This is a genomic window from Bacillus sp. WMMC1349 (assembly GCF_013155385.1).
Classification (GTDB): domain Bacteria; phylum Bacillota; class Bacilli; order Bacillales; family Bacillaceae; genus Bacillus.
The window spans coordinates 790,687-845,000 of the sequence record NZ_JABJUQ010000007.1; the positions used below are offsets into that span (position 1 = coordinate 790,687).

Sequence of the window (54,314 nt, forward strand, 5' to 3'; positions counted from 1 at the left end):
TTAAGGAGGTCCCATGAAAAAACTTTGCATCATTCCTTGCGGTGCCAAAAAGATTTGGGATGTTGACCCGATGCGAGGTCCTTCAGCTGCCATAGATGTTTATCTTAGTCCATTTCACCAAGCATGTCGGACATATGCACAAACTTTTTTTAACGATTGGGTGATCCTATCAGCAAAACACGGCTTTTTAAAGGAGCAAGATATTGTTCCAGAAAATTACGATGTCACCTTTGGGATGCGCCATCCTGAGATCATGCCTTTGGACAAGCTAGAAGCACAGACTAAACAGAAACAGTTGCTGAAATATGATAAAATTGTGATGCTTGGCGGGAAAAAATACCGTCCTGTTATGAAGAGTGTGTTTGGCAGTGAACAGATGATCATTTATCCGTTAGCAGGATATCGAGGAATCGGTTATATGCTACAGGCACTTAACCGAGCTGTGGCTGAAGGGCGAGAGATTGAAGGAGCTGTCTGAAAAGAGCAGTAAAAATATTGCCGGATTAGCGTAGTTAAATGTAAAGAGGGCTTCCAATCGTCAAAAAATTTGACTTTTTGGACAGGCTCTTTTTTTGAGAAATTCAGATACCCATTGTTTATCAAGTTTGAGTATTTTGATGAAGGCTATTTGTCAGTCTCTACAACACTTTTCGATATAATATCCGTCTAAGCATCACTTTCAGCCAGTTTCCCTTGTGCAACTTTTCAAAGGACTCATTTAAATGTTCCAGCACTCCTTTTCTTGTAATGGGAGGCCTGGCTTCTTAACAGTCCATTCTTCAAATAGTTGAGAAAATGCGGGCGAAAATTATCATCATAAATTCCTTTTTTTCTGTTCAATTTCCTGACTTGCGCTGCGAATGTTATTTATATTAATAAACCAGAAAAAGCTTACTAACATGTAGTAAATACCTATAATAGACAAATTATCAGTGATGTTTTCCCAAATAGGCTTTGATAAATAGAAATGCCCCCAAAGAAAAAATGCAATAAAAAAAACAAAGGGCATAACAATATGAACCATTAAATATAAAAGTTTATCAAGCTTCATTATTTAATAGGCCCCCTTTACTAATCATAAGCTTTCTTAAAGATGCCCTCATCGTCTCCCTTCAACTGATGCTGTAACAGCGACTTAAGGCATCAACTATACAATCTCCCAATAGGAAGAGGTTCAAACCAAACTCATTTGTGGATTTTGCAGCAAACTCATCTTTATTTTTTAAAAGATCAAATATTACTTATTTCCATCCTTCCATTAGAAACTGGAGTTACTTTGATAACTGTTTAACTTTTTTTCTCCTGATGTTTAAATCAGTGTCTGAGTTTGCAAAAGTAAGCAAAAAAATAACGAAATCCTCAATTTTTTTACCATTTCTGTGCATCACTCCCACAATGGTATTCTACAAACAACTTAACATGTGATAATCGGAATGTAAACTGTCCTTTGCTGGTGTAGAAGACAGGCTTCTTCAGTACTCATTATTGATCTGATGAATGCTAAAAAAGAATGAAACCTCAAATAGAAAGTTTTATATTCTATATGAAAGATAAAAAGTGCTATTTATAATTTGAAATAAAAGTAAATTTAAATTTATAGCACGACTTCTGATTACTCTAAAACAAAAGATGTAACTTGAGTTTTCCAGTTAAATATAGAAGATTTTATCAATGAAAATTAGTGATAAAATGATCCTTTTGAAAGGTATATTTGAGATATATTCGACTCTGGGTGGTATATCCGTTAAAGAACTTTTTTACGTGGGTAGGAGCAAGGAACGAACTCAGAGGAGGTTCATGGATCGCCCGCGGAAAGCAAGCAAATTCCCCGATTTTCATTTATACGGACTACTTTCAGAATAGCCTTTTTTTGTGATTATTTTCTATGATTTTATCCACGGATCTGAGCAACATAGTCCGACGAAAGCCTATATAATAAAACTGTCCATTTTTTTCTACTCGATCAGTGTAACAAATTCATAGTTTATGGTACTAATAAATGAATAAAAAATCTCAGTATACTCATCCAATGTCAAAGTCGGGTGAGGGAGGGACATGATGAAACTTGAGGAAATCTATAAAGAAATACAGCCTGATATCTATGCATTTTTTTACGTAAAAACCATGAATCAAGAAGAAACAGAGGATTTGACACAAGAGGTTTTTTATCAGGCAATCAAAAGCTTTAACACATTTTCAGGCAAAGCGACAGTCAAAACCTGGCTGTTTTCAATTGCTAAAAACATTCTAAAAAAGCATTATCGGTCTAAACGATATAAAGCAAATTTGTTAACGCTTATACCAAAAATAAACGCAGAAGATTTGTCACCTGAAGAACAATTTTTAAAGGCTGAAGAACAACAGCAACTATTTAGTGAAATGAATTGCCTTGATGAGCTTTCAAAAGAAATTGTAACACTTCGCATTTATGGTGAATTGTCATTCAATGAAATTGGTGTTCTCATTGGCAAGACAGAAAACTATGCCAGAGTCGCGTTTCATAGGGCAAAGCTCAAGCTGCATAAACAGATGGAGGGATATTATGGAGGATAAAGTTCGCTATATTATTGAAGATTTGCTTCCTTTATATCATGAAGGGCTATTAAGTGAAGAGACTTCTCGATGGATTGAGGAGCAGGCGGAAAAACATGAAGAATATCGAAAACTAGTGGAGATGTCAAATACCCCTCTTCCAAAAAAAGAGATTGTACCCCCTGTTGATCAGGAAAAAATGTTTAAAAAAATCAATCGCAAACTTTCGTTTTATCAAATTATTTTTGTAGCGATTTCCTTTTTTATTGCAATGAAAACGTCACTCCTAAATGATAGCTTTGGTTTTATTTTATGGTATCCGGTGCTGGGGCTTCTGATCTATTTATTCTATCGCGATATCAAAAGTGTGTTGTTGCTTTCGTTTGTTCCAATATTGCTGTGGTCGTTTATGGACAACTTGGAGTATTTCATTAAAGAAGAAGGGGTTGAACACTTGTCTGTTGCTGTCGTTGGAGCATTTTTTTACAGTGTTATGCACTGTATATTCTCAATAATCGGTAGCTTTATCGGTTGGTTATCAATAAAATTCAAAAAAAAGAAGCTATATGGTGTGTTGATCGTTGTCCTGTCTCTATTGATCCTGTATTTTTATAATGCTTATAATGGCAATCCGATTAGTCAGAAGTTAGCGGAGAAAGCGTTGGAACAATATTTGGCTGAGCAGTATCCTAAGAAAAACTTGCGAATTGAAGAAGGCTTGTACGATTTTAAATTTGGTGAATACTCATTTAATGTGATAGACCTTGAAGATGAGAAGAGAAAAGAGCCCTATATTATGACTGTTAGAGGGTTTTTTATACCTGAAGTGAGTTTTGACGATATTCGGTCTGCACATTTAGATGAACCGTTGATGAAACGATTAAATAAACAAGCCGCGAAAGACCTTAAAACAGTTTTAGCTGAAAAGGTAAACAAACTGAAATCTGTTGAAGTCAACATGGAAATTGTAAAAGGACAACTGAAAGATGATGTAAAATGGAGCAAGCGGCTGAAGACAGATAAACCGATGGGTATTGATATTGTCCTTGATGCTACAAAACGTGATGAAAAAGATATCTATGATGCGGCAAAAACCATTCAACGCTTGTTACATGATGAAGGATATGATTATGAATATGTTATGATCAATGCCAACATATTTGAAGGAGAAGACATCGAAGATAAACATACTGGCTATGTGAAATATCATTTAGGTTTTGATAGAGAAACAGATTTACAGGTCGATGACGTTGAAAGGATCGAATAAGATAGAGTAAGTCTATAGAAGCACATATAACCCCTTCAATAGCCTCTTGTCTGGATGTTTATTCCAATTTATGATTGTACATAACATCCAATATAGGAGGCGTTTGTGTGAAAAATGTGTTAATTGTAAACTTTCCTGCAGAAGGACATGTCAATCCTACACTAGGAATCACTAAAGCTTTTGCTGATAGGGGAGACCATGTTCATTATATTTCAACAGAAAAGTATCAAGAGCGCTTAGAAGGTGTCGGTGCAACTGTTCACTTGCATGAGGATTTATTGAGACATGCTGATATTGATGTGGCTTCTCTATCAGGTCTTCTTTCATTTCTAAAAATTCATTTGCAAACATCTTTACAAATTTTAGAAATAGCAAAAGAGTTATCAAAAACGATTCAGTTTGATGTCATCTATTATGACAAATTTGGTGTGGGAGAGTTAGTTAGAGATTATTTAGGAATTACAGGGATCACATCATCATCTTCATTTCTATTTACGGAGGACCGGTTAAAGAAACTGCCTCTGCATCCGAATTCAGATGCGCCACTGCAATTGGATCATGAATGTAAAGAATTATTGAAAGTGATAAAAGAGCAGTATGGTGTCACGCCGCGTGATATGTCTCAGTTTATGAACAATCAAGCAGAGCGATGTGTTGTGTACACGAGTCGATATTTTCAGCCTGACAGTGACCAGTTTGGTGATGAAAATTTGTTTATCGGACCAAGTTTTCCAAACCGATTGGAGAAACACGATTTTCCGCTTGAAAAATTAAAAAATCAAAATGTCATTTATATTTCAATGGGGACGGTATTAAGCAAAACAGAAGAGTTTTTCAATTTATGCATTGATGCCTTTTCTGACTTTGCCGGTATTGTTGTAATCGCTGTAGGAGAAAAATTTGATATGACAACTCTAAAGAAGATTCCCGATCATTTCATGATGGCGTCATATGTTCCGCAATTAGATGTGTTGAAAGAAGCGGATGTGTTTGTGACTCATGGAGGAATGAACAGTGTGAATGAAAGCATTCATTTCCATGTTCCAATGGTGGTGCTTCCACATGATAAGGATCAGCCAATGGTTGCCCAAAGACTGGAAGAGTTAAAGGCGGGATATTCGATTTCTCAAGACAACATGAATGAACATACATTAAGGCAGGCTGTCAAGAAAGTGCTAGGTGATAAGCGATATGTTGAAGGGATTGAAAAAATTGCTGACAGCTTTCAAAACTGTACCAGCATGAAAGAAGCGCTAAATGAGATTGATCGACTGATAACTAGGAACAAAAATGTGAAAGTAAATCGTTAACTGCGGTTTACTTATTTTTTTGCATAAAAAAACGAAATGAAATCACGATAAGAGCCAAGAGGTTGAATTTTCTTCGTGACAAAAGTGTAAAGACAAGTGTAAACTAATAGTCATGTAAATCTGTAAAGAGGTGTTTTGAGTATGAAACAAAATCATCTGGTTTCAGAGCGAAAATTGCTTAGTATTGCCGGTCTAGGCTGGTTATTCGATGCAATGGACGTCGGTATATTATCATTCATTATAACGGCTTTACATGTTGAATGGAATTTGACATCGCAGGAAATGGGCTGGATTGGCAGTGTCAACTCGATCGGCATGGCTGTTGGGGCTTTTTTGTTTGGACTTTTGGCTGACCGTGTCGGCCGAAAATATGTCTTTATTATTACACTGTTATTTTTCTCAGTTGGCAGCGGTTTGTCAGCTTTGACATCATCATTAACGGTATTTTTAATTTTACGCTTTTTTGTTGGCATGGGTTTAGGAGGAGAGCTTCCTGTTGCATCAACACTTGTTTCTGAAACAGTCGAGCCAGAGCGGCGCGGTAGAGTTGTGGTATTGCTTGAAAGTTTCTGGGCATTCGGCTGGTTAGCAGCAGCACTTATCTCATATTTTATTATTCCAACCTACGGCTGGCAGGTTGCTTTGTTAATTACTGCTCTTCCGGCGTTTTATGCACTCTATTTACGAATGGCTTTACCGGATTCGCCAAAATACGAAGAAATGGCGAAACAAACAAAGCCATCTATGTTGGAAAACGTGAAAAGCGTCTGGTCTAAAGCATACACTCGTCCTACAGCAATGCTTTGGATTGTGTGGTTTTGTGTGGTTTTTTCCTATTACGGCATGTTTTTATGGCTTCCGCAAGTCATGGTCATGAAAGGATTCAGTATGATCAAAAGTTTTGAATATGTTTTGATCATGACACTTGCTCAGCTTCCTGGCTATTTCTCAGCTGCTTGGCTGATTGAAAAGGCCGGTCGGAAAATGGTTTTGACCCTCTATTTATTAGGGACTGCCATTAGTGCCTACTTTTTTGGAACAGCTGAGTCACTTCCGCTTTTGTTAACAGCAGGCATGTTTTTATCATTTTTCAATCTTGGCGCTTGGGGAGCACTCTATGCTTATACCCCTGAGCAATATCCGACAACAATTAGAGGAACAGGTTCTGGAATGGCTGCCGCATTTGGGAGAATCGGTGGGATTTTAGGTCCATTGCTTGTCGGATACCTAGTCAGTCAAAAAGTAACTTTGTCAATTATTTTCCTCATTTTTTGCTTGGCGATTTTAGTTGCTGTTGCCGCTGTTTTCTTCTTGGGAACGGAAACGAAACAAAAAGAACTTGCATAAAGGTCTGTGAGATGTTTGGGGCTGTCCAAAAAGTCGATTTTTGACTATTGGACGCCTTTTTTATGTTTAATCATTGTGCTCTTTTCGGGCAAACCCGATTTATTTTTTTACATCAAATGTAAAACGTTCGCATACGAGCATCATATCTTCAGAAAATTCATGTCCCAAATCTCTTAACGCTTTTGTAAAGAATTTTTCATGCGCTGTTTTCCAATATTGATAATCCCCTTCACCTTCTGCAATCGCAAAATCCTCTGGAACCTCATTCATTGGCATCAGCTTGACTTCTGTTGTTTTGATAATCGCTAAAGGCTCGTCTTTACCATTTAAGATCACACTATAATCTTCAACAGAGGGCAGTGGTTCATTTTCGATTTCATAAAAAATGTGTCCTGAACATGTAGCTGTTTTCACCCCATCTATTACTAATTGAGCTAGATGGTCTGGATTATCGCCAAATTGCCACGCACTGACTGAAGGTGGTTTTGGTCCTTTTTGAGTTTTCCAAAACTCGTCCCAATACAATTGTGCAGCTTGGTTCATATTTATCTCTCCTCTCTCGGAAAATCATTGTCCTTCATTTGCAAAAAAGGGTGTCCAGTCAGTAAGTTTACCTATTGGACACCTTTTTCATGGCTAACAAATACTGTTTATACCTGAAAAACGGAGTTTGTCCTTGTTTCACTTTTCGTACTCTTCAAACAGGGATTTAATCAACAAGCATCCCTTTGGCAACCTCTCTAGCTTTTTCTTTGCCGCTTAATAATTCAGCAAGTTTAAGAGCAAACGGAATCGTTGTTGCCGGACCTCGAGAGGTGATGATTTTTCCGTCTGTCACGACTTGATCTGTCACAATATTTGCTCCGGTCAGTTCTTTTTCAACGCCTGGATAGCAAGTTGCGTTTTTTCCGCTGACAAGACCTGTTTTTCCAAGTGTCATTGTTGCCGCACAAATTGCCGCAATATATTTATCAGTTGCTGCTGCCTCTTTCAATGTCTGGTGTAATGCATGATGTTCAAACATTTTTTGACTTGCCACAGCACCGCCAGGGAGAATTAGCATGTCTGCATCTTGGAAATCAGTATCATCATACATTTGATCTGCTTCAATGACAATGTCATGTCCACCTTTAATGCGGAGATCTGGATCAAGTGATACCGTCACTGTTTCCACTTCAGCTCTTCGCAAGATGTCAATCGTGGTAATGGCTTCAATTTCTTCAAAACCATCGATTAAAAAAACAATCGCTTTTTTCATGGATATCGTCCTCCTTTTATTATCCATTGTAAAGGTCATAAAGAATCTCTGGCAACCTTTTCGAGACAAAACGAGACACCAGTCTCATTTTGTCTCTATTTTAGTAAACAGTTTATGTAGTATCGCCTTTTACAACTGCTACCTAAAGATTGGCACACTTTTTGCATGATAAATGATGAGATCCAAAACAAGAGGAGGTTTACAAATATGCAACACGGATTGACAAAGGAAAAAGCGGTCTGGATGTATAGAAAGATGCTGGAGATTCGGGAATTTGAAGATCGGGTTCATCAGCTATTTGCCCAAGGGATTTTGCCTGGATTTGTTCATCTTTATGCTGGTGAGGAAGCAGTTGCGGTCGGTATATGTGCTCATTTGAATAATCAAGACAGTATAACAAGTACACATCGCGGCCATGGTCACTGTATTGCAAAAGGCTGTGATCTAAAGGGAATGATGGCGGAAATTTATGGCAAGACAACAGGGCTTTGTAAAGGTAAAGGCGGATCAATGCATATCGCTGATTTTGATAAAGGGATGCTTGGTGCAAATGGAATTGTCGGAGGCGGCTTTCCGCTAGCTTGTGGGGCTGCTTTAACAGCTAAATATAAAAAGACAAAAAATGTAAGCGTTTGCTTTTTCGGTGATGGTGCAAATAATCAAGGTACTTTTCATGAAGGAATCAATCTCGCCGCTATTTGGAAACTGCCTGTAATTTTTGTAGCTGAAAATAATGGCTATGGTGAAGCGACAACATTTTCCTATGCATCAAGCTGTAAGTCAATTGCTGACCGTGCTGCAAGTTATCAAATTCCTGGCATCCAGGTTGATGGCAAAGATGTGATGGCTGTTTATCAGGCGGCAGAACAGGCGATTGCCCGAGCAAAAAATGGGGAAGGACCGACATTAATTGAATGTATGACATATCGGAATTATGGTCACTTTGAAGGAGATGCACAGCGTTACAAACCAAATGAAGAAAGGATCGAGCATCAAGAAGAGAAAGATGCGATTGTTGCTTTCAGAACTGACCTGTTGAACAAACAAGTCCTGACTGAAAAAGAGTTGACAGAGATTGAAACAGCAGTGACTGCAGCGATAGATGAGGCGGTTGAGTTTAGTGAAAAAAGTCAATATCCAGACCAAGAAGAGTTATTAACAGATGTTTACGTATCTTATTAATCCATTCAAAAGGGGGAAGAAAAAATGACAAGACAGTTAAGCATGTCCAGCGCACTGAATGAAGCACTTAAACTGGCGATGAAAAAAGACGATCACGTCATTTTGATGGGGGAAGACGTTGCTGGCGGTGCGGATGTCGATCATCTCCATGATGATGAAGCATGGGGCGGTGTACTCGGAGTGACGAAAGGGCTTGTTCAGGAATTCGGGCGTGATCGTGTCCTTGATACACCGATCAGTGAAGCGGGATATATCGGTGCAGCAATAGCTGCGGCATCTACTGGGATACGCCCTGTAGCCGAATTGATGTTCAATGATTTTATCGGTTGCTGTTTAGATCAAGTGTTAAATCAGGGAGCAAAATTTCGCTACATGTTTGGGGGGAAAGCGGAAGTTCCGATTACAATTCGAACGACACACGGGGCGGGATTTAGAGCTGCAGCCCAGCATTCACAAAGTTTATACGCCCTTTTTACAAGTATTCCTGGATTAAAAGTGATTGTGCCGTCATCACCTTATGATGCCAAGGGGTTATTACTGGCAGCGATTGAAGATCAAGACCCAGTCATCTTTTTTGAGGATAAAACATTATACAACATGACAGGTGATGTTCCAGAAGATTATTATACACTGCCAATTGGCAAAGCCGATTTAAAACGAGCAGGATCTGATGTAACGATTTTTGCCGTTGGAAAACAAGTCCAGACAGCTTTGCAAGCAGCAGAACAACTATCTAAACAGGGAATTGAAGCGGAAGTAATTGATCCGCGGAGCTTGTCACCTCTTGATGAAGAGGCCATTTTAGCGTCAGTGGAGAAGACGAACCGCCTTGTAATTGTTGATGAGGCTAATCCGAGATGTGGAATCGCAGCAGATATTGCTGGATTAGTTGCTGATCAAGGTTTTGATACACTTGATGCACCAATCAAAAGGGTGACAGCCCCACATACACCTGTCCCTTTTTCACCTCAACTGGAAGACATCTATTTGCCGACTCCTGAAAAAGTGATCAACACTGTTTTGGAGTTACTGGGAAAAACATCACCTCAAGGGGTTTAAAAAAGAAAGGAGAGAGAGAAATGGCTGTTGAGGTTGTGATGCCAAAGTTAGGTATGTCAATGAAAGAAGGTACGGTTTCCGTCTGGAACAAGAAAGTCGGTGAAACTGTTGCAAAAGGAGAAAGTATTGCAAGCATTCATTCTGAGAAAATCGAAATGGAAATTGAAGCACCAGCAGAAGGAACTGTCATCGATATTAAAGTACCTGAAGGACAGGGAGTGCCGCCGGGGACCGTCATCTGTTCTATTGGTGCTGAAAATGAACAAGTGGCGGCTACAGATATGAAAGATCAACGGAAAGCAGAGCAACGGATTAAAATTTCTCCTGTGGCTCGCAAAATAGCTGAAGGTGCTCAGCTAGACATTGAGACATTGAAAGGAACGGGTCCAGGTGGAAGAATTACGAAAGCTGATGTCTTAAATGTACTGGGAGATCGCCCAGAAAGACAACCAGATCCAATAGAACATCAACAACAGCCTGTCAGTATGATGCGAAAAACAATTGCTTCGCGGATGACGGACAGCTTGCAAAACAGTGCACAATTAACGATCACAATGAAAGCTGATGTAACCAAATTAGCAGCTTTACAGGCTCAACTAAATGAAACTGTTAAAGCAAAATATGACATGAAACTGACGATGACCGATCTTGTTGCAAAAGCAGTGACGGTTTCATTGTTGAAGCACCCACAGATGAACAGTGTATATCAAGACGGCAGTCTAACGGTTTTTGATCATGTTCATTTAGGAATCGCAGCAGCATTGGAAGATGGTTTGGCTGTTCCTGTTATCCAACATGCCGACCGTCTCTCATTGCTCGAACTAGCAAAAAAAATCAAATATTATGGAAAAAAAGTGAAGGAAGGCAGGTTGCTTCCTGATGAGATTCAAGGTTCAACCTTCACGATCACCAATCTTGGCGCATATGGTGTGGAATATTTTACACCGATTTTAAACACCCCTGAAACTGGAATTCTTGGTGTTGGAGCCATGTATTCTACACCTGTTTATAAGGGGGAACAATTAATAAAAAGTAATATTCTTCCATTAAGTTTAACGTTTGATCACCGTGCACTGGATGGAGCTCCTGCAGCAGCATTTCTACGCAGTGTGAAAGAAGCTGTAGAAGACCCAGCAACGATTTTATTATAGAAAGAAGGTGAAAAAACAATGACACTGGCGATTATTGGAGGAGGACCTGCCGGATATGTAGCCGCGATTACAGCAGCTCGTTTAGGTCGAGAAGTCGTTTTAATTGATCAAGGACCCTTGGGAGGAACTTGTTTAAATGAAGGGTGTATCCCGACAAAATCATTGCTGGAAAGTGCCGATATGTATGAAAAAGTAAAAAGCGCCGGCGAATTCGGGATCGACCTTTCATGTGATAGACCAGTCATTCAATGGTCAGCTGTTCAAAACCGCAAACAAGCAATTGTAAAGCAGCTGATCAAAGGGATTGGCTATTTAATGGATAAGAATCGGATTAAGATCCTAAAAGGGAAAGCATCATTTCTTTCTGAACATGATATTCGTGTTGAAGGTGAAGGAGATAGGAAAACGGAGCTGATCAAAGCGAAGCAGATTATCATTGCTGCAGGATCAGAACCGGCAGTGCTGCCATCTGCTCCTTTTGACGGAAAATGGCTGATTGATAGTCGTGAAGCAATGAACCTTTCAGCCATTCCTGACTCATTATGTATTATAGGAGGAGGCATTATTGGCTGCGAATTTGCTAGTATTTTTAGCAGAATGGGTACAAAAGTTTCTCTCATTGAAAAAGCAGCTCAAATTTTACCTGAAGAAGACTTAGACATTGCTGAGTTTTTACGAGTTAAACTTGCAGAAACAGGGGTGAATGTTCTCACATCTGCAGAAATACAAGAACTTGACCCTTCTCGAAAGAAAGCGATTTTGAATCATCATGGTGAGCATTTGGAAGTGAATGCAGATTTTTGTTTAGTAGCGATTGGTCGCAAACCGCGACTGAGAAACTTAAATCTAGATCAAATCGGGGTTTACTACGACAAAAAAGGAATTCATGTCAATGACAATATGCAGACAAATATACCTCATATTTATGCTTGCGGAGATATTGTTGGAGGTGTTCAACTTGCACACGCAGCCTTTCATGAGGGGGCAGTTGCCGCTTCCCATGCCTCTGGCAAAGCCGCACAAGTCAACGGCAAGGTAATTCCCCGCTGTATTTACACATCACCTGAGATTGCTAGTGTCGGGTTAAATGAAAAAAAAGCAAGGGAGCGCTTTGGTGATATTAAGATTGGGGAATTCTCATTTCGTGCAAATGGAAAAGCGCTTATATTAAATGAACCGATAGGTAAAGTCAAAATCATCACAGAGCCTGAATATCATGAAATCGTGGGAGTATCAATTGTTGGTCCACATGCAACTGAACTGATTGGGCAGGCGGCTGTCATGATGCATGCTGAGATGACAGCCGATACGATGGAGGATTTTATCGCTGCACATCCAACACTTTCAGAAGCCATTCACGAAGCTTTACTACAAATCACAGGGCAAGCCATTCACTTTTAAACCAATACAAAAAAACTTCGCATCTTCTAACATGCGAAGTTTTTTTGTATTGAAAGCGCTTTAATTATTTTCTATAATGAAAAAAAACCTATAGGAGAGGATGGAATGAATCTGACGCCCTACTATTTAAATACGTGGAAGCGTTTTGTTCAGGAGGGATTGCTTGATCAAGCCCGGTTGAAAAAAAGAGTTATAGAATCATGGTATCGCTGTAAACATGCAAATGTGAATCCGTATTTAGATAAAGGACAGTCAATCTTAAAAAAAGAATTATTCAACACTCAAAAAAAGAAACATTTCTTATTTCTTGATATTGCCGGGCCTTATTTAAAAAAAATCAGTCTTGAATTGGAACAGTCAGAGATGATGGCCTTGTTGATTGATGCTGATGGTTATGTTTTGTCGTTAACTGGAAACCGGAAGACTCTTCATGAAGCAAAGAAGATTAATTTTGTCGAAGGTGTCCGTTGGACAGAAACAGATGTAGGTACAAATGCGATTGGAACGGCCCTTGAAACAGGAGAAGCTGTCACAATTCATGGGCCGGAACATTATGCGGTCGCTTCTCATCACTGGAGCTGTTCTGCTGCCCCAATTAGAGATGATGACGGCAAACTTATCGGGGTGATTGATATTTCCTGTCTAACTGACAAACGACACCCTTTTATGCTAGGAATGGCTGCTACAGCCGCACATGCAATTGAACGTGAAATCGGAGAATATAGAAAAAAGAAAGAAATGGAAATGATCAACCTCTGCCTTGAAAAGATTGAGTCTAACGAACCATATATTCTCTGTAATGAGAAAAAAGTCATTGTATCCGCAAGCAGTCCAATCCGTAAACGAATTTCGAAATGGTGCGGGATGCATCTTCAACATCTGCTTGATCACGGGTTTTACAGTGAACGTGAGGAATTGATCACCTCAGAAAACAGTGGAATGCCGATTGGAACATTAATCTTATTAGCTGAAATCCCTCGCAACAAAACTGTAAAAACATATATCCCTTTGCTTAACTTTACTGGGGAGATAGGAACAAGCAAATCATTTCAAAAAACACTTCATGAAATGAAACTTGCTGCAGCTACAGATGTAAATGTTTACATATGGGGGGAGACAGGGTCAGGAAAAGAATTGGCTGCAAGAGCTATACATGCCAATAGTTCCAGGGAAAATGGCCCGTTTATCGCAGTCAATTGTGGTGCCATTCCTGAAGGATTAATGGAAAGTGAATTATTTGGCTATGTCCAGGGGGCATTCACGGGAGCAAAACAAGGCGGCTCAAAAGGAAAATTTGCACAAGCTGACAAGGGGACGATCTTTTTAGATGAAATCGGTGAGATTCCTTATGCTATGCAAGTTGTCCTGTTAAGAGTCATTGAAGAACGGCATGTTACACCAATTGGCGGGACTTCTGAAATCCCGCTTGATATTAGAATAATTACTGCGACCCATCGTAATCTGACAGACCTACTGAAAAAAGGGAAGATTCGTGAGGATTTATATTATCGCCTTCATGTTTATCCCATAAAAATCCCCCCTCTCAGAAAAAGAAAAGAAGATATTCCTGCTTTATTTCGCTATTTTCAGAAGAAACATCAATGGAATGCGCAGTTTCCAGAGCTCTTTTTTATGCAGCTTCAAGAATATCATTGGCCTGGGAATATTCGCGAACTTTTTAATATGTTTGAACGGTTAAGGGTTTTGTTTCCAGCAGGTGGATTTATTCGTTCATCACAATACGAGCCGATTTTAAGTGAACTTGAGTTGTCCAATCACGTTCTATCTGCAGAAGACGATCACTTAACCTTTCGAGAGCATCTTCAAAAACAAACGATTATTGATGCTTTACAAAAAACAAAAGGCAATGTTTCAAAAGCAGCAAAGCTGGCAGGCATCCCGAGAAGTACTTTTTATAAACGATTGCAAAAGTATAATTTATAGTCAACCTCTTGGTGCCTAAAGCATGATACAGACACCAACCAAACAGAACCCAGCCCCGACCCAGTCATAAAGGTCAGGGGTTTTTTTATCAACCCACCAGCCCCATAGTACTGCAAGAATAATTGGCATAGACTCGTCCGAATGTATGTTTCACAAAGAGTTATATAATTCCCACCAACACTCTGCTTTTGAACAATACAAAAACACTCTCAGCCCTTTGGAGTGTGTGGTAAAATATTCAATGTACAAAGTCTTGGCTCACTCAAGGGAAGCTGGCTCATCCCCTACCCTATGGAAAGGGGGTGATGCTCATGACAACATTTCAAGCGATCTATTTAATGATTGCTTTTGGCATGTTTATTCTTGCCTTGTTGTCGTATATAAACAAAAAATAGACCTTCCCTTGAGCGTGCGAAGTTCGTAGGGAAGGTCTATTTCCTGAATTTCCTTGAGCCAGCCCTTTGATGGGCCACTTTGTACAATGGACTCGACTGTTCAAGCAGTCGGGTCTTCATTTTATGCAATTTCTTTAGAAGTTATCCTTACCTTTATGATAAGTCAAGAAACAATTTTTTGCAATGAGATTAAAGCAAGCGATACCCCTGTTCCTAAGAAACCCTCCAAACAACTTTTTTATGAATCGCAGGAAAAACAGCGTGTCTTGGAGTAGCCGATTTAGGCGATGATTTCACAGGAAAAGGCGCAGATAACATTAAAGAGTTTTTTAGAGGACAGGCTGAGGTTGTCGACAGTTGGATCACTCTTGCCGATATGCAGATCTCGTTTTTTAATGGGGTTTCTGGTGATATCGAAGCGAAAAAACTGCCCGATTCTTACATTGAAATGTCTTTTTTAAAGACTGAACTGAAAAATGCAGATAAAAAATCCGATCAAATCGTCTCAGATCTAAAAAAGAATATGGATGCAATCATCAATCGAGTGAGCGACATCGTTGATCTTGATAAATGGACTGACCACAATTACACAGTGGAGATGTCAAAGGCACAAACAACTCGGAAAAATGCAATTGATGCTGTAGACGATCTGGATAAATCTTTGACAGGCGAATACACACAAGCATTGGCTGAAGCTGAAAGTGTCTCCAAAAAATACGAAGCATTGATGGAAGCCACAAGTAATGGAAAAAGCGCTTCTCCTATGTATTTTGATAAGAAGGCTTTTCACTCGAATAAGTTATATAAAGAAGCAATCAAAACCGACAAACAAGCGACTACATATATTAATGCGAAAAAAGAGCAAGCAGAAGCCCGCAGAATTGCAGAGTTGCAAGAGAAGCTTGCAAACGTATCTGACCCTGATGAATATGTTAAAATGGCTAAAGAAATTGGTTATAACAACCTTTCACCAGAACAACAGGAACGTTTAACAGAAATTAAAGAAGATAAGGAATTTTGGGATAATCCGTTTTTAGGCACTTTAAATAAAGCAGGAGATATGGTAGTCGGTTCAGCTAGCGAAGCATTTGAGGCTGGTAAAAGCATTGCTAGCGATGTTGGCGAATCATTGGAGAATGGGTTACACACGATAGCCCATCCGATAGAAACGATGGAAAATGTCAGAGATGGCTTACATGCGATTGGTGAAGAGATAGATAATGCGGCTTCTGCAGTTTGGGACAAAGTATCTCATCCAAAGGAAATACTTAATGCAACGTGGGACAATATAACCCATCCAATGGAAACATTAGAAGGGATTGGTGAGGGAATTAAAAACGTTGCTAGTGATACAGTTGATGGAGTTCTTTACACTGTCAATCATCCATTTGAAACTATAGCAGGGGTCTCACATGTGGTATCTCATCCTGTAGACACATTGAATATCATGAAAAAAGGAATTGCCGATTCTTTTGAGAGAGATGTCATAAACGGGGATGCAAAAAGTAGAGCGAAATGGTTCATGTATGCTACAGGAACAGTTGCAACATCTGTTGTTGGAACAAAAGGTGTAGACAAGCTGGGGAAAGCTGCAAAGCTTGGGAAACTCGGTAATACTGGAACTAAAATCTACAAGTTTTCAAAAAAAGTAAAAGATAAAACGATTAGATTACCGAAGAAAGCTGTTAAAAAAGGTGTAGAACATTTCAATAAAACCAAGCAAAGGGTTAAAAACGGGATACGAATGTACAACCCATTTGAATCACAGGTTGAATTTGCAGGCGTAGGGGAAGTTCCTTTTAATGTTCTTGATGGAGAGAATAAAAGAGATTCATTAATACAGAGAATTGAAGAACTTCCGAAATTAGATAAAGGGAAGGTTATTGTTAATCCAAATGGTAAGTTTGAAAATGCCCCTTATCATGGAAAAACAAGTAATTCAGTAAAAAGTAAAGCTCCAATTGATGGCCAAGCAGCTCTGAATAATTCTGTATCTATTGGTCCAAATACAAACCGTAGGGTAGGAATTAGTCATGGAGAGATAGTAATCCTAGACCAAACAAATCCTGGAGTATTTCATGGACATGTACGTTCATGGAATGAACTTAATCCACAAATGCAAAGTGCTTTAAGAAAAGCCAAACTAGTAAATAAAAAAGGAAAGATTATTGGTGATTAATTATGAATATTAATTTTATAATTGATAGTAAAAATAAAATTGTAATAAGTTGTGAAAGTGATTTAACTGCTTTTTCAGAAGTTTCCGTTTGGTTGATAAATGAAAATAATGTGGTTTGCAAGTTAGGAAATGACATTTTATTAGAAATTTTATCTTCCTTAAACAATATATTATTAAGAGTCATTAAAGAAGAACATGCTTTTTATGAACCTGATAGTGTAGGTTACAACTGGAATAAGTGGATTTATAGCCTTCCTGAAGAGCCTGAAGAGGGTGAAGAAGAAGTGGACGTATATAGTGATTATTGGATATGGTCGACTAAGAAAACAGGAACATGGTTATATAAGTACGATGAGAAAGATATCGTTTTGGAAATAAGTCCGATTTATAGATGGCATTTTGAAGAACCCGAAAATAATTTAGATTATGTTTCGTTTAAAGAATTTATTAATGACTATAAAGTTATTCTAAGAAAAAAAATTGATTTTAAAATAGCAAAAGATTGGCAAGCTGAATGTCAAAGATATATGGAATTAATTAAAAAATGAAAGTAAAGTAGATTGACTTTTCCATTCAAAGTTTCTTACAGCCCCTTTTCACATAGGGCCTTTTCTATTTAAAAAGCTCTGTCCAAGTAACCCTCCCAACAATCCCATCCACAGCCAGACCATTCGCCCTTTGAAAAGCTCTCACAGCCTTCTCAAGTCCATGACCAAAGATAGAATCCAGACCATTCACATCATATCCCTTACAGATCAACAATGCTTGAAGAATCCAAGTGATATTTCCTTTTGCTCCTTTACGGACATTTACGACAGCCGCATGAGTTTTCGGTCCCCAGACCCCATCAACGACAAGACCGGCATGAAATTGCTTATTTAATTCGGTCTGGAAGCCCTTAAGCAAGGCTTTATATGTTTCAGGCCCTTGATAACCGTCTACTTTAATATTGAGCTTATATCGTTTATTTAAGGTGCTCTGAATGGTTCTGAGAATCGCACGACCACCACTGGAAGATGATTTCTTTGACGACGGCTTTTTATCTGATGTAGGAACCGCTGGTGTTGCGTTGTTTACTGTTGATACGAGGACTGGACGTTTACCAGCTTGTAATTGGCTCAAACTTAAACCGCCCATCATCTCTAAATGTGGGTAATCTTTAAAGCTCCTCCAATCCCCTTCCCCATGCAAATCCTAAAACTTTTGCAATTTGAGCGACTCTTTTCCATTTGGAATTAACAGTCCAGATTGCTGTTTTGCCATCTGAGGATAATAAAACATAATCTACGGCTAAACCGTAATTGTGGTTAGACTGTCCAGCTCTAGCATGAGTCACAATCTTCCCTGGCACAGTACGTCCTTTCGCATACAGCTTATTTTGTTCCGAAAAAGAACGATAGCCAGATGTCACCTGTACATAAATGTTCTCTTTATATGCCCTTTTGATGACTTCGATCGCTGTTTCTTTTACTACCGGATGGATTCCAGATCCCATATTTCGAACAGAACGATCAATCAAGTTTTCTAGTGATACCGTCATTGTAAAACACCTCTATTTTTTATTTTCAACCATTAAAAGAGACTGCCAACCGGCAGCCCTCTCATTTTGTTAATCCGTTTTGTTTTAACACTTCTTTTTGCTGCTTACCTTTCTCAGTCACATAGTTGTTTTTATACCAAGCGACAACCGCCGTAACGATCGTAAACACAGTAGAGCCGACCAAATACAAAGCATCTGCCACCGTGTTGACTTGGTCGTCACTAATCGGCAAAGTACCCTTTCCGAACATCATCAAAGTCTGGTTAACGAGTGCAATAAAAAGAAGCACCGTCCGACTGACTGTGCCTTTGTCAACGTTTTTCATATGATGTTTCCTCCTTATTTTTGAATAAAGTTAATAAAAAAGCCGTCTACTGCGCTCTCCCCGTACCCTGACTTTAATGAAATGATCACAAGCCGTCATACTGCTGATCCCTACCGCTACATAGTCAGAATAAACCATATCAAATAGTCTCCGAATCTGCCTGCAGAAATAATGTCACTGCAATCAACATTAATAAACGACTCCTATCATAGATTAACTGTACATGAGTGTTGGGAAAATTCCCGCTTTTCGGGAAAACAAACAGAAATCGTTTATAGGAACTGTCTTTGTAGAATCTATTGGTGAGTGGGTGAAAGCGTGCTATAAATGAAATGTAAACGCTATAATGAGGAGGATTTATTGATGAAACAATCATATTCAATCGTAATTGCAGGCGGTGGAAGCACGTTTACCCCAGGGATAGTTTTAATGCTTTTAGACAATCTCAATGATTTTCCGATCAGACAGCTGAAGTTTTATGATAATGATGAAGAGCGCCAAAATAAGATCGCAGGTGCTTGTGAAATCTTTATTAAAGAAAGAGCACCACATATTCAATTCTTAGCGACAACCGATCCGAAAGAGGCATTTTCAGATGTTGACTTTGTCATGGCTCACATTAGGGTTGGAAAATACGCAATGAGAGAACTTGATGAAAAAATTCCGCTCAAATATGGGGTAGTCGGCCAGGAGACATGTGGTCCCGGAGGTTTGGCTTATGGCATGAGATCAATTGGCGGTGTTATTGAACTGATTGATTTTATGGAAAAGTATTCACCTGATGCTTGGATGTTGAATTATTCAAATCCTGCTGCCATTGTCGCTGAGGCAACACGGAGACTGCGTCCAAACTCAAAAGTATTAAACATTTGTGACATGCCAATTGGTATTGAAGATCGAATGTCACAAATTCTTGGACTATCTTCACGAAAAGAAATGACTGTCAGATATTACGGACTCAATCATTTTGGCTGGTGGACATCAATTCGTGATAAAGATGGCAATGATTTAATGCCGGCGATTCAGAAACATGTTCGTGAGTTTGGGTATGTACCGAAAGCAGAACATGAGCAAGCTGAAGCAAGTTGGAGCGCCACTTTTGAAAAAGCGCGTGATGTTTACCAGCTTGATCCAGAAACATTACCTAATACGTATCTGCAATATTATTTTTATCCAGATGATATGGTGAAAAAATCAAATCCTGAGTATACCCGTGCCAATGAAGTGATGGATGGGCGGGAAAAATTTATCTTTGGAGAATGCAAAAAGGTTGTTGAAGCGCAATCAAGCGCTGGTAGCCAAATAGAAATTGATGACCATGCATCATACATTGTTGACCTTGCTCGTGCACTTGCATTTAATACAGGGGAACGGATGCTTTTGATTGTGGAAAACAATGGAACGATTGAAAACTTTGACTCAACAGCAATGGTGGAAGTCCCTTGTCTAGTTGGCAAAAATGGTCCGGAACCGATCACTGTCGGTAAAATTCCACAATTTCAAAAAGGCTTAATGGAACAGCAAGTATCTGTTGAAAAACTTGTAGTGGAAGCATGGATCGAAAAATCCTACCAAAAGCTGTGGCAGGCTATTATTTTATCAAAAACAGTTCCAAATGCAAGAACGGCAAAACAGATTTTAGATGATTTAATTGAAGTCAATCGTGATTATTGGCCAACACTTTCTTAAAATAGTCAGCTCCTTTTATTGACTGCATATCACCCCATTGTTTCTCTTATTTTATATAATAGAGGTAGAGAATAAATGGGGTGAATAATATGCAATTGGAAGAACTAATGAACAAGTACTACAAAAAATTAAATGAAAATGATTTTCATATTTTAAAGTACATTTTGAATCATAAGGATAGTTGTTATAAGTTAGGGATTCATGACTTAGCCCAAAAATGTAATGTGTCCAGAACCTCAATTTTAAGACTTTCGCAAAAGCTTGAGTTTAGTGGATATAGTGAATTTCGAGTCTTTCTAAAATGGGAGGCTGAAAAATGGGGAGATCAACAAAAAGTTTCCAACTCTTTCGCAGGGCTCATGAGGGATATGGAAGCAAGTCTAAAATATTTAAAAAATACGGATATGCAAAACATATGTAAACTCATTGATGAGGCTGACCGTATTTTTGTGTATGGTTCAGGAACAGCTCAAACGTCTTGCGCTAATGAACTGCAGCGAATGTTTGTTGCTAGACACCGCTACTTAACGGTGATCAAAGATAAAATTGAATTCGATTTAATGGTACCTGATTTCAAAAATTCTGATCTTATTATTATTATTTCGCTTTCCGGGGAAACGCCATCACTAATTCCACAAGCGCAAACACTGTCTGCAAAAGGAATTCCATTTATCTCAGTAACCAATTTAAAAAATAATTTTCTTGCCCAATTAACACCTTACAATCTCTATGCTACAAGCCGGGCAGTGACTGTTTATCAAGGGGTAGAATTGACTGCTTTTGCGCCTTTTTTTCTCGTTGGGGAAGCGTTGTTCCGCAGTTATATTGATTATGTTGATCAAAAAAAATCACAGTAATAGGGGGTTTTCATATTGATGCAAAAAGTCCAACGGTTTGGAAGTGCGATGTTTGTACCGGTGTTACTGTTTGCTTTTGCCGGTATTGTTGTAGGGCTCAGTACATTATTTAAAAATGAGCTGCTGATGGGGGAAATAGCTCAAAAGGATACGTTATGGTACCAGTTTTGGTACATCATTGAAGAAGGAGGCTGGACCGTTTTTAGGCAGATGCCTTTGTTATTTGCAGTTGGGATTCCAATTGCATTGGCAAAAAAAGCACAAGCGCGCGCATGTCTGGAAGCGCTTACGACATATTTGACCTTTAACTATTTTGTCGGTGCTATTTTAACTGTCTGGGGCGATTTTTTCGGTGTGGACATGAGTCAAGAAGTCGGCGGAACAAGTGGATTGGCAGAAATTGCGGGCATCAAAACGCTTGATACGAACATCATTGGTGCGATTTTGATTTCTTCACTTGTTGTCTATCTCCACAATCGTTATTTTGAAAAGAAACTGCCCGACTTTTTGGGGATTTTTCAAGGCTCATCATATGTTGTCATTATTTCATTTTTTGTTATGCTTCCGGTTGCTTTGGCAACAGCGTATATTTGGCCTATGGTTCAGGGAGGCATTGCTTCTTTACAAACTTTTTTAGTCGCATCAGGCGCATTCGGTGTCTGGGTTTATACGTTTTTGGAGCGGATTTTAATTCCAACGGGATTGCACCATTTTATTTATACTCCATTCCTTTTCGGCCCGGCTGTTGTTGAAGGTGGTATTGTGACCAATTGGGCACAACATTTAAGCGAGTATGCTGCAAGCTCACAGCCATTAAAGGAACTGTTTCCGCAAGGTGGTTTTGCACTTCATGGAAACTCTAAGATCTTTGGTGTTTTAGGGATTGCCCTAGCCATTTATGTAACAGCTAAAAAAGAAAAGAAGAAAATCGTCGCAGGTTTGTTAATTCCGATTACACTGACAGCGATGGTTGCAGGTATCACTGAACCGATTGAGTTCACGTTCTTATTCATCTCACCTTTGCTGTTTTTGGTCCATAGTTTGTTAGCGGCTACAATGGCAACATTCATGTATATGGCGGGAGTTGTCGGCAATATGGGCGGAGGCTTAATCGAGATTTTAACACTGAACTGGATTCCGCTCTTTCACCAGCATGGCAGCACATATCTTTTTCAAATATTAATCGGTTTCTCCTTTACAGCTATATACTTCTTTGTCTTCAGATTTTTAATTATGAAAATGAATATTGCAACACCAGGTCGTGAAAAAGATGAACAACAAGAAACAAAGTTTTATACAAAAAAAGATTTCAAGGAGAAGAAGGAATCAGAAAAAGAAGTTTCTGCAGGAAGAGAAGTGGAAGAGGATCAGGCAGTCCTTTGCATCCGTGCGCTTGGCGGAAAAGAAAATATCGCAGAAGTAACCAATTGTGCAACAAGACTTCGGGTCAGTGTTTATGATGAATCAAAAGTGGCACCAGACAGCACATTTAAATCTTTTGGTGTCCATGGTGTAGTCAGGAATGGAAAAGCTCTTCAGATCATTATCGGTCTGTCGGTTCCGCAAGTGCGAGAAAGAGTTGAAAATCTGCTAGACAGTTAAAGCGTTTCAGTCAATCAAAAATGAAAGCTGCCTTTTGCTTAATGAAGGCAGCTGTTTTGAATTTCTGTTTGATGCGGACAAAATTAAATTCCATTGTCCAACTTCCAAGTTTTTTGTTAGAATATTACAAATCATGTTGTGCTGGATATTTCTTTCATGGATTTGTTCCTCCGCAATCCTCGCTAAACTGCATTCCCGTTATTTAAAATTCGAAAGATGTTAAATAAATATAGTGAAAATAGCCTTTATTAAAATCGTTTTATTAATAAATTTAGAAAGATAACGAACAACACTGGCTGAACTGGAGGTTTAGTGATTTTGAGTCATAAAAAGAGGTATTCTGCAGGAGATCATATTTTTGCAATTTCAGTTGTTTTTTTGATGTGTGTTTTCATTGTTTCTTGTCCTTTTTTCGTGTTCTATGGAGGATTTAAATTGGTCCTTTTTTCCTAGTGTGTCAATTCATACTAATGATCCTTTTCATTCAATGTTTATTTTGTTTAAGTTTTTCCTTATCACGGTGTTAATTATCGGGATTTTGGATGCAGTATTTTATCATATTTTATTGAAAAAGCGAGGTTTATTAAACTTCGTTATTGAGGCTTTGTTGATGTTTTTCTTGTGTTATCTTTATGTGCTCATCTATTCGATGTATTCTGATGAGATTGTCATCAAGGATAATGGAGTATTTTTAGTATCTTTATTCTTATTTATTTTGTACTTAGCTGTACATGTAATTTATGTTGCGATTAAAAAGGTATATGAAGCAACAATAAAAAACAGGCAGAAGAAAAACTAGGATAGGACGATCGTCTCCATCCAAATTGCTAACCGCTCTCTTTTGAACATTAAATGTCACGAACTGAGCAGAAATGAATATATTGCCATTATTCAGTCGTTCAAAAAAGGGGAGCAAAAGCATGAACAAAAAATATGAAGTTGGTGCACTCATTTTACGGTTTTTCACCGGTCTTACTTTTTTACTACATGGAATTTATAAGCTTCAAGGCGGTTTTGACAACACTGTGGAGTTTTTTAACAGCTTTGGAATTCCCGGCTTTCTTGCCTATGTCGTCGTATTTATTGAATTAGTTGGCGGAGCCCTGATGATACTCGGGGTTGGTACACGGATTGTTGGATTCCTTTTTGCTGTTGTGGTGGTTGGAGCGATCTTCACTGTCAAGTTATCAGCCGGATTTATTGGAACTGACGGCAGTATGGGCTACGAATTTGATTTAGCACTGCTTGCAATTGCCATCCATCTCATGCTAAACGGAAGTCAACTGTTGTCACTTGATAGTTTGTTTCGCCAGAAGCGGAAGGCAAAAACTGTTTCAGAGAGTTAAAATAAAGCGATATGAGCCCCTTTCCTTCGCAATGATGGAAAGGGTTTGTATTTGTTCGAGTCTAATTACTTTAAAAATTGTGAAATAAGCCATATAATTTCGGAAAGTCATAAAAATAAAGGGGGAACGTTCTTGCAGGTAGCTATCCTATACGCACATCCAAATCCAAACAGCTTTAATGGAGCCATTTTACAACAGGTAATAAAGGCACTTGAGGATAAACAGCATTCTTATACTGTGATTGATTTATACAAAGACCAGTTTAATCCTGTCCTTGTATTTAATGAGAAGAAAAGGCGGTCTGACCTAAAAAATGATCCTGAAACAGCTGAATACAGAGAGATTATTAAAAACGCAGATCATCTTATTTTCATTTATCCTTTGTGGTGGGGAGGAGTGCCAGCAATTTTAAAAGGTTTCATTGACCGTGTATTTGTCGCTGGAGAAGCCTATACATATGAAGGAAAGCTGCCAAAGGGATTGTTAAAGGCACGTTCTGCTTCAGTTTATTATACAGCAGATGCCCCTGGCTGGTATTTGCGATTCTGGCGGCGTAATGCAGATTGGATCACTGTTAAAGACAACATATTGAAATTTTGCGGAGTAACGAATGTCAGACGATTCTTATTTCCGAAAGTAAAAGACACTACAGTGGAAAAACGTAAAAAGTGGCTAGATCGAGTGTACCAGTCTGTACTCTACATAGGGAATTGATGAAGGGGAACCTAACCTCGCAACTTCATAGTATGTTGAATTAAAAACGCGCATCTGCGCGTTTTTTTTATGACTTTAGTCCCTGTGTGTAACAATTCGTTTGAATTTCTTAATATCAGTTTAAATTAATGAATAATGACTTTTTTTGAACGGTCATTTAGAGTAAGATAATGAAGTGTCATCTTTTTACACAAACTATGTTTGATTATCTATTTCGTAATGTATTGGAAGTGATATCATGAAAAAAAATGTGCTGTCCACTTTAAGGATTATTTTTCCGGTAGCCGTTATTCTGTTAGTTATTTTTCAAGCAAAAAAAGAACTTGCTGGAATGTCTTTAAAGGAAGCTGTTCTAGTGATCAACAATATTGAAAGAACCAATCTTTTCACATTGGTTTTTCTAGGTCTTGTCGCCATTGCGGTGATGTCTTTATACGATTATGTTCTCGTTCGTTCGTTAGGACTTCAAATATCTAAGCGAAAAACGTTTAAAATATCGTGGATTTCCAATTCATTTAATAATGTACTCGGATTTGGCGGTTTATCAGGTGCTGGCTTAAGAACGATCTTTTATAAGGAATATGTTCATGATGTGAAACAGTTGATCAAGGGGATTGCTTGGCTTGCGTCCTCCATTCTTCTAGGTCTATCTTTTCTAAGTATTTTTGTTCTTGTCAGGCTGTTACCTTCCGGAAATTTATTGATGGAGAAAGTTTGGCTTTTACCAGCTATTATTGCGGTGGCGCTAATTGTTCCCGGTGGATTCGTGGCTTTGATCATCAAAAAGAAACGGAATCATGTTGAAAAAGGATTGCGTCTTTCTGTCTTTGCTTCGTATTTGGGTGCGTCAGTCATTGAATGGCTTACTGCCGGTGCCGTGATGTACTTTGCTCTTGTGACAATGGGAATAGAATTAGATGTCAGAATCGTTCTGGGTGTGTTTACCATTGCCTCAGTTGCAGGGATGATCAGTCTTGTACCTGGTGGCTTTGGTTCGTTTGACTTGCTTTTTTTGATTGGCATGAGTGAAATGGGAGTTAATCAAGAAATTACACTGACAGCTATTGTTCTCTATCGAATTGCTTATTCATTTATTCCTTTTATCATCGGTCTGATTTTAGCTGCAATAGCCTTAACAGGTAATACGCTAAAAAAGCTGGAGGAAAAACCGATTTTTGCTCCAGCAATTGAGACGACTAATGTTTTGCTGACGATACACAGAGCTTTATTGCTCCGTCTGCTCAATGGATCACTCGCTGTGATCGCATTTTGCTGTGGGATGGTGACCATTGCCTCAGTCTCATTACCAATTGACAAATTCACACTGATGTTGGATTTGCCTGAAAACATTCTGACATTATTTAATGCTTTGTCTCTCAGCTTTGGATTAATTTTGCTCATTTTACCACTGGAACTTTATAAGCGCACAAAACGTTCTTATTATATGACGCTCACTGCTTTAACATTTGCTTTTGTTTTTACTGTATTTAAAGGGTTTAATCTTAGTGCGATCTTCATGATTCCGCTCGTGTTCTTATTATTTGTTTTACTGAGAGGACAATTTATGAGGGATCGAGCTGCTTATACTTTCACACAAATGACATGGGCGATGCTTATCTACTTTTTTGCCCTTTTTAACTACAATATCATCGCTTCAATGATTTGGGAGCGGTTTGGTCGTATACTGGCAAAAGATTATTTCATCTATAGTGAAATTCATGTCAATTATGTAACGGTTTTCGCTGCAATTTTTGTTCCCCTGTTTTTAAGTTTATTTATTTTGCTTTTTAACAAAAAAACAGAGCAAATTGGCGAAGAACCGAACATGGAGAAACTAGAGACCTTTTTAAATGAAGAAGGCGGAAATGCTCTTAGTCATTTGGGCTTTTTAGGAGATAAACGGTTTTTTTACTCCAGTGATGGAAAAGCGCTTATTCAGTTTGCTAAAATCGGCCAGCGTCTTGTTATACTTGGCGATCCTTCAGGACAAAAAGATTCTTTTCCATTGATCTTAAAAGAATTCCTGCATGCGGCAGATCAAAAAGGCTATCTTGTCATTTTTTATCAGATTGAACAAGAGGATATGGGTCTTTATCATGATTTCGGATATCGTTTTTTCAAGCTTGGTGAAGAAGCGATAGTTGACCTGACGACTTTTACAATTTCTGGGAAAAAACGAGCTGGTTTAAGAGCGATTCACAATCGTTTTAATCGGGAAGGCTATACTTTTCATGTTGAACAACCTCCGTTTTCTAAAGAATTCCTTGAGGAATTGCGCGGAATATCTGATGAGTGGCTTGGCCGAAAAAGAGAAAAAAGTTTTTCGCTCGGTTATTTTAATGAAGAGTATTTGCAAAGAGCACCGATCGCTGTTTTAAAAGATGCGAATGGAAAAATCATTGCCTTTATGAATTTGATGTTTATGTACCAGAAAGGTGAAATATCTGTCGATATGATGCGTTATGGAGAGGATGCACCAAGCGGTATTATGGATGCATTATTTATTCATCTGTTTCAATGGGGGAAAGAACAAGGCTATACGACGTTTAATATGGGGATGGCTCCGTTATCAAATGTAGGGACAAGCATTCAGTCGTTTTGGACGGAGCGCCTTGCAGCCATCATTTTCAACAATGTCCGCTACATGTATAGCTTCAGCGGTTTACGTAGTTTTAAAGAGAAATATAAACCGGTTTGGCGTGGGAAATATTTGGCCTACCGAAAAAACAGATCGCTTCCGGTGACCATGATTCTTGTCACAAGATTGATTGGACGGCGGGCAAAATAATTTGCAAAAAAAAAGCTGATGAACCATTCAACATGGTTGATCAGCTTTTTGCTTTGAGATTTAAACAGAATTTAAACTACAGATCAGCTGTTTTTAACCTCTGAGCTCTATAGTTAAATGAAAGAGAACCAAAAATCTCGAATGTAATGGAGGAGGATAACATGAATCCTATTTTTTTGATCATATCAATACTTGCGCTAGGAACGTTTTTTTTAACTTTTATTTACATGATTTTTAATTCTGAATGGAAAGGTATGTTCAAATTTTCGAGAACACCGGTGAAAGTAATGAGTGGGGCATTTTTAGTTTATCTTGTTTTTTTTATCTTGTTTATCGTCACACAACCGTAATCTTTGGTTAATGCTTTTAGAAATCCCTCTTTACATTGAAATATTTGCAAACAGATAAATAAAGTTTTATAATCTGTAATGATAATCATTTTCATTTAAGGGGGATGGCTAATGAATGACACTTTATGCAGTATTCGGGAGTGTATCAGAGATAGAAGGACCATTCGAAAATTTAGAGAGGAACCAGTACCTAAGGAACTAATTTTAGAGTTGCTGGAAGATGCGGTCTATGCTCCAAATCATCGATTGACAGAACCGTGGCGGTTTATTTACATTGGAACAGAGAGCGGAAAAAAGAAGTTTGTAGAAAGTATGACTGTATTATATCACGATATTAAGCCTGATATGAAAGAAGAACAGCTACAAAAATATAAGGAATATTTCATGAAGATTCCAGCATTTCTGTTTGTTGTTTTAAAAGAAGATGAAAATAAACGGGTTAGAAATGACGACTTTGCCGCAGTAAGCTGTTTGATCCAAAATCTTCAGCTCCTAGCGTGGAATAAAGGTATTGGCATGGTCTGGAAAAGCGGAGAACTTCTTTATAATCGGGGATTCGCACAATCTTTTGGCTTAAAAGACCATGAACGGTTCGCAGCTGTTTTGCAACTGGGCTACCCTGCAGAAATACCTAAAGCGGAAACAAGAACACCCGCTGAACAGGTTTTTATGGAAATTTCTTAAAAATTCGGCTTGTAGAAACAAGATGTTTTTACAAGCTTTTTAAATGTGATAACATATCGATCAAAGACCATCTAGCTTTATCATTTCTCAATATTGCTCAAGAACAAAGGCAGCCTGACAAACAGCCGCCTTTATCATAACTATCCATTACTCAGACATCCGCTGTTTTGCACGGCTGTCAGCCGCCTGTGCACGCGCCTGTGCTTCGCGGTCATCTTGGTCTGCAAGTTCTGCTGCATATTCCTCATAAACGCCATCAGTCTCTTTTTTATACTGGTCAGGGACTTGAGGAAGCTTCTGTTTGTTTTTATCGCGGTTTTTGTGGATTGAATTTCTGCCCATCTTATCACTCCTTAACATAAAAGCTTTCGCACCTTATCATTTGCTAAACTGATGATGACTATGCATCATCAATCTTCTCTGGCAGCCCTTTCCGCTCTTTTGAATTCCCGCCCGTATCGGACCTGCTGTGTTTTGTTAAGTGGCGAATGAAGCCGTTCCCGTTTTTTCTTCTTGTCAGCCATTTTGAAGCCTCCTTTAGTCTCAGATTATTCCCATCTTGTCCGTTTCAAAGATAATTATACAAAGTGTATTTTGTTCGATTTTTAACAGATTCTTGATAAAATAGATGAAGATCGTTTCCTTTGAAAGAAAGGAGTCTTTTATGCCATATATCACAAAAATAACCACCCAGAAAAACAATGAAAAACGAGTCAACATTTTTCTTGATGAAAAATATGCGTTTAGCGTTGATCTTGATGTACTCGTCAAATTCAACTTAAAAAAAGGAAAACAGCTTGATGATCTGGATATAATTGAAATTCAATATGGAGACGAGATAAAAAAAGGTTTTAATAAAGCTCTTGATTATTTGTCTTATAGAAAACGCTCAACAAAGGAAGTCCGAGATTATTTAAAGAAAAAAGGATGTTCAGACGCATCTATCACAGAAATCATTCACATGTTGAGGGATTATAAATATATCGACGATCATGAGTTTGCGGTTGCATTTGTCAACACTTATCGCAAAACAAAAGGTCCTGATGTCCTTCAAAGAGAACTACAATTAAAAGGGATTGATCAAGAGCTGATCGAGGCAGCATTAAACTCATTTACGTTTGATGAACAGGTTGAAGCGGCTGTGAAACATGTTGAAAAGTGGTTAAAGAAAGAAAAGAAAGTTTCGGCAAAAGCAATAAAACAGGCGATTGAACAGCAGTTGATCCGCAAGGGGTTTTCATATGATGTCATTGCGCAAGCAGTACAGGAAACAGATGATGAACATGATGAAAATGCGGAATGGGAAGCATTGAAGAAGCAGGCAGGTAAAGCGATGCAACGCTATCATTACAATGGTTCATATGAAACGAAAATGAAAGTAAAACAATTTTTGTTTAGAAAAGGATTTTCGCCTGATATGATTGAGCAATACTTAAATGAAGAGGGATGATGGGATGCAAACAAGATATAGCGAAATGTCAGAACACGAACTTAAAAGTGAAATCAGCAAACTGACGGAAAAGGCAAGAAAAGCAGAGCAAATGGGGATTGTCAATGAACTTGCTGTTCACGAACGAAAAATTGCGGTTGCCAAGGCATATCTTCTTGATCCAGCTGATTTTAAAACTGAAGTTATGTATGAAATTGCCGATACGAAAGAACAGTTTCAAATTCGTTATTTAAACGGGGTTTTCGCTTGGGGTTATCGCCTTTCGTCACCCGAACATGAAGAGGCTTTACCCATTTCTTTATTAAAAGAAAAGGATTAAGACAAAAGCTTAACCCTTTTCTAGAGGAACTACCTGGTACGAATTCGTGTATTGCGCTGGAGAATAATGAGGTCCTGTGTCTGCTGTGTCTCACCGTTTACCTGCGCGCGAGCGTGTTTCGTGTTGGCCCATGGCTGTGGAAAGTTTTCCGTTTTCATCTGATTAAAATCGTTCATATACGGTTTGCGGTTTGCACACAAAACAATCACTCCATCTTTAGAAAATTAGCGCTTTCCAGAAGCCCTCATTCTTTCTTGTGGATGAGTATTGATGCTTCCGTCTGGACGCTTTGAAGCGAAATCGTCTTTGGCCCGGGGCTCACCTTCAAATTTGTTGTTGTTCATATTTGGAAAGCCCCTTGATTTATTCCGCATATACAGGCTCCTCCAATCAAGTCCAAAATGTTTGCGTCTTCTTGTGAGAAGACGTAATGTTATTATATGAAATCGCTGTTGTTTTCATTAAGAAAGTTTTTTCCTAACTAAAGGAGGGAGAATCAAGGTGGACATACATTTTGAAAAACTCGCCAATGCACTCCTTGCAAAAAACCATATGCTTAGTTATAACCAAGCCAGAACATGGGTTGAGCATTTGTGGGAGGATTTTGAAGCAACTTTTGCTAAAGCGGGTTACTCTTATCAAGGAAAAGAATTAACAGAACGTGTGGTATTAGAATGGATAGAGGATAATGGCAGCCATTTGCATTTATTTCAGAGTGATCAAGCATCTTTTAAAGAACTATTCACTATAGGTAATAGGCTTTTACATTAATAAAAGAGTCATTATGAGGTGAATAACCATATTCTTCATCAATAGGTTATATCATATTTTACCACTTTATTATAGATGTCTGATATAATGACAAAATAAATAGTACCGCATGCCCAAAGACTTCCTTTTGCTGAAAATCGGTATGCACATAAACGTATCCGTTAATCGGATGCCATTTTATTATGTCCAAAAAGAGGTGCCTTAAGTGAAGAATGGATTCATTTCAATTATTATTCCTTCCTATAATGAAGCAAGTAATATTAAACTGATTTATGAATCATTAACAAATGAATTTAAGTCCATTAATTATGATTATGAAATTTACTACATAAATGATGGAAGTACAGATCATACTTTAGATGAAATTAAAGATTTGTCAAACAAAAGTCAACAGGTGAAATATATTTCATTCTCAAGAAATTTTGGTAAAGAAGCGGCGATTCTTGCGGGAGTTCAACATGCTAAGGGTGATGCTGTCGTTGTCATGGATGCAGATTTACAGCATCCTACTCATCTTCTCCATGATTTTATCAAAGGATTTGAAGAAGGCTATGACCAAGTAGTCGCTCAGCGGAACAGAAAAGGAGACAATCCGATTCGCTCCTACCTGTCTTCACTTTATTACCGATTTATTAACAATGCAGTGGAAGTAGATTTGCGGGATGGTGTCGGTGATTTTCGACTTTTAAGCAGAAAAGCTGTCAATGCATTGCTGAAGCTCAGCGAAGGAAATCGTTTTTCAAAAGGACTGTTTTGTTGGATAGGTTTTGATCAAAAAGTCATTTATTACGAAAATGTCGAAAGAAAAAACGGGAAATCGAAATGGTCATTCCGTCACTTGCTCAACTATGGGATCGATGGTGTCGTTTCATTTAACAATAAACCGCTCCGTATATGCTTTTATGCTGGATTATTTATCCTTTTCTTGTCGCTGCTCTATATTATTGCGACTTTTATTCGCATTTTAAAATATGGTGTTATTGTTCCAGGCTATTTTACAATCATCTCAGCGGTTTTGTTTCTTGGCGGTGTTCAACTGCTCAGTCTCGGGATCATTGGAGAATACATTGGGAGAATCTACTATGAAACGAAAAAGCGTCCTCATTATTTAATTCAGGAGGCAAAAATCGATCATGGAGAAACTCATGAGAAAAATCAACTTTGAATTTATACGCTTTGCAATTGTTGGGGTCATGAACACATTAAATTATTATGTCGTTTATTTGTTGTTACATTTTTTACTACATATCAATTATATGGTCTCACATATTGTCGGGTTTCTTGTCAGTCTAGTCATTTCATTTTTCTTAAATTGTTACTTTACATTTAAAATCAAACCAACATTGGCAAAATTTTTACAATTCCCGTTAACGCAATTGTTTAACTTGAGTGCCTCCTCTTTGTTTGTTTATTGTTTTGTAAATTTTCTAGAAATGAACAGTGCGTCGGCTCCGCTAGCATCTATGTTTTTAACTGTTCCTCTGACATTTTTACTGACAGGGAAGATTTTAAAACGAGACAGGGGAAACGTATGAAAAAAACAGTATGTTTAGTTGTCATTTCTAGTTTGGCACTCTCTATTGCCGCCCATTCCTTCTTTTTGTCTGAATGGGCAAATGGTCGCTATATGACGGGAAATGGCGATGGCATTGCGCAAATGGTTATATTTAAATCATTTCTGTATGAACAGTATCAAAACGGTCATTTGTTTTATTCATATTCGTTTGGTCTAGGGGGCGGAATTTACAGTCAGCTTGGCTATTATTTTACGACATCATTTGTGTTTATCGCTTCTATTGTTGTTGTTTTTTTCATGCAATTATTGTCGTTAGCCGGCCCTGCTGATACACTGTTTTGGGCGCAAGCGGCTGTTTTTATTAGCGTCATCAAACTTGCACTGATCATCTTGATCACTACCTTTGTTTTTCTGTATATGACCAAAAACAAGCTGGCCGCATTTACAGGTGCTACCATATACGGTATATCCATTATTTATTTTCGGCATACCGTGTTTTGGGAGTTTTTTAGTGATGCCATGTTATGGCTCCCTCTTTTAGTAGGAGGCGCGGAAAAAATTATTAGAGAAAAACGTCCTGGGCTGTTTATCACCGCCTGTACAATAACGCTTTTTAATAATTTTTATTTTGCATATATCAATTTACTTTTTATTGTGATCTATGTGCTATTCCGCTGGTTGATTCGCCTTGGCAAAGAGGAGACAAGGCGGATCCAATTTCGAATATTTGCTATCTCATGCCTGATTTCGTTTGGGATTAGTGCTGTTTCATTTGTACCTGCAGTGTATGGCTTCTTAAACAATTTGCGGCCAGCTTATGATCAGCCGATCGAACTATACGATTTTACTGACAACATTTTGTTCTCTAGCCGTACGATTTTGCTTCCGGCCATCTTTTTGTTATTTCTCTTTGTTTTGTCATTTTATAAAAACAAAACATTTTGTCTGTTTGCTGCAATCAGCGGTTTGCTTATGCTGCTTCACTTCAGTCCGCTAGCGGCCAGCGCATTTAACGGTTTTTCTGCACCTCAGAATCGTTTTGAATACTTACTGAGTTTTACGATAGGGGGCGCTGTGGCAGCAGGTCTCAGCCAGTTTAAACAGATGAAGCGAAAAGAAATTGTGTTTTCAAGTTTGCTCGTTCTTTTGTTATACTTTGTGAACATCCACGATAAAGAAGTTGATTTATCTGTGGTGATGAACTGGAGGATATTGATCTTACTATTTGTAACCATTATAATCTTTATCATTGTTAGGATAAATTATGAGAAAACACACCTTCTATTACACGGTTGTATTTTATTTACGGCTATTTTAGTTGCCAATATGTATCAACAATATGTTTTGTCAGAGGGAAGCGATATTCAGTCTGTTTCCAAACATTATTTGACAAGCAATGAATATGATGGTGAAGAACAGCGTGCACTCCTGCAAAAAATCAAAAAAGATGATGGTGCTGATCCCTACACAAGGATTGACTGGATGAATGGCGTGCGCAACAATACACCACTGATCCAAAATTTTAATGGCTTTAGTGTGTATTCGAGTATTCTAAATCAAAATCTATTGTTGTTTTATTGGAAAGACCTTGAAATTGATATGGGACGGGAAAGTGTCAGCCGCTATGCGACAATGGGTGACCGTGCCAATCTTTATGGCTTGTTGTATGGGAAATATTATATGACAGAAAAAAAGAATGAAGATGATGTTCCATATGGATTTGAGAAAATGACTGAGTCAGAACATTATGTCGTCTACAAAAACAAGCACATACTGCCGTTTGTTCGCACAGCAAAGACCGTTTTTTCTGAAAAGGACTTAAATAAGGAACCTGTTTTGGCTAGAGAGCATGCCATGCTTGAAGGAATTGTGCTGGAAAACCCTGATGAAAAAGTGAAACCTCCGCAAGTTTCTGATCTGTTTAAAGGGACAAAGGTTAAAACAAAGGGAGCTAGCTATAAAAACGATGTGCTCAATGTTTCTGCAGAAAAAGGCGGAATCGATTTGATCCCTGACAAAACGATTGTGGCTGAGGGTGACTATTATGTTCATTTTTATTTAAAAAGCCTTGCCAAAGACCAGTTTTTTAATTTGCAAGTGAATGATTATGTCACTTCAAGAAAATCAAATCAGTCCATTTATAAAACAGGAATCTATGATTTAACAATTAGAGTGCCAAAAGCAGAAAAGATTTCCATCAGGCTTCCAAAAGGAGAATATGCCCTAAAAAACGTGAAGCTTTATCAAGAAGATTATCAAACTTTAAAAAAAGCGACCCTTTCAACTGCATCAACTGCGAAAATGAATTGGGAGCGAAATAAATTGTCGATCAGTCTTGATAATAAAAACAGTGACCGCTATATGGTACTGCCGATCCCATATGAAAAAGGTTGGGAAGTGACTGTGAATGGACAAAAGCAAGCCGTTCAAAAAGCGAATTACTCATTTATCGGTTTTAACCTTGAAAAAGGGGAAAACGACATTCAGCTCGTTTATTACCCGCCATATTTTAAAGAAACTTCCATTGTGACGATCATCAGTCTTGCTGCCGGAATATGGTACAGTATGAGAAAAAGAAAGCTTGGCTTTTAAATAGAGCCAAGCTTTAATTTCTTCTGTAGTTTTTCTTCACTGAAAATCCATCCTGTATAGGATGAGATTAATGCTAAAGAATCCCGGTCAATACGGGCAATGGCTACAAACGGATAATGCCCTTTGCTCCGGTACCTTAAGTCAATAAAGCGGACTTGGTAATGATCTTGATAAGTATCGATTTCCCATTTGTAGACTGGTGAAAAAGATAAAAAAGCAGAAATATTCTTATCTTGTTTCGCCGCCCTCATGACAGATGAATCTGGAACAGGGACTCTGTTGAACGTATCGATGATCACAACATCTCCGTCAATACTTCTTCCGACATAAAAGGCTGATTTTGCTTGAACAGCAATACGCCACTGTCTAAATTTCATTGTAGGTGATATGATGATTTCTTCGATATCATTGATCCGCTCATAAAGCTCTTTTTTGATCCTCTTTTGCATGATGAATCTAAGTAAGTAATAGCCGGTGAGTACAATGTAAAGGGTCACAAAAGTATACCCTTGATGGAATCCAGCTAGCCAGACGGCGATTCCGACAAGGTGGCTTATAAAGATGAATGGATCAAATGTATTGATCAAACCGAGCGCTACCCATTTTCTTGAAAAAGGTCTGATTGCCTGAGTACCATATGCATTGAAAATATCGACAAACACATGAAATGCCACTGCAGCTAACGTCCATAGCCACAAATGAAACAGGTTTGCTTCAGGATAAAACAAAAATAAAATACCTGGAATCATCAATGACCAAAAAAGGACAGCGGGGATAGAATGTGTAATTCCCCTGTGATGCCTTATATAAACAGCGTTATTTTTAAGTTTTAATATCGTATCGATGTCAGGAGCTTGAGAGCCAGCGATTGTCGCAATCATAACCGCTTGAGTCATTGAAGAATCCAGTCCGACCGCGGGATCTAAAGTTGCGATTCCACCAAGCGCGATGCCCATGACAACGTGTGTACCAGTATCCATTGGTGACCTCCCGTAATGGTGTTATAAAGGAAACTCAGCTAAATACTCTCACGTCGTGTGAGATGCTTGAGTACCTGCGTCGAGGCAAGGATGAGTTTAACACTTTTTCTTTCCTCACTTTTAATGTAACATGTTAACGTATATGCATTTAGTTTACAACAAAAAGCCGAAATAACAAACGTATACATGTAAATGTCAAGGAGACGTTTTATGAATGATATGGAAATGAAATTAGAGCAAAAAAATATAAAAAAGTTTCAAAAAGATTTAATATCTTGGTATGAAAAAGAAAAACGAGACCTCCCTTGGCGTGCCAACAATGATCCTTATAAAGTCTGGGTTTCAGAAGTGATGCTGCAACAGACAAGAGTGGATACGGTGATCCCATATTTTGAAAATTTCATTGGGGAATTTCCGACCATTAAGGAACTTGCTGAAGCTGACGAAGAAAAAGTACTGAAAGCATGGGAAGGACTTGGATACTATTCAAGGGTTCGAAATTTACAGAGCGCAGTCAAGGAAGTCCATGAACGATATGGAGGAGTTGTGCCTTCTTCAAAAGAGGAATTTGGCAGTTTAAAAGGTGTCGGTCCTTACACAAGGGGAGCTGTCTTGAGTATTGCTTACAATCAGCCAGTACCTGCTGTAGATGGTAATGTGATGCGGGTCATGGCAAGAATCCTTTCGATTTGGGATGATATCGCAAAGCCGAAAACAAAAACAATTTTTGAAAAAGTTGTGGAAGCCTTTATGGCACCGGAAAAACCGTCTGAATTCAATCAGGGACTGATGGAGCTCGGTGCGATTATCTGTACTCCAAGATCTCCGTCCTGCCTGCTTTGCCCAGTCCGTGAGCATTGTTCAGCTTTTGAAGAAGGCTGTGAACAAGAACTCCCTGTCAAAAGTAAAAAGAAAAAACCGACATTGAAAAGTCTTGCCGCTGTTGTTTTAACAGATGAAGAAGGATATGTTTATATCCATAAAAGACCCGAATCCGGTCTTCTTGCTAACCTTTGGGAGTTTCCTAATACAGAAACGCAAAAAGGTTTGAAACATGAACGGGAACAGCTCGCTACTTTCTTAAAAGAAAAAGCCGGAATCACCGTTGAAATTGGCCCACTCCAAGGGGTTGTCGAACATGTCTTTACACACCTTGTCTGGAACATCTCTGTATTTTTCGGGAAAGTGGTCAATAAACCCGATCACACTTATTTAAAAAAGGTAACGAAAGCTGAGCTTAAACAGTATGCTTTCCCTGTTTCTCATCAAAAAATATGGAATATGTATATGAAATAGGCAGTCAGGCTGTGCATCCTGCCCATTAGTCATACTGAATTTGGGTACCGTGAGTATAGTCTGCTTCCTGGCGGTGCAAACCGCCTCTAGCTTCAATTTCTTCAATAACTTCCCGGTATTCAGCATGCCCTTCTTGATTTAAAAAAGGCATTAGTTGCTGAAAAGCATGGTGAAAAAAAAGAAGTTCTGTATTTTTCCATTCATGTTTAGGAGTGTGGTCAAGTTCACTTATGTCTCGTCCGACATACATAGGTTGAAGCCTCCTTTTCATAATCGATGATGTTTATTGTTTAACAAACTTAAAATTACTATACAAATCAGTAGGGGTTGAATGAACATGGAACAAAGAAAATGTGCACTTATTACAGGAAGTAGCCGTGGAGTCGGAAAAGCTGTTGCTCTTCGGCTTGCTGAAAATGGTTATAATATCGTAATTAACTATGCAAGAAGCAAAAAAGCCGCTTTGGAAACAGCTGAAGAAATTGAAAAACGAGGTGTAAAAGTCCTTGTTGTTAAAGCAAATGTTGGACAACCGGCCAAAATAAAAGAAATGTTTAAACAAATTGAGGAATCTTTTGGAAGACTTGACGTGTTTATTAATAATGCTGCATCAGGTGTATTGCGTCCTGTTATGGAGCTTGAAGAAAGCCATTGGGACTGGACAATGAATATCAATGCTAAAGCTTTGTTATTTTGTGGACAAGAAGCTGCGAAATTGATGGAAAAAACGGGTGGAGGATATATCGTCAGTCTCAGTTCACTCGGTTCTATCCGTTATTTGGAAAACTACACAACAGTCGGTGTTTCCAAGGCAGCACTTGAATCTTTAACAAGGTATTTGGCGGTTGAGCTTGCTCGTAAAAATATTGTCGTCAATGCTGTATCTGGTGGAGCAATTGATACAGACGCATTGAAACATTTTCCAAACCGGGAAACTCTGCTTGAGGATGCCCGACAAAACACTCCAGCTGGCCGTATGGTTGAAATTGAAGATATGGTCAATGCAATCGAGTTTTTAGTCTCAGAAAAAGCGGATATGATACGTGGACAAACGATTATTATTGATGGAGGCCGTTCCCTGCTTGTTTAATTTTTTTTAAATGAGTGAATAAATATCACCTGCTTGCACAAATTAATGGTCGTGGAGGTGATATACAATGGCTAACCAACAATCCAAAACAAACGTCCAAAAAGTAAGACAGCAAAACCAAGCTTCTGCACATCAAGGTCAATTCGGCACTGAATTTGCCAGTGAGACAAATGTGCAGAAAGTAAGACAACAAAACCAGCAAGCTGAGCAAAACAAACAACAAAACAGCTAATCACCGAAATACAAAAGGGCTTTCCAAAAAGTTAGTGATCTGACTTTTTGGAGGCCTTTTTTCTTTTTAAACGACAAAACTTCTCTTACTTAGGCAGAATCAGTCAAAGGACTTTTAAAATGTATAGGGAATTGATACTTAGGAAATAAATGGAGTAGAGCAAAGAATGGGAGGATATGAATGCCGAAATTTGAGAATTTGGTAAAGGGTCAGATGCAAATTATGGATCAACTGTTATTTCTCCAAGAGGAAATTGAAAGATGCCAAGAAATCGAAAAAGAACTGCTCAGTCTTGAAAAAAAGGCTCAGCTTGTATCCATTCAAGAAACCATTGCCAAAAAGCGGAAAGATCTTGCTGTTATTCAGGATTTGTTTCAAAAGCAAACGGAGCAGGTCATCCAAGTTTATCAACAAATTGAAACCGCGTCTTCCCCATGATACTTTTTTAAAAGGGGCCATTCCTGATGGGAGTGGCTGTTTTATTTTCATTTTTCAATTTCAGACGTTATAATATATAAAAGAATGTCGGACAGGCGAAGTGACACACTGACTTGTTAGGCTTTGTAAAGAAAGTAGGGGAGAAACATGGGCTTTCCCAAGGAAGGAGACACCATTCAAATTCATAGTTACAAGCACAATGGGCAACTTCATCGGATATGGAATGAAACAACAATTTTAAGAGCAACAAAATTGTCCATTATTGGCGCTAATGACCGGACAACGGTCACTGAATCAGATGGCCGGACATGGGTGACACGAGAGCCTGCAATTTGTTATTTCCATGCTAATCAGTGGTTTAACGTCATTGGTATGCTTCGAGATGACGGTGTCTATTATTATTGCAATATCAGTTCTCCGTTTGCATTAGATGATGAGGCAATTAAATACATCGACTATGATCTCGATGTGAAAGTCTTTCCAGATATGACTTACAATATTCTTGATGAGGATGAATATGCGGATCATAAAGTGGCCATGAATTATCCGAAGGTAATAGACGGCATCTTAAAAGCTCATCTCAACACATTACTGCATTGGATTCATCAAAGAAAAGGCCCGTTTGCACCGGAGTTTATTGATATGTGGTATGAGCGGTATCTTTATTATTCAAAATAAAACCTGTTGAGCTTCAACAGGTTTTTTGTACTGTACCTGCACTAAATAATAAGGGGGGATGATGTGTGGGTGTTATCAAACGTTATATGGAATTTGTGAAACCTTATAGATGGAAAATCGTGTTGACGGTTCTGATTGGTATGGTGAAATTTTCTATTCCGCTTATCATCCCGCTTCTTCTGAAATATGTGGTAGATGACATCGTTCAGGGAAATGGAACGGCACAGGAAAAAACATCATCTTTATTTATCATAATGGCGGTTATGTTCGCCATTTTTTTGCTGCTTCGTCCACCTGTAGAATATTATCGTCAATATTTCGCCCAATGGACAGCGAGCAAAGTGCTGTTTGATATTAGAGATAAGCTTTTTTCCCATCTTCAAAAATTAAGCCTTAAGTTTTACGCAAATAATCGGGCTGGGGAAATTATTTCAAGGGTGATCAACGATGTTGAGCAAACAAAAGAGTTTGTTATTATTGGGCTGATGAATGTGTGGCTTGATGTGATGACAATTTTTATTGCCATCATCATCATGATGGTGATGGATGTCAAATTGACTTTGATATCGATTATCTTGTTTCCGCTTTACGGTTTGGCTGTTAAATATTTTTATACGAGACTCAGGACTTTAACACGTGAGCGTTCTCAGGCTTTAGCTCAAGTGCAAGGACACCTTCATGAGCGGGTTCAGGGAATGCCGGTGATTAGAAGTTTTGCTATTGAAGATTATGAACAAAAACAGTTTAATCAAGAGAATGGGAATTTTCTTGGAAAAGCGATCAGTCATACGACTTGGAATGCCAAAACATTTGCAGTTGTGAATACGATAACAGATCTTGCTCCGCTAATCATTATTACTGTTGCCGGATATGAGGTTATTCACGGGTCCCTTTCAGTAGGTACAATGGTTGCATTTGTCGGCTATATCGAACGGCTCTACAATCCGCTTAGGCGTCTCATTAATTCGTCTACAACATTGACCCAATCAATAGCTTCCATGGACAGAATATTTGAATTTATTGATGAACCTTATGAATTAAAAGATAAACCGGATGCAATAAAAGTTAAGCAGTTACAAGGCATTGTCGAGTTTAAAAATGTCTCATTTCAATATGAAAAAACAAACGAAAACATTTTGCAACAGCTTTCCTTAAGAGCAGAACAAGGGGAAACGATTGCACTTGTTGGGATGAGTGGAGGCGGAAAATCTACACTTGTCAGCCTGATTCCGAGGTTTTATGATGTCACTGGCGGGAACATATATATTGATGGGATCGATGTCCGTGATTACCAGGCACGGAGCTTAAGAAATCAAATCGGCATGGTGTTACAGGACACTTTTTTGTTCAGTGAATCGATCCGTGACAACATTTCAATTGGCAATCCCGAGGCACCGATGGAACAAATTGTTGAAGCAGCTAAAGCGGCATATGCACACGACTTTATCATGGAGCTTCCTGATGGATATGATACAAAAGTTGGGGAGCGGGGTGTCAAGCTTTCAGGTGGTCAAAAACAGCGGATCTCAATTGCGAGGGTTTTCTTAAAAAACCCGCCATTGTTAATTTTGGATGAAGCTACTTCAGCACTCGATTTAGAAAGCGAGCACTATATTCAGGATGCGATGGAAAAGTTAGCAAAAGATCGGACGACCTTTGTTGTTGCCCATCGATTGTCTACGATTACGCATGCAGACAAAATTGTCTTAATTGAAAATGGCCAGATTGCTGAAATCGGAACACATCAGGAGTTAATGAGCCGAGATAGCCATTATAAACAGTTATTCACCATTCAAAAACTAAGCTAACTAGGGCAGCCTGACTTTCGTTTACGTGACAATCAACGAAGGTTGGGTTTTTTGTTTATGTCACATTTCGTACATATTTCCTAGGTTGTCTAAATACAATTTAAAAAATACGTGCTAGGGGGTGGATAAGTGAAATTACTAGATGTTAAAGATTTATCTATTTCATTTTCACAAAAAACATCAGATATTCCGATTGTGGAAGGTGTAACATTTACGCTTGAACAAGGGGAAATTATGGGGGTCGTTGGGGAATCGGGCTGTGGCAAAAGCGTTACTTCATTAGCGTTGATGGGGCTGAATGCCAATACGAACACTACAGGACGAATTCTTTTTGGTGGAAAGGATCTTCTCACCCAATCAGAAAAAGAATGGCGAAATATGCGTGGCAAAGATGCAGCGATGATTTTTCAAGAGCCGATGACCTCTCTTAACCCTCTTTTCACCATTGGTGATCAACTGACAGAAGCACTCTCCAGCCATATGAGAATTCCCAAAAAATCTGCAAATCACCAAGCCGTTCAGATGCTGGAAACTGTTGGCCTTCCAAGACCTGTTCAGTTGATGAGGCAATATCCCCACGAACTATCCGGTGGAATGAGACAGCGGGTCATGATTGCGATGGCATTGATTTGTGAACCGAAACTACTTATTGCCGATGAACCGACAACCGCACTTGATGTTACCATCCAAGCCCAAATCCTTTCTCTTTTGAAAAAAGTAAATCGTAAATTTAATACGGCGATTCTCCTCATTACCCACGACCTTGGGGTTGTCTACAATACATGTGAACGGGTGATGATCATGTATGCTGGCCGCATTGTTGAAAAAGGCAGTGTTACAACTATATTTAAAAATCCAAAACATCCCTATACAAAAGGATTATTCGCCTCAATTCCCGCATTCACTGACAAATCGAAGCGATTATCTTCAATTGAAGGGCAAGTACCTCAACCAGGAACAATAAAAAAAGGCTGCATGTTTGCTCCGCGATGCCCCCATCAATTCGAGCGTTGTACACAAGAAGAACCATGTTTAAGCAGACTGACAGATGGTCATTCTGTGAGGTGCTTTCTTTTTGAAGAGGAAGGAGGACACCATGGATCATGAATTATTAAAAATCAGCCAGCTAAAAAAGTATTATCATGTATCACGAAAAAAGATGATAAAAGCTGTCGATGATGTCTCATTTTCCGTTAAAAAGGGAGAGGTACTTGGGATTGTTGGAGAATCAGGCTGTGGTAAATCAACTTTGGGGAAGTCGATTTTACAGCTGACCAAACCGACATCAGGAAATGTGACATTTCTAGATCAAGAGCTCACAAAACAGAGGGCAAAGGAAGTAAGAAGAATGCGCCGTCAGTTTCAAATGATTTTTCAAGATCCATATGCATCTATTCATCCGCGTATGAAAATGAAAGATGTTTTAGAAGAGCCATTGATTGTCCATAAACTAGGAACAAAGGCAGAAAGAAAAGAAGTTGTCCGCTCTATGTTGGAGTTAGTCGGTCTGGATGTTTCTTATGGTGAGCGCTATGCACATCAGTTTAGCGGTGGCCAGAGGCAAAGGATTGGAATTGCCAGAGCACTCATTACAAAACCAAAATTGATTATTGCTGATGAACCTGTTTCTGCACTTGATGTCTCTGTTCAAGCGCAAATCTTGAATCTCTTAGCCGATTTAAAAGAAGCATTTGAACTAACTTTCTTGTTTATTTCTCATGATCTTAGTGTTGTTCGCTATATAAGTGATAGGGTAGCTGTGATGTATTTGGGGAAAATTGTTGAAATGGCTAATACACACAGTTTGTTTCTTGAGGCAAAGCATCCATATACAGAAATACTTCTTGCTGCTGTACCGGTTATTGGGAAAGGAGAAGCGGCTGAACTGTTAATTCATAATGACGATCCTAGTACAAGTGAAAAGGGATGTCCCTTTTATGGACGATGTCACAAGCGGGAAGCGATCTGCAAGGATGAAAAGCCTTTGCTCGAAGAAGTGTCGGAAAGTCATTATGTTGCATGCCATTTTATTAACAGGGGGGAGAACAGATGAAGGGAAGGCATTGGTTGAAAAGTTTGAGCTTGTTACTGTTTATCGCTATTTTTTTGATCGGCTGTTCTGGAAAAGACGAAGAATCAAAACGTGTAAGAGATACGCTTATTTTTGGAAGAGGCGGTGATTCGACTTCACTTGATCCAATTACAGCAACCGAAGGGGAAGCATTTAAAGTAACGATCAATTTATTTGAAACATTGCTGAATTACGGTGAGCAGGATACAACTCTTAAAAAGGGCCTTGCTGTGAAGTGGGATGCTTCAGATGACGGTCTAACATACACACTGGAACTGAGAAAAGGTGTGAAATTCCATGATGGAACAGATTTTAATGCAGAAGCTGTCAAATACAATTTTGAACGGTGGATGAATGGTGATGAGGAAAAATTCCCCTACTATGGGATGTTTGGAGGTTATAAAAAAGATGAGGGACATGTCATTAAAGAAATCAAAGTACTTGATGACCATAAAATTCAGTTTATTTTAAAACGTCCACAGGCACCATTTTTAAAAAATCTTGCCATGACTGCATTTGGAATCGCAAGTCCAGCGGCACTAAAAAAATATGGGGAAACCTTTAGAAAACATCCTGTTGGCACAGGTCCATATCAATTTGTTCAATGGAAGGCTAACGATAGAATCGTGATTAAGAAAAATGAAAACTATTGGGATCGAGAAAAACCAAAATTGAAAAGGATTATTTTCCGAGTCATCCCGGAAAATTCAGCGCGGCTCAATGCCTTAAAAACTGGGGAAATCGATTTGATGGATGGTGTGAATCCAGCAGATATTGAAAGGATAAAAGAAGATAAGCAGTTAAAGATTTTCAAAAGACCATCAATGAATGTGGGCTACCTTGGATTAACGACTATCAGAAAACCCTTTGACAATAAGTTAGTCCGTCAGGCGTTAAATCATGCTGTTGACAAACAGGCTATCATTGACTCATTTTATGGCGGTCTTGCCGAGCCAGCGAAAAATCCCCTTCCTCCGTCGCTTGAAGGCTATCATGACAACATCGAGCCTTATCCATATGATCTGGAAAAAGCAAAACAGCTTTTGAAAAAGGCTGGCTATCCGAACGGGTTTAAAATGAAGCTATGGGCGATGCCTGTGCCGCGACCATATATGCCAGATGGAATGAAAATTGCTGAGGTGATTCAATCAAGCTTTGAGAAAATTGGTGTTCAAGCACAAATTGTCACGTATGATTGGGCGACTTATCTAGACAAAGTAAGTAAAGGTGAAGCTGATGCATTTTTAATGGGGTGGACAGGAGATAATGGAGACCCTGATAACTTTATCTATACTTTGCTTGATAAGGATAATATCGGCGGCAATAACTATACGTATTTCAGTCATGATGAACTTCACGATATATTGATAAAAGCTCAGACAATCCCTGATCAGAAGAAAAGAAATGAGCTTTATCAAAAAGCGCAGGAGCTTGTTCATGATGAATCTCCATGGATACCGATCGCCCATTCAACACCGATCTTGGCAGGCGCAAGTAATATAAAAGGTTATGTCCCCCATCCGACAGGAAATGAAGTTTTATCAAGTGTCGAGTTTCAATAGTTTCATAAGGTGGTGACAGTTATTGCTTGTATACTGTTTCAAACGAATCTGTATGTTGATACCTGTTTTAATTGGCATGACTTTGGTTGTTTTTTCAATTATACGTTTAATTCCGGGAAACCCAGCTCAGGTCATTCTCGGGCAAAGGGCGACAAAGGAAGCGGTTGAACAGCTGACCATTCAGCTCGGATTAGATCAACCTTGGTATAGCCAATATGGAAAGTATATTGGAGATTTGTTAAAAGGAGATTTGGGTACTTCGATTCGCACAGGAGCGGCAATCACAAAAGAAATTCAGCCTTACTTATTTGCGACTCTTGAGCTGGCTGCTTTTGCTATGGTGATCGCTGTGTTCATTGGGGTAAACGCGGGAATCATTAGCGCTTGGTTTAAAAATTCGGTATTTGATTATCTTGCTATGCTCATTGCATTAGTTGGTGTGTCAATGCCGATCTTTTGGCTTGGATTAATGGGGCAATGGTTTTTCTCGATTGAACTTGGCTGGCTACCGACAACCGGAAGAGAAAATGTCAGAAATCCAGTAGAAGCCATCACCCACATCCATACGATCGATACATTATTTCAAGGGAGACTTGATCAATTTGTTGAAACAATTCGTCATTTGATTTTACCTGGCTGCGCCCTTGCTACTATTCCAGCTGCCATCATTGCAAGGATTACCAGAACAAGTATGATTGATGTTCTCAAATCAGATTATATTCGTACAGCAAAAGCAAAAGGTATTCATACGTATTTGATTATTTACAAACATGCCTTGAAAAATGCTTTTATCCCGATCCTGACGGTCATTGGATTGCAAACCGGACTTTTACTTGGCGGGGCCATTTTGACGGAAACGATTTTTGCATGGCCTGGTATTGGACGTTATATTTACGATGGCATCAGTTATCGGGACTATCCCGTTATCCAGTCAGGCATTCTTGTCATCGCTGTCATTTTTGTACTGATTAATTTTATTGTTGATCTTCTATACGCTGTTATTGATCCGAGAATTAAATATTAGGAGGTGGAGAATCTGGCTGTACTCCGAAAACAGAATGAAGCTGTCACCCGCTCAAGCGTAAAGCGTTTTTTTGAACATCACTTGGCAGCAGCGGGTGCTATTTTAGTCGCCTTGTTCGTGCTGTTAGCGATCTTTGCTCCAGTGCTCGCTCCTTACGGTTTAAATGATCAATCATTAGCAGATCGACTTGCCGGACCATCAACTGAGCACTTATTTGGAACAGATGATTTTGGTCGGGATATTTTTTCCAGAGTGCTTTATGGTGCGAGGCTATCTCTTTGGGTGGGGTTTTTCTCGTGTTTAGGTTCAGCTGTTGCAGGAACACTTTTAGGACTGATTGCTGGTTTTTATGGTAAATGGGTAGACGGACTGATTTCAAGAATTTTTGATATTATGCTTGCCTTTCCAAGTATTTTGTTGGCGATCGCCATTGTCGCCATTCTCGGTCCATCACTTCAAAATGCGCTGATTGCAATTGCAATCATTAATATCCCAACGTTTGGGAGGCTTGTTCGTTCACGGGTGCTTAGCATTAAAGAAGAAGAATATGTATTGGCAGCAAAAGCAATCGGGATGTCCAATTCAAGAATGATGATCAAACATATTCTTCCAAACAGTATGGCGCCAATTATTGTTCAAGCCACACTTAATATCGGAACAGCAATTATTGAAGCAGCAGCGCTCGGATTTTTAGGATTGGGGGCACAAGCACCAAATCCTGAATGGGGTAAAATGCTTGCTGATGCCAGACCTTATTTGGCACAGGCTCCATGGACTTTGTTTTTTCCAGGAATATCGATTATGTTGACGGTACTTGGTTTTAATTTGCTAGGCGATGGAGTGCGGGACACACTTGATCCAAGAATGAAAGAGGGCAAATAAAAAGGCTGTCCGAAAAGAGTGAAATTATTAAAAACTTACAATTAGAGATTGGTGCTAGTTTGTTATCAGCCATGAATCAGGGGGAATTGCGAGACTCCTGCGGGAACTGGGAACAGCGAGCAAATTCCTCCATTTTTATTCACTCCCGTTTGTTAAACATGAAAAGGGCGTCCAATAGTCAAAAATTGACTTACTGGACAGCCCTCTGTTGACCTAATCATCGTCAACCTCCAATTCGCTGTCTTGACGATGATAGGTTTGAAAGCTTGAGATCAATGTTTCTAAATGCTCAAGTTGTTCACGGTACTCCACAGCACTCGCCATAATCATTAACATATTGTAGTCTAATAAATCTTCTGTTAATGTGGGCTGACTTTTTAGAAATGATTCTGTTAAATGCTGTCTATAAATCATTCCTTCTTCATGATGCTCGTGTGCATCATGTGTTTTAACCTTGCCTACGAATCTCATCAGGATTCGCTCATGCCAATGCAAGAGAAAATCAAGTTCTTCGACCAGTGTTTCTTGAAATTCTGTTGGCATATGATAAAAGTCATTTTCAAGACGATGCAGTTTTTTCAGTGTATCAAGCGCACGATTGGAGACGATAATCGCCTGTCTGAATAGGACAAGTTTTCTTGACTTTACATACGAAGATTTTTTAAAATAGCTTCTTTCTTCTTTGTACAACAAATAAAGGTAATCGATTTTCGTCATTTTCTCTTTCAGTTTTTCGATATCTTCTTTTAGCATAGAATGTTCTGTTGTTTTTCGTGTTAAAAGACGAATCCATTTCATCACCTCATCTGTGTTTTCAACGATGAGATTGACAAGTTTTGTTTCATATTTAGGTGGCAGAAAAACCAGATTGACCAAAAATGAACATAGAACCCCTAAAATGACTGTTCCGGTTCTGATCAAAGAAAAAATCAAAAAATTGTCTCCTGAACTTTCCAATATGGCAACGACGGTAACGAGCGCAATTGAAATTGTATTTTCCATTTTTAATTTCAAATTGATTGTGATGACGATAATTGCCGTTAATCCAATAATAATTGGGCTAGGTCCGAAAACAAGCCCGAAGATAATCGCAATTGTTGCTCCAATAATATTTGCTTGGACTTGATCAACAATCGTTAAAAATGAACGGTAAATCGACGGTTGTATTGCAAAGATAGCTGCGATTCCGGCAAAAACCGGAGTTGGCAGACCGATCCATGAGGCCAAATAAAGTGCAAGTGTAATTGCAATGCCTGTTTTAAAAATACGGGCACCAAGTTTCATTAGGTTGTAATAGCATTCCTTTCTATTGTTAAATTCATTCTTTACAGAAAATGCTCTCTCTCGAGATTTTGCCAAACAATAAAGTAATATACAGTGATATCGGCAAATATTCAACTATTTTTTATAAAAAACAAACCATTGTCAAAAATGCTCTCGGACCTAAAGGTGCCTTATCCTTCGTGTTGATAAAAAAGGGAGCTGTGCCGCCCCCTTTATCATACCCGATGTTTCAATTGTTTAAATGATTCATCTACAGCTTTTAATGTATCTTTTATGTCTTTTTCAGTATGAGCAATTGTGATAAACCATGCTTCATATTTAGAAGGTGCAAGATTGATGCCGCGTTCTAACATCAATTTGAAAAATGAAGCAAACATCTGGCCGTCTGAACGTTCAGCTTGCTCATAGTTCTCCACCTTTTCATCGGTAAAGTAGATTGTTAAGGCACCTTTCAAACGATTGATCGTTATGTTAATGCCATGCGTTTTTGCATGCGTTAAAATGCCTTGTTCAAGCATTGCCCCGAGATGATCCAGTTTTTCATATGTTCCTGTTTCTTTTAACACTTCTAAACAAGCGATGCCTGATAAAATGGAGGCAGGGTTTCCAGCCATTGTGCCGGCTTGATAGGCAGGTCCAAGTGGTGCGACCTGCTCCATAATGTCTTTTCTTCCTCCATATGCACCAATTGGCAGTCCGCCGCCGATAATTTTGCCAAGTGCCGTTAAATCAGGCTTAACATTTAAAAGGTCTTGGGCTCCGCCATACATAAATCGGAAAGCGGTGATGACTTCATCATATATAACTAAAGCTCCTGCTTGATGAGACAGTTCATTTACCTGTTCAAGGAACCCCTTTTTCGGTTCAACGATTCCGAAGTTTCCTACGATTGGTTCGACAAGCACTGCTGCTACCTCATCTCCCCATTTTTCAAGTGCTTCTTTATAGCTTTCAATATTGTTAAAAGGCACAGTGATCACATCATGAGCAATGCTTTTTGGAACACCGGCTGAATCTGGAGTTCCTAAAGTTGAAGGACCTGAGCCTGCTGCAACTAGCACAAGATCGGAATGACCGTGGTAACATCCAGCAAATTTAATAATCTTCGTCCGACCGGTATAAGCACGAGCAACACGAATTGTCGTCATGACAGCTTCTGTACCTGAATTCACAAATCGAACTTTATCTAATGAAGGAATGGCTTCCTTGAGCATTTTCGCAAATGTCACTTCATGTCTTGTCGGCGTCCCATAAAGTACGCCGTGTTCTGCCGCTCTTTGAATGGCTTTTGTAATATGGGGGTGTGCGTGCCCTGTTATGATCGGACCGTAAGCTGCTAAATAATCTATGTATTTATTGCCATCTACATCCCAAAAATAAGCACCGCTTGCTCTTTCCATTGCAACAGGTGATCCCCCACCAACCGCTTTGTATGATCTGGACGGACTGTTGACGCCTCCGACTATATGATGGAGAGCTTCTTCATGAAGTTTCTCAGATTGTGTGTATTGCATAATATCCCTCTCTTTTCATCTGTCTATTGTTATATTGTACCATGATGTCAAAAGAGAAGCATGTAACGTGAATTCAGCAGTTTCATTGAATGGAGAGAAATTGTTATTTATAATGAAAGAAAAGCAAGTAAACAAACAGGAGGCAAAACAATGGCTGTTGAACTTGGACAAAACATATGTGATATTGAATTATTCGGTGACGATGGAGAAAAAATAAAACTGTCAGATTTTCAAGGAAAGTATGTCATCCTTTACTTTTATCCGAAAGATATGACACCAGGGTGTACGACTGAAGCCTGTGACTTCAGAGACCATCATGAAAATTTTGCAGAACTTGAAGCCGTCATTATCGGAGTCAGCCCTGATGATCAAGCAAAACATGAGAAATTCAAAAAAAAGCACAACCTGCCGTTTTTGTTGCTTGTCGATGATGAACACAAACTCGCAAAACAATTTGATGTATGGAAACTAAAAAAGAATTTTGGCAAAGAATACATGGGTATTGAACGTTCTACTTTTTTAATTGATAAAAAAGGTCGTCTTATTAAAGAGTGGCGTAAAGTAAAAGTAAAAGATCATGTAAAAGAGGCTCTGCAAACATTAAAAGAAATATGTGGTGAATAAAAAAAGTCCTTTACAACATGGATTAGAAGAATTGCAAGACTCCTATCGGGAACAACGAGCCAGGCGAGCTCCGAGGTAGCTCGCGGTTCGCCCGCGGAAAGCGAGCAACTTCCTAATTTTATCCACACTACTTACTGAAAACCCCCTTCATTTATGGTCAGCCATCTATTGGAAACTAGGATTTGAATTGACAAAATTTCTTTTTAGGAGTTACACTAATTATAAACATTATAATGTAAGAATTTCTTTTAGAAGAGAGGTGCATGACGATGGCTGAACATAACCTAAAAGAAGCTTTGGAAGCGTTGAAGGAAACCGGGGTTCGCATTACTCCTCAACGTCATGCCATTCTTGAATTCCTCGTGAATTCGATGTCACATCCAACTGCAGATGAAATATATAAGGCATTGGAAGGGAAATTTCCCAATATGAGTGTTGCTACAGTATATAATAATTTGCGGGTTTTCAAAGAATCAGGGCTCGTAAAAGAATTAACATATGGTGATTCCTCAAGCCGCTTCGATTTTGTTACCACAGAGCACTATCATGCCATTTGTGAATCGTGTGGAAAAATTGTCGACTTTCATTATCCAGGTCTTGACGAAGTTGAGCAGCTAGCTTCCCATGTAACGGGATTTAAAGTCAGTCACCATAGGCTGGAAATTTACGGGTTGTGCAAGGAATGTGACAAAACAGAAAGCCATTAAAAAGAGCTGGCCGCTTTTTAACGGTCAGCTTTTTGTTGGGCTTTAGTTTTTATTGATGCTTTTTGGTTATATGACTCATTGAATTCTTTTCCTTCAAGATCTTTGTCCAATGTCAGAGGTTCTCTACAATGCATACACATATCAACCCGACCCAAGATTTTGGTCGGCTGTTCGCAATTTGGACAAATCACTTTAACAGCTTTTGTTGACAGCATACCAATCCAAACATAGACAGCTGTACTTAATATAATTGATAAAACTCCCAAGATCATAAACACCGACATCAACAACATCGAAGACCTAAAAAATATTCCGATGTACATCGTGATGAAACCGAGAAACACAAGACTAAGCGCGAATGTTCGGATTTTGTTAATTTTACTAGAATATTTCGCCATATCCATCCCCCTGTCTCTAATATAGCATAACCAAGATGTGATATTCTTTAATAAAAAAGAGTGAAATGAGAAAAATTTTATAGAGAGTTTTGGGGAAATTGATTATAATAGTTCAATGTATTTTGGAAAAAAAGGAGTTTTTACTGGTTCGTAGAAATAGAAACAAAAAAGAGGAGCATTTTTTGAAGTAACGTATTTTATATTTGTATTGGAGGAATGGTGATGGAAAATCTTCTCCGTCCGATTTACCAAGAAAAAGCAAGCTGCCCTGATACTTTAGCTGTTATGATCATTGAGAGGAGAAACCAAACCTCATCTGCAACAGAAAATTTTGATGCGGCATTATTGGTCATCGTCAATAAAGCTGAAGAGCCTGTATTTGTGAAGCATTATGAGTTTAATGGTCAAATAGCTTCTCTTCAAATTATTACTGTTGAACAGCTTCAAGAATGGACATTGCTTGGTACAAACAGAAGAATTATCGATTGGATTCTTAATGGAAAAGTTTTATTTGATCGAAACGAATACATTGCAAAGCTGATAGAACAACTCAATACTTTTCCGTTTCCTGAACGAAAATTAAAAATTGGTCTTGAGTATGGAAAGTTAATTAGAAGATATATAGAAGGAAAATCATTTTTTGAAGATGATCAATTCCTAGATGCGTATAATTCTATCGCGCACGCTCTTCATCATTTAGCTAGAATTGAAGTGATAGATAAAGGATTCCATCCAGAGGTAACGGTTTGGAATCAGGTTCGCCATATGGAGCCGCAAATTTATAAACTATATAAGGAACTAATTGAGAGCAATGAAAGTTTGCAAAAAAGGCTGGAATTATTATTTCTTGCTAGTGATTTTCTTATTCATTCAAAAACAGAAGTTGGAGCTGCTCATCTTCTTGGTGTCATGAATAAAAAGCCGGTTTGGCAGTTTGCCGAACTACTCCAACATCCTGAACTTAAATATTTCAGTACTGATCTCGGGGTTATTCTAGAGTTTTTAACAGAAAAGAACATTGTAGGCGTAAAGGCGATTGAAACAAAGGGACAAAAAATATTTCATAGAGGATATTTTGTTAAAAAAGATGTTGACTCTTAATTATAATAGTGATATATTATTATACGTCGCTGTTACAGTATCAGTTTTCACTGAAAACAACAGCGGCGAAAAAAACATTTGACACTTCAGTTTGAAAATGTTATATTAATAAAGTCGCCTCTTTGAGAGGTGGAAATGATCTTTGAAAACTAAACAAGACAAAACGTACCTGTTAATTCAAGAAATAAAAAAGCACATTTAGTGCAAGTCAGGGCAGATGTCGTCACAAGTGACGAACTTAATCTGCACTCCATTTTATGGAGAGTTTGATCCTGGCTCAGGACGAACGCTGGCGGCGTGCCTAATACATGCAAGTCGAGCGGACCATAGGGAGCTTGCTCCCGAAAGGTTAGCGGCGGACGGGTGAGTAACACGTGGGTAACCTGCCTGTAAGACTGGGATAACTCCGGGAAACCGGGGCTAATACCGGATGCTTGATTGAACCGCATGGTTCAATCATAAAAGGTGGCTTCGGCTACCACTTACAGATGGACCCGCGGCGCATTAGCTAGTTGGTGAGGTAACGGCTCACCAAGGCAACGATGCGTAGCCGACCTGAGAGGGTGATCGGCCACACTGGGACTGAGACACGGCCCAGACTCCTACGGGAGGCAGCAGTAGGGAATCTTCCGCAATGGACGAAAGTCTGACGGAGCAACGCCGCGTGAGTGATGAAGGTTTTCGGATCGTAAAACTCTGTTGTTAGGGAAGAACAAGTACCGTTCGAATAGGGCGGTACCTTGACGGTACCTAACCAGAAAGCCACGGCTAACTACGTGCCAGCAGCCGCGGTAATACGTAGGTGGCAAGCGTTGTCCGGAATTATTGGGCGTAAAGCGCGCGCAGGCGGTTCTTTAAGTCTGATGTGAAAGCCCCCGGCTCAACCGGGGAGGGTCATTGGAAACTGGGGAACTTGAGTGCAGAAGAGGAGAGTGGAATTCCACGTGTAGCGGTGAAATGCGTAGAGATGTGGAGGAACACCAGTGGCGAAGGCGACTCTCTGGTCTGTAACTGACGCTGAGGCGCGAAAGCGTGGGGAGCGAACAGGATTAGATAC

Annotated in this window: 55 protein-coding genes, 1 rRNA gene and 2 pseudogenes (1 of these 58 running past the window's edge); 42 read left to right on the forward strand and 16 right to left on the reverse strand. The window is 38.9% G+C overall.

Features of this window, described 5'->3' with window-relative positions:
- Positions 1-13 precede the first annotated feature (13 nt).
- On the forward strand, positions 14-478 hold the full coding sequence (locus HOO54_RS06385) for a DUF6884 domain-containing protein (protein WP_172293511.1): 465 nt from the start codon (positions 14-16) through the stop codon (positions 476-478).
- Positions 479-814: 336 nt separating this feature from the next.
- Here HOO54_RS06385 and HOO54_RS06390 read toward each other — a convergent pair whose 3' ends face one another.
- Positions 815-1,051: a hypothetical protein gene (locus HOO54_RS06390; protein WP_172293513.1), complete on the reverse strand. Its 237-nt coding sequence runs from the start codon at positions 1,049-1,051 to the stop codon at positions 815-817.
- A 1,007-nt stretch (positions 1,052-2,058) separates the two neighbouring features.
- On the opposite strand from HOO54_RS06390, the gene HOO54_RS06395 reads away from it, so the two are divergent.
- From HOO54_RS06395 to HOO54_RS06410, 4 genes are all read left to right on the forward strand, one after another.
- Positions 2,059-2,553 carry an RNA polymerase sigma factor gene (locus tag HOO54_RS06395; protein ID WP_172293515.1) on the forward strand — a complete coding sequence of 165 codons (495 nt, stop codon included), beginning with the start codon at positions 2,059-2,061 and terminating at the stop codon, positions 2,551-2,553.
- Positions 2,543-3,799 carry a YfjL-like protein gene (locus tag HOO54_RS24145; protein WP_253907630.1) on the forward strand — a complete coding sequence of 419 codons (1,257 nt, stop codon included), beginning with the start codon at positions 2,543-2,545 and terminating at the stop codon, positions 3,797-3,799. Before HOO54_RS06395 ends, HOO54_RS24145 begins: the two co-directional genes overlap by 11 nt.
- Positions 3,800-3,906: 107 nt before the next feature.
- Positions 3,907-5,109 (forward strand): macrolide family glycosyltransferase, encoded by a 1,203-nt coding sequence (locus HOO54_RS06405; RefSeq protein ID WP_172293517.1) that lies wholly within the window; start codon positions 3,907-3,909, stop codon positions 5,107-5,109.
- A 141-nt stretch (positions 5,110-5,250) separates the two neighbouring features.
- On the forward strand, positions 5,251-6,456 hold the full coding sequence (locus HOO54_RS06410) for an MFS transporter (RefSeq protein WP_172293519.1): 1,206 nt from the start codon (positions 5,251-5,253) through the stop codon (positions 6,454-6,456).
- Between the two features lie 99 nt (positions 6,457-6,555).
- On the opposite strand, the gene HOO54_RS06415 is transcribed toward HOO54_RS06410, so the two are convergent.
- Positions 6,556-6,999: an ASCH domain-containing protein gene (locus tag HOO54_RS06415; RefSeq protein ID WP_172293521.1), complete on the reverse strand. Its 444-nt coding sequence runs from the start codon at positions 6,997-6,999 to the stop codon at positions 6,556-6,558.
- A gap of 166 nt (positions 7,000-7,165) precedes the next feature.
- Positions 7,166-7,714, reverse strand: coding sequence for a DJ-1 family glyoxalase III (locus HOO54_RS06420; protein WP_172293523.1), 549 nt, complete (start codon positions 7,712-7,714; stop codon positions 7,166-7,168).
- A 207-nt stretch (positions 7,715-7,921) separates the two neighbouring features.
- Between HOO54_RS06420 and HOO54_RS06425 the strand changes: the two genes are divergently transcribed.
- From HOO54_RS06425 to HOO54_RS06445, 5 genes are all read left to right on the forward strand, one after another.
- Positions 7,922-8,896, forward strand: coding sequence for a thiamine pyrophosphate-dependent dehydrogenase E1 component subunit alpha (locus HOO54_RS06425; protein ID WP_172293525.1), 975 nt, complete (start codon positions 7,922-7,924; stop codon positions 8,894-8,896).
- A gap of 24 nt (positions 8,897-8,920) precedes the next feature.
- Positions 8,921-9,955 carry an alpha-ketoacid dehydrogenase subunit beta gene (locus HOO54_RS06430; RefSeq protein WP_172293527.1) on the forward strand — a complete coding sequence of 345 codons (1,035 nt, stop codon included), beginning with the start codon at positions 8,921-8,923 and terminating at the stop codon, positions 9,953-9,955.
- A gap of 20 nt (positions 9,956-9,975) precedes the next feature.
- On the forward strand, positions 9,976-11,106 hold the full coding sequence (locus tag HOO54_RS06435) for a dihydrolipoamide acetyltransferase family protein (RefSeq protein ID WP_172293529.1): 1,131 nt from the start codon (positions 9,976-9,978) through the stop codon (positions 11,104-11,106).
- An 18-nt stretch (positions 11,107-11,124) separates the two neighbouring features.
- Complete coding sequence (gene lpdA, locus HOO54_RS06440; protein WP_172293531.1) at positions 11,125-12,507, forward strand: dihydrolipoyl dehydrogenase; 1,383 nt, start codon at positions 11,125-11,127, stop codon at positions 12,505-12,507.
- A 105-nt stretch (positions 12,508-12,612) separates the two neighbouring features.
- A complete protein-coding gene (locus HOO54_RS06445; RefSeq protein WP_172293533.1) occupies positions 12,613-14,451 on the forward strand; it encodes a sigma-54-dependent Fis family transcriptional regulator in 1,839 nt (612 codons plus the stop codon).
- A gap of 15 nt (positions 14,452-14,466) precedes the next feature.
- Here HOO54_RS06445 and HOO54_RS06450 read toward each other — a convergent pair.
- Positions 14,467-14,574, reverse strand: a pseudogene (locus HOO54_RS06450) (YnfA family protein); the annotation flags it as partial.
- Between the two features lie 188 nt (positions 14,575-14,762).
- Here HOO54_RS06450 and HOO54_RS24150 point away from each other — a divergent pair.
- The 3 genes from HOO54_RS24150 (at position 14,763) to HOO54_RS06460 (ending at position 17,573) form a co-directional block, all read left to right on the forward strand.
- A complete protein-coding gene (locus HOO54_RS24150; protein WP_271339841.1) occupies positions 14,763-14,846 on the forward strand; it encodes a putative holin-like toxin in 84 nt (27 codons plus the stop codon).
- Positions 14,847-15,090: 244 nt separating this feature from the next.
- Positions 15,091-17,025, forward strand: a complete 1,935-nt coding sequence (locus HOO54_RS24155; RefSeq protein ID WP_309244900.1) for a T7SS effector LXG polymorphic toxin — start codon at positions 15,091-15,093, stop codon at positions 17,023-17,025.
- Positions 17,026-17,027: 2 nt separating this feature from the next.
- Positions 17,028-17,573: a hypothetical protein gene (locus tag HOO54_RS06460; RefSeq protein WP_172293535.1), complete on the forward strand. Its 546-nt coding sequence runs from the start codon at positions 17,028-17,030 to the stop codon at positions 17,571-17,573.
- Between the two features lie 64 nt (positions 17,574-17,637).
- Here HOO54_RS06460 and HOO54_RS24160 read toward each other — a convergent pair whose 3' ends face one another.
- From HOO54_RS24160 to HOO54_RS06470, 3 genes are all read right to left on the reverse strand, one after another.
- Entirely contained in the window at positions 17,638-18,147 is a 510-nt protein-coding gene (locus HOO54_RS24160; protein WP_253907631.1) for a peptidoglycan-binding domain-containing protein, read from the reverse strand.
- A 37-nt stretch (positions 18,148-18,184) separates the two neighbouring features.
- Positions 18,185-18,565: a M15 family metallopeptidase gene (locus tag HOO54_RS24165; protein ID WP_253907632.1), complete on the reverse strand. Its 381-nt coding sequence runs from the start codon at positions 18,563-18,565 to the stop codon at positions 18,185-18,187.
- A 61-nt stretch (positions 18,566-18,626) separates the two neighbouring features.
- Positions 18,627-18,890, reverse strand: a complete 264-nt coding sequence (locus tag HOO54_RS06470) for a phage holin (protein ID WP_172293537.1) — start codon at positions 18,888-18,890, stop codon at positions 18,627-18,629.
- A 360-nt stretch (positions 18,891-19,250) separates the two neighbouring features.
- Between HOO54_RS06470 and HOO54_RS06475 the strand changes: the two genes are divergently transcribed.
- From HOO54_RS06475 to HOO54_RS06510, 8 genes are all read left to right on the forward strand, one after another.
- The gene (locus HOO54_RS06475) at positions 19,251-20,579 is read left to right on the forward strand and encodes a 6-phospho-alpha-glucosidase (protein WP_172293539.1); all 1,329 of its coding nucleotides are present in this window, start codon (positions 19,251-19,253) and stop codon (positions 20,577-20,579) included.
- 89 nt (positions 20,580-20,668) lie between these two features.
- On the forward strand, positions 20,669-21,436 hold the full coding sequence (locus HOO54_RS06480) for a MurR/RpiR family transcriptional regulator (protein WP_172293541.1): 768 nt from the start codon (positions 20,669-20,671) through the stop codon (positions 21,434-21,436).
- Positions 21,437-21,451: 15 nt separating this feature from the next.
- Entirely contained in the window at positions 21,452-23,038 is a 1,587-nt protein-coding gene (locus HOO54_RS06485; protein ID WP_172293543.1) for an alpha-glucoside-specific PTS transporter subunit IIBC, read from the forward strand.
- A gap of 920 nt (positions 23,039-23,958) precedes the next feature.
- Entirely contained in the window at positions 23,959-24,384 is a 426-nt protein-coding gene (locus HOO54_RS06490) for a DoxX family protein (RefSeq protein ID WP_172293545.1), read from the forward strand.
- Between the two features lie 132 nt (positions 24,385-24,516).
- A complete protein-coding gene (locus HOO54_RS06495) occupies positions 24,517-25,098 on the forward strand; it encodes an NAD(P)H-dependent oxidoreductase (protein ID WP_172293547.1) in 582 nt (193 codons plus the stop codon).
- Positions 25,099-25,336: 238 nt separating this feature from the next.
- Entirely contained in the window at positions 25,337-27,886 is a 2,550-nt protein-coding gene (gene mprF / locus HOO54_RS06500) for a bifunctional lysylphosphatidylglycerol flippase/synthetase MprF (RefSeq protein WP_172293549.1), read from the forward strand.
- A gap of 161 nt (positions 27,887-28,047) precedes the next feature.
- Positions 28,048-28,236, forward strand: a complete 189-nt coding sequence (locus HOO54_RS06505; RefSeq protein ID WP_172293551.1) for a Mas-related G-protein coupled receptor member D — start codon at positions 28,048-28,050, stop codon at positions 28,234-28,236.
- 111 nt (positions 28,237-28,347) lie between these two features.
- The gene (locus tag HOO54_RS06510) at positions 28,348-28,920 is read left to right on the forward strand and encodes a nitroreductase family protein (protein ID WP_172293553.1); all 573 of its coding nucleotides are present in this window, start codon (positions 28,348-28,350) and stop codon (positions 28,918-28,920) included.
- Positions 28,921-29,067: 147 nt separating this feature from the next.
- Here HOO54_RS06510 and HOO54_RS06515 read toward each other — a convergent pair whose 3' ends face one another.
- A complete protein-coding gene (locus tag HOO54_RS06515; RefSeq protein ID WP_172293555.1) occupies positions 29,068-29,262 on the reverse strand; it encodes a YfhD family protein in 195 nt (64 codons plus the stop codon).
- A gap of 68 nt (positions 29,263-29,330) precedes the next feature.
- Positions 29,331-29,444 (reverse strand): YfhE family protein, encoded by a 114-nt coding sequence (locus tag HOO54_RS06520; protein WP_172293557.1) that lies wholly within the window; start codon positions 29,442-29,444, stop codon positions 29,331-29,333.
- Between the two features lie 140 nt (positions 29,445-29,584).
- Here HOO54_RS06520 and recX point away from each other — a divergent pair, with 140 nt between their 5' ends.
- The gene (gene recX, locus HOO54_RS06525) at positions 29,585-30,370 is read left to right on the forward strand and encodes a recombination regulator RecX (RefSeq protein ID WP_172293559.1); all 786 of its coding nucleotides are present in this window, start codon (positions 29,585-29,587) and stop codon (positions 30,368-30,370) included.
- A 4-nt stretch (positions 30,371-30,374) separates the two neighbouring features.
- Positions 30,375-30,689 carry a YfhH family protein gene (locus tag HOO54_RS06530; protein WP_172293561.1) on the forward strand — a complete coding sequence of 105 codons (315 nt, stop codon included), beginning with the start codon at positions 30,375-30,377 and terminating at the stop codon, positions 30,687-30,689.
- 29 nt (positions 30,690-30,718) lie between these two features.
- Here HOO54_RS06530 and HOO54_RS06535 read toward each other — a convergent pair whose 3' ends face one another.
- Both HOO54_RS06535 and HOO54_RS06540 read right to left on the reverse strand, forming a co-directional pair.
- On the reverse strand, positions 30,719-30,865 hold the full coding sequence (locus tag HOO54_RS06535; protein ID WP_375335825.1) for a YpzG family protein: 147 nt from the start codon (positions 30,863-30,865) through the stop codon (positions 30,719-30,721).
- 48 nt (positions 30,866-30,913) lie between these two features.
- On the reverse strand, positions 30,914-31,063 hold the full coding sequence (locus HOO54_RS06540) for a small, acid-soluble spore protein K (protein WP_172293565.1): 150 nt from the start codon (positions 31,061-31,063) through the stop codon (positions 30,914-30,916).
- A 127-nt stretch (positions 31,064-31,190) separates the two neighbouring features.
- Between HOO54_RS06540 and HOO54_RS06545 the strand changes: the two genes are divergently transcribed.
- The 4 genes from HOO54_RS06545 to HOO54_RS06560 all read left to right on the forward strand — a co-directional run bounded on the left by HOO54_RS06545 (position 31,191) and on the right by HOO54_RS06560 (position 35,568).
- Positions 31,191-31,460, forward strand: a complete 270-nt coding sequence (locus HOO54_RS06545; RefSeq protein WP_172293567.1) for a YfhJ family protein — start codon at positions 31,191-31,193, stop codon at positions 31,458-31,460.
- Positions 31,461-31,665: 205 nt separating this feature from the next.
- Positions 31,666-32,625 carry a glycosyltransferase family 2 protein gene (locus HOO54_RS06550; RefSeq protein ID WP_172293569.1) on the forward strand — a complete coding sequence of 320 codons (960 nt, stop codon included), beginning with the start codon at positions 31,666-31,668 and terminating at the stop codon, positions 32,623-32,625.
- A complete protein-coding gene (locus HOO54_RS06555) occupies positions 32,594-32,995 on the forward strand; it encodes a GtrA family protein (RefSeq protein WP_172293571.1) in 402 nt (133 codons plus the stop codon). Before HOO54_RS06550 ends, HOO54_RS06555 begins: the two co-directional genes overlap by 32 nt.
- Complete coding sequence (locus HOO54_RS06560) at positions 32,992-35,568, forward strand: YfhO family protein (protein ID WP_172293573.1); 2,577 nt, start codon at positions 32,992-32,994, stop codon at positions 35,566-35,568. The genes HOO54_RS06555 and HOO54_RS06560 overlap by 4 nt, the downstream gene beginning before the upstream one ends.
- Here the strand turns inward: HOO54_RS06560 and HOO54_RS06565 are convergent.
- Positions 35,565-36,548 carry a metal-dependent hydrolase gene (locus tag HOO54_RS06565; RefSeq protein ID WP_172293575.1) on the reverse strand — a complete coding sequence of 328 codons (984 nt, stop codon included), beginning with the start codon at positions 36,546-36,548 and terminating at the stop codon, positions 35,565-35,567. The two genes, HOO54_RS06560 and HOO54_RS06565, sit on opposite strands and share 4 nt — an antisense overlap.
- A 210-nt stretch (positions 36,549-36,758) precedes the next feature.
- Between HOO54_RS06565 and mutY the strand changes: the two genes are divergently transcribed.
- The gene (gene mutY, locus HOO54_RS06570; RefSeq protein WP_172293577.1) at positions 36,759-37,844 is read left to right on the forward strand and encodes an A/G-specific adenine glycosylase; all 1,086 of its coding nucleotides are present in this window, start codon (positions 36,759-36,761) and stop codon (positions 37,842-37,844) included.
- A 25-nt stretch (positions 37,845-37,869) separates the two neighbouring features.
- On the opposite strand, the gene HOO54_RS06575 is transcribed toward mutY, so the two are convergent.
- Complete coding sequence (locus HOO54_RS06575; protein WP_172293579.1) at positions 37,870-38,094, reverse strand: hypothetical protein; 225 nt, start codon at positions 38,092-38,094, stop codon at positions 37,870-37,872.
- A gap of 87 nt (positions 38,095-38,181) precedes the next feature.
- Between HOO54_RS06575 and fabL the strand changes: the two genes are divergently transcribed.
- From fabL to HOO54_RS06625, 10 genes and pseudogenes are all read left to right on the forward strand, one after another.
- Positions 38,182-38,934, forward strand: coding sequence for an enoyl-[acyl-carrier-protein] reductase FabL (fabL, locus tag HOO54_RS06580; protein WP_172293581.1), 753 nt, complete (start codon positions 38,182-38,184; stop codon positions 38,932-38,934).
- Positions 38,935-39,016: 82 nt separating this feature from the next.
- A pseudogene (locus tag HOO54_RS06585) lies at positions 39,017-39,166 on the forward strand (gamma-type small acid-soluble spore protein); the annotation flags it as partial.
- 180 nt (positions 39,167-39,346) lie between these two features.
- A complete protein-coding gene (locus HOO54_RS06590; protein WP_172293585.1) occupies positions 39,347-39,604 on the forward strand; it encodes a YgaB family protein in 258 nt (85 codons plus the stop codon).
- A gap of 147 nt (positions 39,605-39,751) precedes the next feature.
- Positions 39,752-40,282 carry a nucleoside tri-diphosphate phosphatase gene (gene ntdP / locus HOO54_RS06595; RefSeq protein WP_172293587.1) on the forward strand — a complete coding sequence of 177 codons (531 nt, stop codon included), beginning with the start codon at positions 39,752-39,754 and terminating at the stop codon, positions 40,280-40,282.
- A gap of 65 nt (positions 40,283-40,347) precedes the next feature.
- Complete coding sequence (locus HOO54_RS06600) at positions 40,348-42,090, forward strand: ABC transporter ATP-binding protein (RefSeq protein ID WP_172293589.1); 1,743 nt, start codon at positions 40,348-40,350, stop codon at positions 42,088-42,090.
- 129 nt (positions 42,091-42,219) lie between these two features.
- Positions 42,220-43,197: an ABC transporter ATP-binding protein gene (locus HOO54_RS06605; protein WP_172293591.1), complete on the forward strand. Its 978-nt coding sequence runs from the start codon at positions 42,220-42,222 to the stop codon at positions 43,195-43,197.
- Positions 43,187-44,143: an ABC transporter ATP-binding protein gene (locus tag HOO54_RS06610; protein WP_172293593.1), complete on the forward strand. Its 957-nt coding sequence runs from the start codon at positions 43,187-43,189 to the stop codon at positions 44,141-44,143. Before HOO54_RS06605 ends, HOO54_RS06610 begins: the two co-directional genes overlap by 11 nt.
- The gene (locus tag HOO54_RS06615; RefSeq protein ID WP_172293595.1) at positions 44,140-45,723 is read left to right on the forward strand and encodes an ABC transporter substrate-binding protein; all 1,584 of its coding nucleotides are present in this window, start codon (positions 44,140-44,142) and stop codon (positions 45,721-45,723) included. Before HOO54_RS06610 ends, HOO54_RS06615 begins: the two co-directional genes overlap by 4 nt.
- 22 nt (positions 45,724-45,745) lie before the next feature.
- Positions 45,746-46,747, forward strand: coding sequence for an ABC transporter permease (locus tag HOO54_RS06620; protein ID WP_172293597.1), 1,002 nt, complete (start codon positions 45,746-45,748; stop codon positions 46,745-46,747).
- Positions 46,748-46,750: 3 nt separating this feature from the next.
- A complete protein-coding gene (locus HOO54_RS06625) occupies positions 46,751-47,629 on the forward strand; it encodes an ABC transporter permease (RefSeq protein ID WP_172293599.1) in 879 nt (292 codons plus the stop codon).
- Positions 47,630-47,842: 213 nt separating this feature from the next.
- On the opposite strand, the gene HOO54_RS06630 is transcribed toward HOO54_RS06625, so the two are convergent.
- Together HOO54_RS06630 and HOO54_RS06635 are read right to left on the reverse strand one after the other, a co-directional pair.
- The gene (locus HOO54_RS06630; RefSeq protein ID WP_172293601.1) at positions 47,843-48,913 is read right to left on the reverse strand and encodes an FUSC family protein; all 1,071 of its coding nucleotides are present in this window, start codon (positions 48,911-48,913) and stop codon (positions 47,843-47,845) included.
- A 215-nt stretch (positions 48,914-49,128) separates the two neighbouring features.
- A complete protein-coding gene (locus tag HOO54_RS06635) occupies positions 49,129-50,427 on the reverse strand; it encodes a glutamate-1-semialdehyde 2,1-aminomutase (protein WP_172293603.1) in 1,299 nt (432 codons plus the stop codon).
- A gap of 150 nt (positions 50,428-50,577) precedes the next feature.
- Here HOO54_RS06635 and bcp point away from each other — a divergent pair, with 150 nt between their 5' ends.
- Entirely contained in the window at positions 50,578-51,051 is a 474-nt protein-coding gene (gene bcp, locus HOO54_RS06640) for a thioredoxin-dependent thiol peroxidase (RefSeq protein WP_172293605.1), read from the forward strand.
- A gap of 269 nt (positions 51,052-51,320) precedes the next feature.
- Positions 51,321-51,758 carry a peroxide-responsive transcriptional repressor PerR gene (perR, locus tag HOO54_RS06645; RefSeq protein WP_172293607.1) on the forward strand — a complete coding sequence of 146 codons (438 nt, stop codon included), beginning with the start codon at positions 51,321-51,323 and terminating at the stop codon, positions 51,756-51,758.
- Between the two features lie 17 nt (positions 51,759-51,775).
- On the opposite strand, the gene HOO54_RS06650 is transcribed toward perR, so the two are convergent.
- Entirely contained in the window at positions 51,776-52,156 is a 381-nt protein-coding gene (locus HOO54_RS06650; protein WP_172293609.1) for a YgzB family protein, read from the reverse strand.
- Positions 52,157-52,378: 222 nt separating this feature from the next.
- Between HOO54_RS06650 and HOO54_RS06655 the strand changes: the two genes are divergently transcribed.
- Positions 52,379-53,257, forward strand: a complete 879-nt coding sequence (locus HOO54_RS06655) for a nucleotidyltransferase-like protein (RefSeq protein ID WP_172293611.1) — start codon at positions 52,379-52,381, stop codon at positions 53,255-53,257.
- Between the two features lie 254 nt (positions 53,258-53,511).
- A 16S ribosomal RNA gene (locus tag HOO54_RS06660) occupies positions 53,512-54,314 on the forward strand (it continues 747 nt past the right edge of the window).

What these genes read in the sequence shown, in the direction of transcription:
- HOO54_RS06385 (WP_172293511.1), top strand. Translation starts at nt 14, where the DNA reads ATGAAAAAACTTTGCATCATTCCTTGCGGTGCCAAAAAGATTTGGGAT.
- HOO54_RS06390 (WP_172293513.1), bottom strand. Translation starts at nt 1,051, where the DNA reads ATGAAGCTTGATAAACTTTTATATTTAATGGTTCATATTGTTATGCCC.
- HOO54_RS06395 (WP_172293515.1), top strand. Translation starts at nt 2,059, where the DNA reads ATGAAACTTGAGGAAATCTATAAAGAAATACAGCCTGATATCTATGCA.
- HOO54_RS24145 (WP_253907630.1), top strand. Translation starts at nt 2,543, where the DNA reads ATGGAGGATAAAGTTCGCTATATTATTGAAGATTTGCTTCCTTTATAT.
- HOO54_RS06410 (WP_172293519.1), top strand. Translation starts at nt 5,251, where the DNA reads ATGAAACAAAATCATCTGGTTTCAGAGCGAAAATTGCTTAGTATTGCC.
- HOO54_RS06415 (WP_172293521.1), bottom strand. Translation starts at nt 6,999, where the DNA reads ATGAACCAAGCTGCACAATTGTATTGGGACGAGTTTTGGAAAACTCAA.
- HOO54_RS06420 (WP_172293523.1), bottom strand. Translation starts at nt 7,714, where the DNA reads ATGAAAAAAGCGATTGTTTTTTTAATCGATGGTTTTGAAGAAATTGAA.
- HOO54_RS06425 (WP_172293525.1), top strand. Translation starts at nt 7,922, where the DNA reads ATGCAACACGGATTGACAAAGGAAAAAGCGGTCTGGATGTATAGAAAG.
- HOO54_RS06430 (WP_172293527.1), top strand. Translation starts at nt 8,921, where the DNA reads ATGACAAGACAGTTAAGCATGTCCAGCGCACTGAATGAAGCACTTAAA.
- HOO54_RS06435 (WP_172293529.1), top strand. Translation starts at nt 9,976, where the DNA reads ATGGCTGTTGAGGTTGTGATGCCAAAGTTAGGTATGTCAATGAAAGAA.
- lpdA (WP_172293531.1), top strand. Translation starts at nt 11,125, where the DNA reads ATGACACTGGCGATTATTGGAGGAGGACCTGCCGGATATGTAGCCGCG.
- HOO54_RS06445 (WP_172293533.1), top strand. Translation starts at nt 12,613, where the DNA reads ATGAATCTGACGCCCTACTATTTAAATACGTGGAAGCGTTTTGTTCAG.
- HOO54_RS24150 (WP_271339841.1), top strand. Translation starts at nt 14,763, where the DNA reads ATGACAACATTTCAAGCGATCTATTTAATGATTGCTTTTGGCATGTTT.
- HOO54_RS06460 (WP_172293535.1), top strand. Translation starts at nt 17,028, where the DNA reads ATGAATATTAATTTTATAATTGATAGTAAAAATAAAATTGTAATAAGT.
- HOO54_RS24165 (WP_253907632.1), bottom strand. Translation starts at nt 18,565, where the DNA reads ATGACGGTATCACTAGAAAACTTGATTGATCGTTCTGTTCGAAATATG.
- HOO54_RS06470 (WP_172293537.1), bottom strand. Translation starts at nt 18,890, where the DNA reads ATGAAAAACGTTGACAAAGGCACAGTCAGTCGGACGGTGCTTCTTTTT.
- HOO54_RS06480 (WP_172293541.1), top strand. Translation starts at nt 20,669, where the DNA reads ATGCAATTGGAAGAACTAATGAACAAGTACTACAAAAAATTAAATGAA.
- HOO54_RS06490 (WP_172293545.1), top strand. Translation starts at nt 23,959, where the DNA reads ATGAACAAAAAATATGAAGTTGGTGCACTCATTTTACGGTTTTTCACC.
- mprF (WP_172293549.1), top strand. Translation starts at nt 25,337, where the DNA reads ATGAAAAAAAATGTGCTGTCCACTTTAAGGATTATTTTTCCGGTAGCC.
- HOO54_RS06505 (WP_172293551.1), top strand. Translation starts at nt 28,048, where the DNA reads ATGAATCCTATTTTTTTGATCATATCAATACTTGCGCTAGGAACGTTT.
- HOO54_RS06510 (WP_172293553.1), top strand. Translation starts at nt 28,348, where the DNA reads ATGAATGACACTTTATGCAGTATTCGGGAGTGTATCAGAGATAGAAGG.
- HOO54_RS06515 (WP_172293555.1), bottom strand. Translation starts at nt 29,262, where the DNA reads ATGGGCAGAAATTCAATCCACAAAAACCGCGATAAAAACAAACAGAAG.
- HOO54_RS06520 (WP_172293557.1), bottom strand. Translation starts at nt 29,444, where the DNA reads ATGGCTGACAAGAAGAAAAAACGGGAACGGCTTCATTCGCCACTTAAC.
- recX (WP_172293559.1), top strand. Translation starts at nt 29,585, where the DNA reads ATGCCATATATCACAAAAATAACCACCCAGAAAAACAATGAAAAACGA.
- HOO54_RS06530 (WP_172293561.1), top strand. Translation starts at nt 30,375, where the DNA reads ATGCAAACAAGATATAGCGAAATGTCAGAACACGAACTTAAAAGTGAA.
- HOO54_RS06535 (WP_375335825.1), bottom strand. Translation starts at nt 30,865, where the DNA reads ATGAACGATTTTAATCAGATGAAAACGGAAAACTTTCCACAGCCATGG.
- HOO54_RS06540 (WP_172293565.1), bottom strand. Translation starts at nt 31,063, where the DNA reads ATGCGGAATAAATCAAGGGGCTTTCCAAATATGAACAACAACAAATTT.
- HOO54_RS06555 (WP_172293571.1), top strand. Translation starts at nt 32,594, where the DNA reads ATGGAGAAACTCATGAGAAAAATCAACTTTGAATTTATACGCTTTGCA.
- HOO54_RS06560 (WP_172293573.1), top strand. Translation starts at nt 32,992, where the DNA reads ATGAAAAAAACAGTATGTTTAGTTGTCATTTCTAGTTTGGCACTCTCT.
- HOO54_RS06565 (WP_172293575.1), bottom strand. Translation starts at nt 36,548, where the DNA reads ATGGATACTGGTACACACGTTGTCATGGGCATCGCGCTTGGTGGAATC.
- mutY (WP_172293577.1), top strand. Translation starts at nt 36,759, where the DNA reads ATGAATGATATGGAAATGAAATTAGAGCAAAAAAATATAAAAAAGTTT.
- HOO54_RS06575 (WP_172293579.1), bottom strand. Translation starts at nt 38,094, where the DNA reads ATGTATGTCGGACGAGACATAAGTGAACTTGACCACACTCCTAAACAT.
- fabL (WP_172293581.1), top strand. Translation starts at nt 38,182, where the DNA reads ATGGAACAAAGAAAATGTGCACTTATTACAGGAAGTAGCCGTGGAGTC.
- HOO54_RS06590 (WP_172293585.1), top strand. Translation starts at nt 39,347, where the DNA reads ATGCCGAAATTTGAGAATTTGGTAAAGGGTCAGATGCAAATTATGGAT.
- ntdP (WP_172293587.1), top strand. Translation starts at nt 39,752, where the DNA reads ATGGGCTTTCCCAAGGAAGGAGACACCATTCAAATTCATAGTTACAAG.
- HOO54_RS06610 (WP_172293593.1), top strand. Translation starts at nt 43,187, where the DNA reads ATGGATCATGAATTATTAAAAATCAGCCAGCTAAAAAAGTATTATCAT.
- HOO54_RS06615 (WP_172293595.1), top strand. Translation starts at nt 44,140, where the DNA reads ATGAAGGGAAGGCATTGGTTGAAAAGTTTGAGCTTGTTACTGTTTATC.
- HOO54_RS06630 (WP_172293601.1), bottom strand. Translation starts at nt 48,913, where the DNA reads ATGAAACTTGGTGCCCGTATTTTTAAAACAGGCATTGCAATTACACTT.
- HOO54_RS06635 (WP_172293603.1), bottom strand. Translation starts at nt 50,427, where the DNA reads ATGCAATACACACAATCTGAGAAACTTCATGAAGAAGCTCTCCATCAT.
- bcp (WP_172293605.1), top strand. Translation starts at nt 50,578, where the DNA reads ATGGCTGTTGAACTTGGACAAAACATATGTGATATTGAATTATTCGGT.
- perR (WP_172293607.1), top strand. Translation starts at nt 51,321, where the DNA reads ATGGCTGAACATAACCTAAAAGAAGCTTTGGAAGCGTTGAAGGAAACC.
- HOO54_RS06650 (WP_172293609.1), bottom strand. Translation starts at nt 52,156, where the DNA reads ATGGCGAAATATTCTAGTAAAATTAACAAAATCCGAACATTCGCGCTT.
- HOO54_RS06655 (WP_172293611.1), top strand. Translation starts at nt 52,379, where the DNA reads ATGGAAAATCTTCTCCGTCCGATTTACCAAGAAAAAGCAAGCTGCCCT.